This window comes from Rothia uropygioeca, assembly GCF_004136585.1.
Classification (GTDB): Bacteria; Actinomycetota; Actinomycetes; order Actinomycetales; family Micrococcaceae; genus Rothia.
On record NZ_NOIR01000002.1, the window covers coordinates 634,386 to 692,056 of the forward strand.

At 59.9% G+C, this 57,671-nt stretch carries 43 protein-coding genes, 1 tRNA gene and 1 other RNA gene (2 of these 45 cut by a window edge); 17 read left to right on the forward strand and 28 right to left on the reverse strand.

Annotated elements, in window-relative coordinates:
- The 3 genes in view from aroA to hisN are tightly spaced (at most 37 nt apart) and all read left to right on the forward strand, a layout consistent with a single transcriptional unit that may run on beyond the window.
- Positions 1 to 318, forward strand: the 3' portion of a protein-coding gene (aroA, locus tag EWR20_RS07170) for a 3-phosphoshikimate 1-carboxyvinyltransferase (protein WP_197964456.1). It extends 1,053 nt beyond the left edge of the window; 318 of the gene's 1,371 nt are visible here — the last part of the coding sequence; its start codon lies off the left edge, out of view; the stop codon is at positions 316 to 318.
- A complete protein-coding gene (rsgA, locus tag EWR20_RS07175; protein ID WP_129359932.1) occupies positions 318 to 1,427 on the forward strand; it encodes a ribosome small subunit-dependent GTPase A in 1,110 nt (369 codons plus the stop codon). The genes aroA and rsgA overlap by 1 nt, the downstream gene beginning before the upstream one ends.
- A gap of 37 nt (positions 1,428 to 1,464) precedes the next feature.
- Complete coding sequence (gene hisN, locus EWR20_RS07180; RefSeq protein WP_129359933.1) at positions 1,465 to 2,304, forward strand: histidinol-phosphatase; 840 nt, start codon at positions 1,465 to 1,467, stop codon at positions 2,302 to 2,304.
- 84 nt (positions 2,305 to 2,388) lie between these two features.
- Here hisN and EWR20_RS07185 read toward each other — a convergent pair whose 3' ends face one another.
- Both EWR20_RS07185 and ssrA read right to left on the reverse strand, forming a co-directional pair.
- Entirely contained in the window at positions 2,389 to 3,138 is a 750-nt protein-coding gene (locus EWR20_RS07185) for a DUF4190 domain-containing protein (RefSeq protein ID WP_129359934.1), read from the reverse strand.
- Positions 3,139 to 3,333: 195 nt separating this feature from the next.
- Positions 3,334 to 3,706: a transfer-messenger RNA gene (ssrA, locus tag EWR20_RS07190) on the reverse strand.
- A 225-nt stretch (positions 3,707 to 3,931) separates the two neighbouring features.
- On the opposite strand from ssrA, the gene prfB reads away from it, so the two are divergent.
- On the forward strand, positions 3,932 to 5,050 hold the full coding sequence (prfB, locus tag EWR20_RS07195; RefSeq protein WP_129359935.1) for a peptide chain release factor 2: 1,119 nt from the start codon (positions 3,932 to 3,934) through the stop codon (positions 5,048 to 5,050).
- 48 nt (positions 5,051 to 5,098) lie between these two features.
- Positions 5,099 to 5,575, forward strand: a complete 477-nt coding sequence (smpB, locus tag EWR20_RS07200; protein ID WP_129359936.1) for an SsrA-binding protein SmpB — start codon at positions 5,099 to 5,101, stop codon at positions 5,573 to 5,575.
- Here the strand turns inward: smpB and EWR20_RS07205 are convergent.
- The 5 genes from EWR20_RS07205 to glf all read right to left on the reverse strand — a co-directional run bounded on the left by EWR20_RS07205 (position 5,572) and on the right by glf (position 11,608).
- Positions 5,572 to 6,651, reverse strand: coding sequence for a hypothetical protein (locus EWR20_RS07205; RefSeq protein WP_238147630.1), 1,080 nt, complete (start codon positions 6,649 to 6,651; stop codon positions 5,572 to 5,574). The two genes, smpB and EWR20_RS07205, sit on opposite strands and share 4 nt — an antisense overlap.
- An 81-nt stretch (positions 6,652 to 6,732) precedes the next feature.
- Positions 6,733 to 7,488, reverse strand: a complete 756-nt coding sequence (locus EWR20_RS07210; protein ID WP_129360173.1) for an ABC transporter ATP-binding protein — start codon at positions 7,486 to 7,488, stop codon at positions 6,733 to 6,735.
- A 45-nt stretch (positions 7,489 to 7,533) separates the two neighbouring features.
- Positions 7,534 to 8,397: an ABC transporter permease gene (locus tag EWR20_RS07215; protein WP_178945555.1), complete on the reverse strand. Its 864-nt coding sequence runs from the start codon at positions 8,395 to 8,397 to the stop codon at positions 7,534 to 7,536.
- The gene (locus EWR20_RS07220; RefSeq protein ID WP_129360172.1) at positions 8,394 to 10,400 is read right to left on the reverse strand and encodes a glycosyltransferase; all 2,007 of its coding nucleotides are present in this window, start codon (positions 10,398 to 10,400) and stop codon (positions 8,394 to 8,396) included. Before EWR20_RS07220 ends, EWR20_RS07215 begins: the two co-directional genes overlap by 4 nt.
- Before the next feature lie 20 nt (positions 10,401 to 10,420).
- Positions 10,421 to 11,608: a UDP-galactopyranose mutase gene (gene glf, locus EWR20_RS07225; protein ID WP_129359938.1), complete on the reverse strand. Its 1,188-nt coding sequence runs from the start codon at positions 11,606 to 11,608 to the stop codon at positions 10,421 to 10,423.
- Positions 11,609 to 12,036: 428 nt separating this feature from the next.
- On the opposite strand from glf, the gene EWR20_RS07230 reads away from it, so the two are divergent.
- Entirely contained in the window at positions 12,037 to 16,086 is a 4,050-nt protein-coding gene (locus EWR20_RS07230) for an FtsK/SpoIIIE domain-containing protein (RefSeq protein ID WP_165000982.1), read from the forward strand.
- Here the strand turns inward: EWR20_RS07230 and EWR20_RS07235 are convergent.
- A complete protein-coding gene (locus tag EWR20_RS07235; protein ID WP_129359940.1) occupies positions 15,979 to 16,422 on the reverse strand; it encodes a hypothetical protein in 444 nt (147 codons plus the stop codon). The genes EWR20_RS07230 and EWR20_RS07235 overlap by 108 nt on opposite strands.
- Before the next feature lie 298 nt (positions 16,423 to 16,720).
- Between EWR20_RS07235 and EWR20_RS07240 the strand changes: the two genes are divergently transcribed.
- On the forward strand, positions 16,721 to 16,969 hold the full coding sequence (locus EWR20_RS07240) for a WhiB family transcriptional regulator (RefSeq protein ID WP_129359941.1): 249 nt from the start codon (positions 16,721 to 16,723) through the stop codon (positions 16,967 to 16,969).
- 114 nt (positions 16,970 to 17,083) lie between these two features.
- Here the strand turns inward: EWR20_RS07240 and EWR20_RS07245 are convergent, their stop codons facing one another.
- Positions 17,084 to 18,664 (reverse strand): sensor histidine kinase, encoded by a 1,581-nt coding sequence (locus tag EWR20_RS07245; protein ID WP_129359942.1) that lies wholly within the window; start codon positions 18,662 to 18,664, stop codon positions 17,084 to 17,086.
- 305 nt (positions 18,665 to 18,969) lie between these two features.
- Here EWR20_RS07245 and EWR20_RS12795 point away from each other — a divergent pair, with 305 nt between their 5' ends.
- From EWR20_RS12795 to EWR20_RS07260, 3 genes are all read left to right on the forward strand, one after another.
- Positions 18,970 to 19,188, forward strand: coding sequence for a helix-turn-helix domain-containing protein (locus EWR20_RS12795; protein ID WP_202864788.1), 219 nt, complete (start codon positions 18,970 to 18,972; stop codon positions 19,186 to 19,188).
- 225 nt (positions 19,189 to 19,413) lie between these two features.
- The gene (locus EWR20_RS07255) at positions 19,414 to 20,277 is read left to right on the forward strand and encodes a hypothetical protein (RefSeq protein ID WP_129359943.1); all 864 of its coding nucleotides are present in this window, start codon (positions 19,414 to 19,416) and stop codon (positions 20,275 to 20,277) included.
- A gap of 90 nt (positions 20,278 to 20,367) precedes the next feature.
- Positions 20,368 to 20,880 (forward strand): Rv3235 family protein, encoded by a 513-nt coding sequence (locus EWR20_RS07260; RefSeq protein ID WP_129359944.1) that lies wholly within the window; start codon positions 20,368 to 20,370, stop codon positions 20,878 to 20,880.
- Positions 20,881 to 21,067: 187 nt separating this feature from the next.
- Here the strand turns inward: EWR20_RS07260 and secA are convergent, their stop codons facing one another.
- From secA to EWR20_RS07310, 10 genes are all read right to left on the reverse strand, one after another.
- Complete coding sequence (gene secA, locus EWR20_RS07265) at positions 21,068 to 23,833, reverse strand: preprotein translocase subunit SecA (RefSeq protein ID WP_129359945.1); 2,766 nt, start codon at positions 23,831 to 23,833, stop codon at positions 21,068 to 21,070.
- Between the two features lie 216 nt (positions 23,834 to 24,049).
- Positions 24,050 to 24,751, reverse strand: coding sequence for a ribosome hibernation-promoting factor, HPF/YfiA family (gene hpf, locus EWR20_RS07270; RefSeq protein ID WP_129359946.1), 702 nt, complete (start codon positions 24,749 to 24,751; stop codon positions 24,050 to 24,052).
- A gap of 174 nt (positions 24,752 to 24,925) precedes the next feature.
- Positions 24,926 to 25,774 (reverse strand): ComF family protein, encoded by an 849-nt coding sequence (locus EWR20_RS07275; protein WP_129359947.1) that lies wholly within the window; start codon positions 25,772 to 25,774, stop codon positions 24,926 to 24,928.
- Positions 25,775 to 25,864: 90 nt separating this feature from the next.
- Complete coding sequence (locus EWR20_RS07280) at positions 25,865 to 27,574, reverse strand: LpqB family beta-propeller domain-containing protein (RefSeq protein ID WP_129359948.1); 1,710 nt, start codon at positions 27,572 to 27,574, stop codon at positions 25,865 to 25,867.
- A complete protein-coding gene (mtrB, locus tag EWR20_RS07285; protein WP_394342283.1) occupies positions 27,571 to 29,202 on the reverse strand; it encodes an MtrAB system histidine kinase MtrB in 1,632 nt (543 codons plus the stop codon). The genes EWR20_RS07280 and mtrB overlap by 4 nt, the downstream gene beginning before the upstream one ends.
- A 66-nt stretch (positions 29,203 to 29,268) precedes the next feature.
- A complete protein-coding gene (gene mtrA, locus EWR20_RS07290; protein WP_129359950.1) occupies positions 29,269 to 29,958 on the reverse strand; it encodes an MtrAB system response regulator MtrA in 690 nt (229 codons plus the stop codon).
- Between the two features lie 160 nt (positions 29,959 to 30,118).
- Positions 30,119 to 31,159 (reverse strand): uroporphyrinogen decarboxylase/cobalamine-independent methonine synthase family protein, encoded by a 1,041-nt coding sequence (locus tag EWR20_RS07295; RefSeq protein WP_129359951.1) that lies wholly within the window; start codon positions 31,157 to 31,159, stop codon positions 30,119 to 30,121.
- Positions 31,156 to 31,545 (reverse strand): chorismate mutase, encoded by a 390-nt coding sequence (locus EWR20_RS07300; protein WP_129359952.1) that lies wholly within the window; start codon positions 31,543 to 31,545, stop codon positions 31,156 to 31,158. Before EWR20_RS07300 ends, EWR20_RS07295 begins: the two co-directional genes overlap by 4 nt.
- Before the next feature lie 80 nt (positions 31,546 to 31,625).
- Positions 31,626 to 32,801, reverse strand: a complete 1,176-nt coding sequence (gene mnmA / locus EWR20_RS07305) for a tRNA 2-thiouridine(34) synthase MnmA (RefSeq protein ID WP_129359953.1) — start codon at positions 32,799 to 32,801, stop codon at positions 31,626 to 31,628.
- Between the two features lie 114 nt (positions 32,802 to 32,915).
- Entirely contained in the window at positions 32,916 to 34,145 is a 1,230-nt protein-coding gene (locus tag EWR20_RS07310; protein ID WP_255411253.1) for a cysteine desulfurase family protein, read from the reverse strand.
- 111 nt (positions 34,146 to 34,256) lie between these two features.
- On the opposite strand from EWR20_RS07310, the gene EWR20_RS07315 reads away from it, so the two are divergent.
- Positions 34,257 to 34,721, forward strand: a complete 465-nt coding sequence (locus EWR20_RS07315) for a tRNA (cytidine(34)-2'-O)-methyltransferase (protein WP_129359954.1) — start codon at positions 34,257 to 34,259, stop codon at positions 34,719 to 34,721.
- 50 nt (positions 34,722 to 34,771) lie between these two features.
- Here the strand turns inward: EWR20_RS07315 and EWR20_RS07320 are convergent, their stop codons facing one another.
- A complete protein-coding gene (locus EWR20_RS07320; protein ID WP_129359955.1) occupies positions 34,772 to 36,376 on the reverse strand; it encodes a S1C family serine protease in 1,605 nt (534 codons plus the stop codon).
- 266 nt (positions 36,377 to 36,642) lie between these two features.
- On the opposite strand from EWR20_RS07320, the gene EWR20_RS07325 reads away from it, so the two are divergent.
- From EWR20_RS07325 to EWR20_RS07335, 3 genes are all read left to right on the forward strand, one after another.
- Positions 36,643 to 38,244 carry a coiled-coil domain-containing protein gene (locus tag EWR20_RS07325; RefSeq protein ID WP_129359956.1) on the forward strand — a complete coding sequence of 534 codons (1,602 nt, stop codon included), beginning with the start codon at positions 36,643 to 36,645 and terminating at the stop codon, positions 38,242 to 38,244.
- A gap of 115 nt (positions 38,245 to 38,359) precedes the next feature.
- Positions 38,360 to 39,076, forward strand: a complete 717-nt coding sequence (locus EWR20_RS07330) for a PspA/IM30 family protein (RefSeq protein WP_129359957.1) — start codon at positions 38,360 to 38,362, stop codon at positions 39,074 to 39,076.
- Between the two features lie 93 nt (positions 39,077 to 39,169).
- On the forward strand, positions 39,170 to 39,478 hold the full coding sequence (locus EWR20_RS07335; RefSeq protein WP_129359958.1) for an ArsR/SmtB family transcription factor: 309 nt from the start codon (positions 39,170 to 39,172) through the stop codon (positions 39,476 to 39,478).
- Between the two features lie 59 nt (positions 39,479 to 39,537).
- On the opposite strand, the gene EWR20_RS07340 is transcribed toward EWR20_RS07335, so the two are convergent.
- From EWR20_RS07340 to EWR20_RS07350, 3 genes are all read right to left on the reverse strand, one after another.
- Positions 39,538 to 39,611, reverse strand: a tRNA-Met gene (locus EWR20_RS07340).
- A 209-nt stretch (positions 39,612 to 39,820) separates the two neighbouring features.
- The gene (locus tag EWR20_RS07345) at positions 39,821 to 42,832 is read right to left on the reverse strand and encodes a UPF0182 family membrane protein (protein WP_238147631.1); all 3,012 of its coding nucleotides are present in this window, start codon (positions 42,830 to 42,832) and stop codon (positions 39,821 to 39,823) included.
- Positions 42,833 to 43,018: 186 nt separating this feature from the next.
- Entirely contained in the window at positions 43,019 to 44,032 is a 1,014-nt protein-coding gene (locus tag EWR20_RS07350) for a YlbL family protein (RefSeq protein WP_238147632.1), read from the reverse strand.
- A gap of 304 nt (positions 44,033 to 44,336) precedes the next feature.
- On the opposite strand from EWR20_RS07350, the gene EWR20_RS07355 reads away from it, so the two are divergent.
- Positions 44,337 to 45,743, forward strand: coding sequence for a zinc-dependent metalloprotease (locus EWR20_RS07355; RefSeq protein ID WP_129359960.1), 1,407 nt, complete (start codon positions 44,337 to 44,339; stop codon positions 45,741 to 45,743).
- Positions 45,744 to 45,789: 46 nt separating this feature from the next.
- Here the strand turns inward: EWR20_RS07355 and EWR20_RS07360 are convergent, their stop codons facing one another.
- The gene (locus EWR20_RS07360; RefSeq protein WP_165000984.1) at positions 45,790 to 46,371 is read right to left on the reverse strand and encodes a M48 metallopeptidase family protein; all 582 of its coding nucleotides are present in this window, start codon (positions 46,369 to 46,371) and stop codon (positions 45,790 to 45,792) included.
- A gap of 124 nt (positions 46,372 to 46,495) precedes the next feature.
- Here EWR20_RS07360 and EWR20_RS07365 point away from each other — a divergent pair, with 124 nt between their 5' ends.
- Positions 46,496 to 47,251 (forward strand): hypothetical protein, encoded by a 756-nt coding sequence (locus tag EWR20_RS07365; protein ID WP_129359962.1) that lies wholly within the window; start codon positions 46,496 to 46,498, stop codon positions 47,249 to 47,251.
- Here EWR20_RS07365 and EWR20_RS07370 read toward each other — a convergent pair.
- Together EWR20_RS07370 and nudC are read right to left on the reverse strand one after the other, a co-directional pair.
- Entirely contained in the window at positions 47,242 to 49,020 is a 1,779-nt protein-coding gene (locus EWR20_RS07370) for an ATP-dependent helicase (protein WP_394342278.1), read from the reverse strand. The genes EWR20_RS07365 and EWR20_RS07370 overlap by 10 nt on opposite strands.
- 14 nt (positions 49,021 to 49,034) lie before the next feature.
- Positions 49,035 to 50,000: an NAD(+) diphosphatase gene (nudC, locus tag EWR20_RS07375; protein WP_129359964.1), complete on the reverse strand. Its 966-nt coding sequence runs from the start codon at positions 49,998 to 50,000 to the stop codon at positions 49,035 to 49,037.
- A 176-nt stretch (positions 50,001 to 50,176) separates the two neighbouring features.
- On the opposite strand from nudC, the gene EWR20_RS07380 reads away from it, so the two are divergent.
- Positions 50,177 to 51,304 (forward strand): phosphotransferase, encoded by a 1,128-nt coding sequence (locus EWR20_RS07380; RefSeq protein WP_238147633.1) that lies wholly within the window; start codon positions 50,177 to 50,179, stop codon positions 51,302 to 51,304.
- A gap of 9 nt (positions 51,305 to 51,313) precedes the next feature.
- Here EWR20_RS07380 and EWR20_RS07385 read toward each other — a convergent pair whose 3' ends face one another.
- Together EWR20_RS07385 and EWR20_RS07390 are read right to left on the reverse strand one after the other, a co-directional pair.
- Positions 51,314 to 55,015: an ATP-dependent DNA helicase gene (locus EWR20_RS07385; protein WP_129359966.1), complete on the reverse strand. Its 3,702-nt coding sequence runs from the start codon at positions 55,013 to 55,015 to the stop codon at positions 51,314 to 51,316.
- Positions 54,955 to 57,671, reverse strand: the 3' portion of a protein-coding gene (locus EWR20_RS07390; protein WP_129359967.1) for an ATP-dependent helicase. The gene runs 604 nt beyond the window's last position; 2,717 of the gene's 3,321 nt are visible here — the last part of the coding sequence; the start codon falls outside the window, past its right edge; its stop codon occupies positions 54,955 to 54,957. Before EWR20_RS07390 ends, EWR20_RS07385 begins: the two co-directional genes overlap by 61 nt.

The window sequence follows — 57,671 nt, forward strand, 5'->3', positions numbered from 1 at the left end:
CTCGCCCAGCAGCCCTCACGGCTGCGAGGAATTGGGCATCTTCGCGGGCATGAGACCGACCGTTTGAAGGCGCTCGTGACGGAAATCAACCGTCTGGGCGGTCGGGCGGAAGAGACCGAGGACGGCATACGGGTGCTGTCTCCCGTTCGGCACGGCGGCCTCTTCGAAACCTACGAAGACCACCGTATGGCCACGGCCGGGGCGGTCATCGGGCTGGCGGTTGACGGCGTCGTCGTGGAGAACGTGGACACCACATCCAAGACGCTGCCGGACTTCACCACCCTGTGGGAAGGCATGCTCGAGGGAGGAGACATCTAATGCGTCGACGCTCTTCCCAGTCATGGGACGAATCCGATGTTCATGTCAGGGCCAACAAGAAAGGTTCCCGGCCCCGGACCAAGGACCGGCCCGCGCACGAAGACGCCGTGATTGGACGCGTGGTCACCGTTGACCGCGGCCGATACACGATCGATCTCGGAACAAGCGGGCCCGGAACCCAGATCACGGCGGTCCGGGCAAAGGATTTGCGACGTACCCCTATCGCCGTTGGCGACCTCGTCGGCTTGGTCGGAGACACCTCGGGGTCGGAAGGATCATTGGCACGCCTCGTACGTCTCGAGGAGCGCTCGACAGTCCTGCGCCGAAGTGCGGATGACACCGACCCCATTGAAAGGGTCGTTGTGGCCAACGCAAGCCAACTGATCATCGTTGTAGCCGCGGCTCACCCTACCCCGCGGACCGGTTTCATCGACCGATCGATCGTCGCGGCGTATGACGCGGGCATTGAGCCCATCCTCTGCATCACCAAAACCGATCTCGGCGACCCCGCTCCCCTTCGGGATTATTACGCGAATACCTCACTGCGAATTCTGACCAGCTCTCCGGAAGGCTCCGCGGAAGGGCTCACCCGCGTCGGCCAACACGAAAGTCTGACCCTGAATGCGGCCCTTCTCGACGGCGTGCAGGCCCAGCTCGACGGCCACGTCAGCGTGTTCCTCGGCCACTCTGGGGTCGGAAAATCGACCCTCGTCAATGCCTTGGCCGGTTCGTCCCGGTCCACGGGCGGCGTCAACGAGGTCACAGGCCGCGGGCGGCACACCTCCTCATCGGCACTGGCCATTTCCCCGGCTTGGGGTGCGGCCGGTACGTGGGTCGTGGACACGCCCGGAATCAGATCGTTCGGCCTGGCCCACGTCGCCAAGGAGACTATGGTCGGGGCATTCGAGGATTTGGCCCCTGGGTCGGCCGACTGCCCGAAAGGATGCACGCACGCAGTCAACGCCATAGGGTGCGGAATCCAGGCTCTCGTGGATTCCGGCAGGGCCGGAGACTACGCGGGGCAGAGACTCGAGTCGCTACGGCGCCTACTGGGAGTAGCCACCGAAGAAGGACTGGACGATGTGAAGGAACTTGGCGCGACCTCCTAACCGGGCGGCGCCTCGAGCATGGGATAGCCTAGAAAGCATGACTTCAATGAGCCCCTACAACGATGACATGCGTTTGGCGCACGTCATCGCCGACGCCGTTGACCGCTACACGCTCGGAAAATTTCAGGCTCAGGACTTCACGGTTGAAACGAAGCCGGACTTGACTCCGGTCACGGACGCCGACCGCGAGGCAGAACAACTGATCCGTTCACATCTTTCCCGTGCTCGGACCCGTGACGCCGTCGTGGGGGAGGAATTTGGGGCAACCGGTTCCTCACCTCGCCAGTGGGTCGTGGATCCCATCGACGGTACGAAGAATTTCGTCCGGGGAGTACCCGTGTGGGCAACGTTGATCGCGCTGATGGACGAGGGCAAGCCGGTCGTCGGGTTAGTATCTGCGCCTGCCCTTCAGCGACGCTGGTGGGCGGCGGAAGGAAGCGGCGCTTTCGCGGGCCGTTCAATTGCCAAGGCGAGGCGGCTCGGCGTGTCTGCAATAAGCTCGCTGCACGACGCTTCGCTGTCCTTCTCATCGTTGTCCGGGTGGAAGGATCTCGGCCGTCGCGAGCAGTTCCTCGATCTCACCGACCAGGTATGGAGAGTCAGAGCCTACGGAGACTTCTGGTCCTACTGTCTCCTGGCCGAAGGCGCAGTCGATATAGCCTGCGAGCCTGAACTGAACCTGCACGATATGGCGGCTTTGGTTCCGATCGTGACCGAGGCGGGAGGCCGGTTCACCTCCGTCGATGGCGAGGAGGGCCCACACGGCGGCAATGCCGTCGCAACCAATGGACATCTGCACCGCAGAGTACTCGACAAGCTGGCCGCCGGTGATCCGGAGGCCTCGTTGTCGGGTGAATTCATCCCCACCGAATCCTAGAGGTATTCTTCAGCACGAAAAGGCCCCGCTACCGAATCACGGTAGCGGGGCCTTTTCGTGTCAGCCTCCTCGCGAGACCCGGAATCAGTAGTTCGACTGGATGTAAGAGTCAACGCATTGTTCGAATTCTGCGCTGTTGGCCGAGGAGTATCCCCCGCACTGTTGGGCGGCGTCATTGGCAACCGACAGACCGATCGCAAAAAGCACGCCGACAATAACAGAAAGAATCACGCCGATCGCACCGAGAACGATACCGATGATCGGCATGGCCTTACTGGCCCCTTGGGTTTTGCCGAGCTTCCTGACCGCGACGATACCGAGCACTATGGCTACGATTCCGGCAATCCCAGGAAGGACCAACCAGCACAGGACGACGCTGGCTATACCGCAGATGAGGGCGGCCAGACCCATCCCCCAACCATTCGGACGCTCCCCGGCCCGAGACGGGTATTGCTGATAATTCGGCTGGCCATAATTATTCGGCTGGTACTGAGGTTGACCCGAGTCATTCATCGGATAAGCCTGGGTGTTAGGAGCACCGTACCGAGGCTGCCCGTTGTACTGGTCGTTGGACGGTTGTTGGCCGTAGTCGTGCGGCAACGGTTGATAGCCGCGTTCTTGTTGGCCATAACGATTTCCGTCGTCGGGCTGACCGCTGACGGAGGAGCCGTGGGAAGGGTAGTTACCGTACTGGGGCTGTTCCTCGGTCGCTTCATGGCCCCCGTTGCTGTGTTCTCCGTAGGAGGCTTGGGGGTCTCTCTGGCCGAAGCGCGGAGCCGAACCGTTCTCTTCGGAGTTTGGCTCGTGGTTCTCAGATGAGGGATTGTTGGTCATAGGAGACTTCTCCTCGTTTCCGTGGGCTCGACGTGGTTCACCGCATATGTTGTATACAGGCCATTTAATCACACCACCAGATTCGGATTGCCGGCTCCGTTCTCGGGAAGAGTCTATAGAACGGCTATACGGCCACCAGGCTGTTGCGGATATGACAATGCCCGGGCCTCACGCATGAGGTCCGGGCATTGTGAAAAGTGGAGATGCGGGGAATCGAACCCCGGTCCGATGCAGCTTTGCCAGGGTTTCTCCGGGCGCAGTTTGTGAATCGGTGTTTTCGGCTCCGGCACTCCCACAAACTGGTTGCCGCCGAACCTATCCGCATAAAAGTCCCCTAGCCCCCTACGGAGAGGGACTAGAGCAGTGGCCTTCTAAACTGATACTAGGAACCGGGTCGAAAGCGAACCCGGGCTAGCAGACTGCTCTGGCTACTTACGCAGCGAGAGCGAAGTCAGTGCGCTTTTCAGATTTGGCACTTATTGTTTTGCAGAGAACGTTAACGAGATGACTCTACATTCTCGGCCCGCTTCACCTGCCGCAACTGGCATCGTCGAAACCGATCATCCCCATATTTGGTTTTCAATCTACGTTCCCGGAGGGCCGTCAAATATTCTTACTTTTCAACCCTTCGGACTTCCCTACTATACCCCCTTCAAGACGCTTTGGAAACCCCAACTACCGCCGAGAGCCCGAAGTCTGCGCGGCCGAGGCGGAGGCGCGAAGCCGTCTCTTATTCGCCCTGACTCACCTCTTCGGAGGCTGAGGGCTAGACAATCGACTAGACTTGGTGGATATGGCTTCCACCGACTTTTCCGCAGCAATCAAGGACCTCCGCGCTACCTATGCTCAAATAGAGCAGGTCAGCGACGTCGAGGGGCTCCGTGCGACCATCGCGGAACTCTCAGAAGCCGCGGCCGCTCCCAATCTCTGGGACGACCCCGATGCGGCTCAGAAGGTCACTTCCAAGCTCTCGCACCGTCAATCGGAGTTGGATCGCCTCGAGAAGCTTCTGGGCCGAATCGATGACCTCGAGACCATGGTCGAGCTGGCTCGGGAAGAGGAAGACGCGGATCTGCTCCACGAAGCCGACTCGGAGCTTTCCTCGATTCAAAAGGCCTTGGCCGATCTCGAGATCGTTACGTTGCTTTCGGGAGAATACGACCCTCGGGAAGCCGTCATCACGATCCGTTCCGGAGCCGGCGGCGTCGATGCAGCCGATTTTGCCGAGATGCTCATGCGGATGTACCTGCGCTGGGCCGAGAAGCACGGTTATCCGGCCAAGGTGCTGGACACGTCGTATGCGGAGGAAGCCGGACTCAAGTCCACGACCTTCGAGATCAAATCCCCCTATTCTTTCGGCAGGCTTTCAGTGGAGGCGGGCACTCACCGACTCGTTCGCATCTCCCCGTTCGACAACCAAGGTCGGCGACAAACCTCGTTCGCGGCGGTCGAGGTCATCCCCTTGATCGAGCAGACAGACAGCATTGACATACCGGAGAACGAGATTAAAGTGGATGTGTTCCGCTCTTCCGGCCCGGGCGGTCAGTCGGTCAATACAACGGACTCTGCTGTTCGCATGACGCACATACCCACCGGCATCGTCGTCTCCATGCAGAACGAGAAGTCGCAGATCCAGAACCGGGCCGCCGCCCTGCGCGTTTTGCAGTCCCGTTTGCTTCTTCAGCGCCAAGAAGAAGAAAACGCGAAGAAAAAAGAGCTTGCCGGTGACGTTAAGGCCTCATGGGGAGACCAGATGCGTTCCTATGTTCTGAACCCCTACCAAATGGTCAAGGATCTTCGGACCAACCATGAGGAAGGTAATCCCAGTGCGGTTTTCGATGGAGCGATCGACGACTTCATCGACGCCGGAATCCGATGGCGCGCCGGTCAACGGCAGTCGGACCATTCATAGTCCATTCACCGATGCCCTGACGGGCAGAAGAACCAGATCAACAGACTCATGGCTAAAAAGAACGACGACGGGCGCAAGGTCATAGCGACCAACCGCAAGGCCCGTCACGATTACACCATCCTGGATACGTATGAAGCCGGGATTGCCCTTCTGGGTACTGAGGTTAAGTCCTTGCGAGACGGAGGAGCCTCTATCGTGGATGGCTTTTGCCAGATGACCAGGGGTGAGCTCTGGCTGGAGAACATTCACATCGCCGAATACGGTCACGGCTCGTGGACTAATCACGAGGCTCGACGGCGTCGGAAGCTCCTCCTCCACCGTCAAGAGCTCCACAAGCTGGATCAGAAGACCAAGGAAACCGGCTTCACGGTCGTACCTCTTCAGCTCTATTTCCGCGATGGCAAAGCGAAGGTCGAAATCGCTCTGGCCCAGGGCAAGAGAGAATACGACAAAAGGCACGCCCTGCGCGAGGCCCAAGACAAGCGTGAGGCCCAGCGCGCCATGCGCTACCGCAATCTCGGTTAGCGGGAGGGATTGCCTCCCGTCGGATCATCCTGCTGGGTATATGCACGCTGCCGCTCCCTCGAGCCCATGGTGATGTGGCGCAAGTCCATCTGGTCGTCGAAGCCTGACCCGAGGGCACCGGCAACGACCCCCATGGAGGCGCTCAACCACGCGATGGCCATGTAGTTGGTGATACTGACGTCACCTCCGATCACACTCGCCATGAACGTCGGGTCGATAACAATGACCCCTGCCACGAAGATGAAGACCCACAGCGCTATATACAGTGCGACGACGCAGAACAGCAGGGTTGTGACGGTGGACAGGTTGTACAGCAGCACGATCACGGACAACCGGTCGTATTTCGGTTGTTCCCAAAGCCGATTGCTGAAAAGCAACCAGCCGACCATCGAGATCACCGCAAGCGCAGAAATGACGAACAACCTGTTGGAGCTCAGGGCCTCGGACATCTGCCAGATCGAATTGTAGAATATGCCGAAGGCACCCGTTGCAGAAGCGGCCGCCAGCGCCCTCGAGAGCTTGGGCGCCGTCCGCCACGGCTCGTTGGCCATGATGACGCCGAACACCGTGCGGGGCAGCCCCGTCCGGGGGTTGGCGAGCATGATCATGCTGGATCTGTCATCACGACTGACCCACTGCCCCCAACCGTCGTCGATGTAGGTCTCCGCGACGTGCTCCGCGTTCATGAGTCGGTATGTGCAGTCGGTGACGACCCGCAGAAGTTTGGACTTGGTCGCCCACGCTCCCAGCGTCGGGCAGGAAATCACGGCGACTCGCTCATCAGGATAGGCTTCGGCGATGAGCGGGCGTTTGTCGAGGTAACGCGGGATCTCGGTCAGCAGGACGACCACATCGACTCGTCCCTCCGACAGATGCTCCACAAGGCGGGTCTCGAGGGTGTTGTCTGGTCGAATCCGGATGAGTTCGCTCTGCGTTTCTACCCTGATCTTCAACTTGGAGAGCACCTGCAGGCGGTTCTCCAAAGAGTCGCGAATCGCGGACAGCCTGCCCGTCGGAAGGCCGGGGTCGGCAATTACGTGTACGACCATTTCTGCGGGAGCCGGCGCGTTTGTCATTTGCATCACTTTACCCCCGTAACCCCCTTAAACGAGTAGTGGCCCACTGCCAAAAAGCAGTGGGCCACCCCCGTAATAGTCCTAGCCGTCCGGCCGAAGATGCGCGACGGCGTCCCGGATGTCGCCGTCTTCGACGATCTTGCCGTTTTCGAGCACGACGCCTCGCTCGCACAGGCGTTTGACCATATCGAGGTCGTGGCTCACCACGACCAGGGTCCGGCCCCGCTGCGAAAGCTCCTTGATCTTCTTGATGCATTTTTTCTGGAACGGCTCATCACCGACGGCCAGAATCTCGTCCACCAGGAAGATCTCGGGATCGGTATGCACCGCGACGGCGAAAGCCAGCCGCAAATACATACCCGAGGAATAGAACTTGACTTCAGTATCGATAAATTGTTCGATCTCCGAGAATTCGACGATGGAGTCGAATTTCTCGTCAATCTCCTCCCTGGTCATACCCAGGATCGCGCCGTTGAGGTACACGTTGTCCCGGCCGGTTAGGTCAGGGTGGAAACCAGCGCCAACCTCAATGAGCCCAGCGATCCGGCCTCGGGCCACGAGGTCGCCTTCATCCGCGTGCATAACCCCGGAGATCAATTTCAACAAGGTCGACTTGCCGGAACCGTTCAGTCCGAGAAGGGCAACACGCTCACCCTCGTGAATATTCAGCGAAACGCCGTCGAGGGCGTTGAATTTCTCTGAAAGATCGCCCTTGCGCCCTTTGATGAGCCATACGAAGGCTTCCTTCATCGAACGTGTGTGCCTCAAGACGAAGCGCTTGACCAGATTGTCGATTTTGATGACTACCGGCTCCGACGAAGGAACGTACGGCGGCATCGGCTTCGAGAGCTCGGGGTCGTTATCGAGCCATGACACTATGAATCAGAGCTCCTGTGCAAAGTTGCCCTCGAACTTGCGGAAGAGCAAGTCACCGATGACAACGGTAACGATAGCGATCACGATGGCGAGCGGAGTCCACAACGTCAGAAGATGGGGTGGAACGTGCCAATCCATACTGAGCGTGGGGTACCAGAAAGCGTAGTGGAAAAGCTCCACAGCAACGGTAATCGGGTTGGACAGGTAAAGGTGAAGGACCCAGTCCGGGGCCTTGTCAGCGACTCGCTCCCACGGGTACATAATCGGGGATGCCCAGGTCAGGACCATGACCAACAAGTCCACGAGATTCTCGGAATCGCGGAAGAAGACGTTGGCGACGCCGAAGATCAGTCCCAGACCATAAGCGAAGGCCGTCAGGATACCGAGGCCGACCACAGCGCACGCCAGTTGCATAATGTTGGGGTGCCAGCCCACCACGAAGTCCGCTATCAGAAGGACCAGAAGTTGAGGCACGAAGTGAATGAGCCCAACCCAAATGGTCGAGACCGAAAACAACTCCCGTGGAAGGTAGATCTTTTTGATCAGCGCCCCGTTGCCAACAAAGCACCTGGCCCCGTTCCCAAAGGCTTCACCGAAATAATTGATGAGCACGATGCCGGAGAACAGGTAGACGGCGTAATTCTCGAGACCCTTGTTCAACTCCAAGAAGACGCCGAGGGCCATATAGAAGACAATGAACTGTACGCCGGGCTTGACGTAGGACCAGAGGATACCGAGAATCGAGCCGCGGTACCGGACCTGGAGTTCCTTGTCGACGAGGAGCCGAAGCAGGAATGTGTGCTTGAAGACGTCCAGCAGGCCCCGGCCTCGACCGGGGCGCTGAAACTCTCTATTGCTGATATCTGTCATCGCTTCAGTTCGGAATCCGTATGCTGATCGAAGGTTTGCTTCCATGCCTCAAGTGAGGTGATGCGAGATGCCGCCTCGCGATACTGCTTCCTGAGGGAAGACCAGTTGCGCAAGATTTCGGCGTGCAGCCGCGTCGCCTCGACGAGCTTATTCCGCAACTGCTCCGGCTGGCGACGGTACCACGAGACCGCGGTGCCTTCCGCGTTGGAAACCAGTGCGGAATCGTATTGAGACATTCGCCACCACCGATTGTCCTGGTGCGCGATGTGCGTCTGCGGGTGCTCGTGGAAGGCAGAGTCAACGGGCTTGATGAGCTGCTTGGTGACCGTTTTGATAGCCCACGGGACGAGGGATTTGTATGACGGTGCCCGGAAGCCTCGGCCGTTTCGGGGAGGCTTCGACATATAGGGTTCGGGGAACGCCTCGATGTCCTCCTTGAACTGGGCGTCGGAGTATTCCTTCATCAGTGCCCTGATTTCCGGAAGACGTTGCGGCTGGATCTCGTGCAGCTGATCCGCCCCCTGGAGCACGTCCCGCAACGCCAGGATGCGGCCATGTTCGGTGAAGTACTGCATGGAGATCAAATGCTTGACGTCCGCATAGGACGATTCGCGCAAGAGCCTCCCGCCGCGTTCATACGGCGAGTGCAGCAGCGCTGCGATGATCCGGTTACGAATGTGGAAGTAGGCTTGCCATCCGACCAAGTCGTCCTTGTCGATCCAGGAGACGTGCCATACTGCGGCGCCAGGCAGCGAGACCGTGTGATAGCCGGCCTTTTTGGCCCGGAGCCCGTATTCGGCGTCGTCCCACTTGATGAAGACCGGCAACGCCAAGCCCAGTTCCTTGATGACCTTGGTCGGGATGAGGTCCATCCACCAACCGTTGTAGTCGACGTCGACGCGGCGATGCAGCCACGGGGTGCTCCGGAGATTCGACTTGAGGAAGTCGTGACCCAGGGTTTGCTCCTCGTGCGGCTGATCCGGCTGGAATCGATAAGTATTGACGATCTCGCCGAACGTGTGTAGAACCGTCCGGTTGTACAGATCGAACATGTGGCCGCCCACGATGGTCGGCTTGCGGCAAAGATCAGCGAAAGTCAGAAGACGTATGATCGATTCCGGCTCCACCACGACGTCGTCGTCCAAGAGCAACGCGTAATCGCTGCCGTTCTCCACGGACTCGTACATGCCGCGGGAGAAACCACCGGAACCGCCAAGGTTCGATTGGTTGATGATCCGGAGCTTGCCCTGCAGTGTAGCGGCGACTTCTTCGAAATCGTCCTCGTCCTGAACCTTCTTATTCCCCTGATCGACGATCAGAAGTTCTTGGATCGCGTCCAGCGCTTCCGGGCTCTGGGCCAAGGAACGAAGATTGTTGAGGCAAAAATCCGGCTTGTTCAGCGTCGTGATTTCGAGCGTAATCCGGCCCGGTTTGGTTTCAGCTTCGGTGTAGCCGTTCCAATCCGCTTTCTCCAGGACCAGGGACTCATTGCCGGCGACCAGGTCGAACCAGTACCAGCCGCCGTCACCGAAGGGCTTGAGTGGCAGATCGAAGGTCGAGTGCGATTTTCCGGAGACCCGGCGGGAGTCCACGCGCTGAAGCGAGCCTCGCGCATTGGACTTGTAAATGATGACCGTGCCCTCACCCTGGGTGTGGACGGACAGGCAAATATCTTCGATACTCGTCCAGCGTTTCCAGTACGAGGCAGGGAAGGCGTTGAAATAGGTCGCGAAGGACAAACGCGATCCGGCACGAATCAGAGTCGAGCGGCGGTCGATGAAATCTTCCGCGTGCGTGTCCGACATGGGGCTGGATGCATAACCATCGGACTCTGACGAGGTCTTCTTGGACGACGACAGGGCGTCATTGGTGCCCAGAGAACCGTTCATGGTCGACAGCTGCACGCCCGTCGCCTGCCCCGAGTCGACGTACAGCGGAACCGTGTCCATCTGTTCGGCCGGAGGGAAAATGACGCGCTGAAGGGTCTTGAGGTTCTTGGTCATGGGTTCGGTCGGTTGACTGCTCACGCGTCCACTCCCCCGCTTTCGAGCTTCTGGCCGCCTTGGAAGTGCGACCTGATCTTGTTGTCGAACATAGACAGCGCAGAGCCGATGGCCATGTGCATGTCCAGGTATTTGTAGGTTCCGAGGCGTCCACCGAAGAGAACCGATTCTTCTCCGCGGGCCAAGTCGCGGTACTTCAACAGCCTCTGACGGTCCACGTCGGTGTTAATCGGGTAATAGGGCTCATCACCCTTTTCTGCGAAACGGGAGAACTCGCGCATGATGACGGTGGCGTCCTTCGTGTAGTCCCGTTCCGGGTGGAAGTGACGGAACTCGTGAATACGTGTGAAAGGCACGCCCTCGTCCGGATAGTTCATGACCGAACAACCCTGGAAGTCCTCCATCGGGAGCACCTCTTCTTCGAGATCAATCGTGCGCCAGGACAGATCCCCCTCGGCATAGTCGAAGTAGCGGTCCACGGGACCCGTGTAGACGACCGGTACCTGGCCGAGAACCTTGGAGCGAGAGAACTCGTGGCTGTCATCGAAGAAATCCGTGTCGAGGTGAACCTCGATGTTGGGGTGATCGGCCATACGTTCGAGCCAGGCGGTGTAGCCGTCGACCGGGAGGCCCTCATGCGTGTCGTTGAAGTACCGGTTGTCATAGGTGTACCGGACGGGGAGACGATTGATGATCGACGCCGGCAGGTCCTTGGGATCGGTCTGCCACTGCTTGCCAGTGTAGTGCTTGATAAACGCTTCGTAGAGCGGACGACCAATGAGCTGGATGCCCTTGTCGTTGAGGTTCTCCGGATCGGTGCCCGCAAGTTCCCCGGCTTGCTCCTTGATGAGATCCCGGGCTTCCTGAGGGCTGTACGCCGAGCGGAAGAACTGGTTGATCGTCCCCAAGTTGATCGGCATGGGGAAAACCTCGTCATTGTGCCGTGTGTAAACGCGGTGGACGTAGTTGGTGAACTCGGTAAAGCGGTTGACGTAATCCCACACCCGCTCGTTGGAAGTGTGGAACAGGTGCGCACCGTAGCGGTGGACCTCGATTCCAGTCTTCTCTTCCTTCTCGCTGTAAGCGTTACCACCGATGTGCGAACGGCGGTCAAGAAGGGCAACCTTGAGTCCCAACTCCGTCGCCGCTTGCTCGGCGATGGTCAATCCGAAAAGACCAGATCCTACGACCACTAGATCTGCGTTCACGCAAAACTCCTGTTGCTCTTGAGCCAGGGCCGCTGATGGGCCCGAGGGCTGACGTGTCCGCGTCCGACCTTTCGATCGCACACGGATCTCTCGATTTCGATCCTAGTAGAAAGCATGCGGCGACAAATCATCTGTTGACCCACAGCATCGATTCTCCAGGAGTCCCGACTTACCAAGCTACAACACGGTGGTGAGACATGCCTTAAGCCCAGCCGAACATCGAGAAGTTTTTCAGAAATAACCCTCAACCAGGACCAACGTCTTCGCCCGTCCACAACCGTATTGACCCCGGGGGTATCCGGGGTAACGGTACACAATTGTTGGCCGCTTTGGTCATTTCGGGCGAAGACCGCCCCCTTGCAGAGTTAGATCACGGTATGGAGCTCAATATTTCGATTTTTGATCCAACGGTTTCACGAGGGTTTTCGATGAGGATCTCAGCCTCCGTCGGAACGCAGGGGGCACTCATCGAAGACCTCCTCAACGAGCACATCGGCCATCAAACAACGTGGCATGTAGGAGGTATCCCACTTCATCAAGCGAAGTTCGGATCCCCACCGTTCGTCGAGGGAGCCATGATTCGCGCTTCAGAGGGTTCGTCCCCGCCAGCTGAGCCAGCGCCCCTCAGAATCACCTGCACCGAGGGTTTCGCAGCCGGAACCAACTTCCCGGTCAGGAGGGGTAGTTTCACCATGGGGCGGGACCTCACGGATATTTCTTTGAGCAACCCGCATCTACCTCCTTTCGCGGCCACGCTGAACGTCACTGATCAACATGCCGTCTTCCGTCCAGCCGATCAGAAACCTGTGACCAAGCTCGCATGCGGTGAGATCATTACTGTCAACGGGTCACGCCTCGAGCTTGAGGACTGGACAACAAAACGTCCCCTGTCCGTGTCGCACCTTCCCTTGCCCGCACAAGATCTCCGCTTCGCCAGCGATTCGGAGGGTCGGAAAATCTTGCTGTTCACCAGCCTCGTGCCGATCCTGTTCGGCGTGGTGACCGCATTGGTCTGGAACATGTGGTTCATGCTCCTCTTCGGATGCTTGAGTTCGATCGTGACCTTGGCCCACTGGTGGGCCAAGGGCCGAGGCAAGGGCCGTGATCGAAAACTGTTCGCAGAAGCCCGTTCCCGCGAGCTCAATTCCATCGCACGCCTCGTACCTCCCATCGGAGCCCGAATTGCTGAGGTCGTTGTTCGACTCGAGTCTTCTACGGAGTGGAGCAGAAGTCCTCCATCGCCGCGTGGACGACGTCCCTATGAGACGTCTGCACAAGAGCTGTGGGTCAGGTGGGGGCGAGGCCCTCGCGCTCTTCATATTTCGGATAGGTTTTCGAGTCCGACCTATACAGCGCAGAACATGCCTGTGTTGACGAGCCTTCGGGTCCCCCATCTCCTGCTGATGAGCACGGACGGTCGCGACGACGGCATGGCTACGTTGCTTGCCCATTTGCTGGTGGACGGTCTACCCCTTGAATGGGCCGCTTGTCCTGCAGACTGCGACATCTGTCGAGAGTTTTCACGACGGTGGGGACAGCTCGTGAATTTCTCGGACGACAGTGCTCCGTCGCTCTCGAATCCTCCCGTTTCGCTGGTATGCGCGAACCGATTCACGCTGGAGAACGGTCCAGGCATGATCGTTTTCATCGGATTGGACTCTCCTCGCCTCTCTCCGCCTGCCGCGTGGGACGGGATTCTGGTCAGCCCATCCCCCGGCGGACTCGTGATCAGGCCCGAAGGCACAGCGAAGGACGGCTGCATAGGGGCGGTGAGCGGAGTCGGACTGACGTGCTCTGCACCGGATATTCCACCGCTGGACCTCTTGGAGATATTGGTCCACGTCAATCGTTCTCTGGTACCCGTCAACCGGTCCGTGACCTCCTGCCGGCTGTCCACTCGGGAAGACCTCGCCATCGAGACTGCTTCGGACCGCTGGTCACTGTCGCGAAAGGATGCAGCGCTCATGGTTGATTTCGGGAAAGACGCCAAAAGCGGAAAGCTCTTGAGCTACGACTTGAATGAAATCGGCCCACATTGCGTGGTTGCCGGGACCACCGGATCAGGGAAATCAGAATTCTTGCGAGGAATTCTCACTTCCTTGGCTCTGCGGTATCCGCCGGACCGTATTGGGTTCATCCTCATCGACTTCAAGGGCGGTACCAGCTTCGGACCTGTAGCTCGTTTGCCGCATGTCCACTCGGCTCTCTCCGATCTGGACGAACCTGTCATCCTCCGAGGCTTGGCCTTCATCGAGGCGGAAATTCGCCGCAGGGAATCGCTCTTCGCGGACGTCAAAGCACACTCGTGGCCGGAATACACCAAAGGGTTCCGTGGTGATTCCGGCACGAAGCGGTGCCCGCTACCGGAAATCCTGGTCGCCGTCGACGAGTTCAGAATCCTGGTCGACACATTCCCCACTGCCATGGACAGGCTCATGCACATAGCGGCGGCAGGCCGATCACTCGAAATCCACCTCGTCATGTCCACCCAACGGCCACAAGGCGCAATTTCTTCCGATATTCGGGCGAACGTATCGGTAAACGTCTGTTTCCGCGTCGCCTCCGAACCCGAATCCGTCGGCGTGATCGGCACTCCCCAAGCAGCAGAACTTCCGGCGACTAGCCCAGGCACGGGATACGTGAGCGTTGCCGGCGCGGTCCTGCATTTTCACGCCATTCATGTGGATGCTCTTCCCAGGACCCCACCGCTCAAGCCTTTGAGGATCCCACGGTCATCACACCAGGAAGTGGGTTCTGGCCGAACGGGCAAGACGTCCGCTTCGACAGACTCGATTCTCGGCGAACATATCGCCGAATTCACGGAACGGGTTCGGATGATCGAATCGGGTTCCACGGCTCCGGTCATACCTCCGCGCCTGGACAATCGGATTTCCCGATTCTCGGATCCGCACATGGTGGCAGGCAGTATGGCTACAGTTCACTCTCCCGGCCTGTACCTGGGCCACGGCGAAATCCCCCGACGTGCTTGGCAAGGCCCTGTGCTGTGGACGGGTCGAGAACTCGGCGCGCTCGAAGTCGTCGGACCTGTTCAGCGTCAGCTTAGTTTTGCAACAAGACTCTTGATGTCAGCGGCAACGGCGAATCAGCCGATCTACGCAATCTCATGCGATCCGGAACTTCACCTTACGATCACTAAGGCGTCGACGGCAGGTCTGGATATTCGTGGCGCGGCCGATCTGGCGGACCCGCTCTTCGTTGTAGAAGTCCTCACCGAACTCATTCGCACGCCACGGAGCAGCCCTTCGAATCCTGTCCTAGTGATCGTTCAGGGCACCGACAGGCTCCTCGAGAGCTTCGTGGCTTTCGGCTACGACCTCGCGAAGAACATTCAGGATTTGGTCGTTGCTCACGGCGCCCACTGGAATCTCGCGCTTCTCGGGGGCAAAAGACTTCCGCCCGACATCCGACAATACTGCCCCGCCAAAATCTTTGCCCAAGATTCGGATTCCAATGAATTTCGTCTTTCTCACCCACGCGAATCCGCCGAACTGCTCGACGACCTGTGGATCTGCGAAGGAACGATGACCCGGAACCGGGGACCCTTGGGACTGCTTCCGCCTTCGCGGAATGCAACCAGGGACCTCACCGATCTGGTCCGGGCGAAACAGGAGAGCGATTCGACAAAACGGCGACCGATCGCACCTGTCGTGAATTTACCGATGATGAGGAGGCCGCGGCCGAAATTGACGTGGTGCCTGCCAGACCATCGCGGATCGAGGGTTCGAGTGACCGACCCAGAGCCGTATCCAGCTGGCCCGGGGCAAAAGCCCGGAATCGAGCTCCTGGTAGGCGTAAGCTCGCCTCTGCCGAAGGAATGTCGCGCGCTGGCCGTCCCCGGAGAAGCACTTGCGTTGGTCTACGCGTCACGCACCACTGAAGAACAGCTCCTGGACGTACTGACGAATTTTAACCCACATCTGGGCTGGCGAATCTTCGAGGCGGGAAACAATCCAATGGCGTCTGGGCTGGGTCAGGTGCTGGAACATACCCCCGCAGGCTCAGGCTCAAACGTGGCCGTTGTCCGAGACGTGCCGAGCTGGCCTCTTGCCGAGATGGATCGGGTCGATGAGATCGTTCATTCCCACCGTTTGGCGATTCTCACTTTTCCCATGGGATCACCGGCGACGATCACCTGCCGATGGGCCGAATCGATACGCTCCTCGACGAGCGCGATTTTCGCGGGCCCGATCCATAATGGTTCGTGCGGGTTTCGGCCTGAGCCAACGCCTCCCTACAAACTCCGCCTCGATGAAGACGAAGGATTGGTCCTGTCACATGGGACGTGGGAGCGCTTCAAGATCCCCCGTATGGCTAGAAGCTCTCGGAGACCGCGTCACGCCGAAGCGGAGCTATCTCTCGCGGAGTCCGTTCGCTCGCAGAAGATGGTTCTGGACAGCGGCGCTGAACAACAGCACACCGACAAGTACTCCGTACAGGACGGGAACGGCCACGAGTAACCAGCCCCACGCGGATGCCATCTGAAGTGCGATGACAATCAGAAAGATCTGGGTCAACAATATGAGAGCCCGCGGCCACAGACTGCCCTTGACGGTGCTCCGTGCTGCTCCTATTAGCCACAGGCCATAACCGATGTACAGAAGGGACATAATGACGATGGCGCCGAAAGGCATGGCGTGGTCCTGGAAGAAGACTTCGACCGTTTGAAAAATTCCTGCTCCGACAAGACAGAGACCCTCGAGGCCGACAAGACCTGCCAAGACGAAAACGGGGCGGGAAGGACTCACCCGAGGCTCATTCTCCAAGCGTGCTTCTTCCGATCGAGAGTCAGTCATGAGCCCATTCTAACGGGACCGATTCGAACCGACTGATCCACCAGAAATTCCCGCTCGACCGCGTGATCACGCCTGGGATGGTTTCCGTGTCAAGCGCTCTCGAGTGTGAGATAAAACATCACTAATGTGTCAATTTGACAGACGGACCCTCTTGTTCACGAGAAGTTTACGTGGGAACCTTTAAGAAGTTCTCAATCAAGCCCCCGTCCTGGGGGCTCTTTATTTGTATTACTCGCTGGCGAACCGATTTTGGCGCGTCATGACGGGGCATCACATGTGAAACAAGGAGCGTGCATCGATGGATTGGCGCAGTCGCGCAGCCTGTCTCGAAAAGGACCCTGAGCTTTTCTTCCCGGTTGGAAATACCGGTCCGGCCCTCCTTCAAATTGAGGAGGCCAAAGCCGTCTGCCGAAGCTGCACCGTCATGGACACCTGCTTGCAGTGGGCCATGGAAACCGGCCAAGACTCCGGTGTCTGGGGAGGAATGAGCGAGGACGAGCGACGCGCGATGAAACGCCGCGCCGCACGCGCCCGCCGCGCGTCCTAGACGTTTACGTCTGACTGGACACACCCCCTCGTATTTATGGCGCCGCCCTCGGAAGATTTCTTCTTCCTGGGGCGGCGTTTTCCGTTGGGTGCCGACTCGATGAGACCGCTCAGACTATGACCGGTCAGCTGCCCGCTCGGGAATTTGTGCGGTGATGACCACTTCCGTTCCGCCACCGTTACGCGGACGCCAGACTATGGACCCCTTGAGCTCACTGGCGACGAGGGTCCGAACGATCTGCATTCCAAGGCCCTCTCCCTCGGAAGGAGGCCGGTAGGCGGAGACGCCCGATTCCTCGATGTAGCTGTCCCCCATCCCGATGCCGTCGTCCCCCACCGTCACGATGAGTTCTTGCCCACCATCCGCAGCATCCACTCGACGCCCATCGAGCGTAACGGTCCCGGAATGCCCATCGAGTCCGTGCTCAACAGCGTTGGCCACGATTTCGTTGATGATCAAGGCTAGCGGCGTGGCCAGTTCACTGGGAAGCTGGCCGAACTCGCCCGTCATTTCGGTTGAAACCGCCTGTCCTGGGGAAGCCACCTCAGCCGCAAGATGGAACTGGCGATTAATCAGGTCGTCAAAATCAACGTTCTGCGTCAGCCCCTGCGACAGGGCCTCATGCACCATGGCGATCGTGGCCACACGACGCATGGCCTGCTCCAATCCCAGTTTCCCCTCGGAGGAAGTCATTCGCCGGGCTTGCAGGCGCAACAATGCTGATACAGTCTGCAAATTGTTTTTGACTCGGTGGTGAATTTCTCGGATCGTCGCGTCCTTGGTCATTAATTCCAATTCGCGACGGCGCAATTCCGTCACGTCACGGCAGAGGAGCAACGCCCCGAACCGCTCCTCCCCACGTCGCGTCTGGCGTCTCAAGGGGACTGCCCTGAACGTGATGCTGACCTTGGACGTGCTGACCTCGCCCCTCCAGGGCATACGTCCAGTGAGAACGAGCGGGAGAGTCTCGTCCGCTTTCTCGGCGGCGGGGAGAAGGTCCCGAGTCAGATCGGCCAGTAGGTTCCCGGTCAACGCGTCCGCGAATCCGAGTCGCCGGTAGACCGATACAGCATTGGGAGATGCAAAAGTGACACGACCTTCGGCGTCCAAACGGATAACGCCATCGCTGACCCTCGGGTTGCCGCGCGAAGTCTCATTCGACGAGCTGAAGTCCGGCCACGCCCCACGGGCCACCATACTGAGGATCTCTCGTGCGGTTTCACGGAAGACAGTGTCGAGTCTTCCCTGCATCCGACCTGATTGTTCGCCGTGGTGCAACGACAGGACGGCTACTGTTCGTCCGTTTCTGACGAGAGGGTACAGAACCACGCGCATCGTCGACTCCGCATTCCAGTCGACCCTGTCCAAGAACTGAGTCGCCTGGTCGTACCAACAAATGCGCGCGGCCGTCTCCACCTGCGAGCTCATTCGAAGCCCCACCATGTCTCGATGGAAGACGGTTTGCGTTGTCGAGGGCCGAACGTGCGCCATCCCGGAGAATCCGGCTTGCGGAGCGGGACCGCCTTGCCCTTTTCCGCTCCGCTCACTCGATTGAAATTCTTCAGGGAACCACAGCACAAGGTCACCTTGTGCGAGATCGGCGATCATTTGCCAATCCCCGACCAAAAGGTGCAACCACTCTGAGTCGCCCGGACCGAATTCGCCGGTTTTAAGTAGAGGTTCCGCGAGCGTCATATCATCCTTGCAAGTGGAGTGGCTGTCTACTCACCATCTTAGAGGCCGCCAAGGTGCCCTCCGTAGTCGTTGCGTCGGAATAGCTCGACTAGATATGAGCCCCGTCAGCATCTGACAAGCAGTCACGACGACTCAGGCCCTCTATGGTCGGCTCCCCGTTCTGTGGAATGTTGTCGTCGATCGGGGTGACCGAAAGTATTTCACATTTGGGTGAACGACTTGAGGCCGCGAACAACCCGAGATATATACGGTGTGTACTCTCGGACGAACCGCCGATTCTCGGCATCTCGGAAGGAATCCTGCCCGTGACCGCGCGACACTTTCTTACTTTGGCTGACGTCGCGGACATCCTGAATATCTCCATATCACAAACGAGAGCTCTGGTACGTTCCGGGGAGCTTCCCGCTATCCAGATCGGCGGTCGGGGCCAATGGCGGATAGAACGATCAGTCCTCGAGGACTACATCGCGGAGGGGTACAGAAAGACGGCGGAACTCATCCACCATCGAGACGACGTCGTTTGATAGCCCCCCCCTGTCCCTGCCCCTGGGACCGTGTGCTCTGGCGGTGAGACGCTTTTCGTCGTCCGTAAATGAGTGTTGTCGATGAATCTGCTTGTTGCAGGCTATGTATTGACTCTTGGTCCACCATTTCGCCTTTTCTTCATCCACAGGCCTTTACGGAAGCCCCGGGTGCACTGTAAATATAGATCATCAACTCGCACCAAACGGCATCAAAGGAACACCGTGATGACCAAAAGCCCACAAGCTCGTCCCCACCCCGGCCGATCGCATCTCGGAAAGACCAGTCCACGGCCGGCAGCCCTCCGTTTTGCCGCAGGTTTCGGCGCCGTAGCAGTTCCGCCTCTGCTCTCCATATACATGGTCTTGCGGTTGGGGGTCGGCGAGCTGGCTCTCAGCGTCCTGTCCGGAACAGGCGGCACAGAGCCGTCTGCCGACGAACTCATCATGGGGCTCTGTGCAACGGGCGCTCTCATCATGTCTCTGTGGTGGTGTGTTGAAGGGACATCCGTACTCATCGCCGTCGCGGCAGGATCTAGCTCGTCCCAGCGTAGACAGAAGAGCTGGCGCAATACCCCGATTCTCCGCAGGGTCTTGGGCCTTGTGTTGGGCACTCACATCATTATTGGATCGGCGCCGTCCTTGGCGACTCCGGGGAGCATATCCGGCGACCCCGCCGCCCTCGGGACGACTCCCCCAGATTCACTGTCAGCCCAGGTGAGCCCTCTCTTCGGTGGTTCCCCCGTTCGTCCGGAGCCTTCCGAGCCTCGTTCTGACCAGCGAACACCCTCCGATCTGGATGCGCAATCCACCGAGAAACCGTCACCCTACTTCGCCAGCATGAACGAACCTCGCGGGCTTGCCGCGGGTTCGAATGACTCCGGCTCGGTGGAATATCGGGAATGGGTTGTCCATCGCGGTGAATCTCTGTGGTCCATAGCAGGTCACTTGGCCGGGCCCGGTGCCACGGACGGAGACATCCTCCGAACCATGCACGCCCTGGAGTCGGAGAACCGGTCGGCTCTCCGAGGCCGGCCTTACCTGATCCATGCCGGCACGGTGCTTGCGGTGCCCCATCGATTCTCGTCATAGTCACGGGATTCTATGGGTCCGGAGAGCAGTCTGTGACCCGGCGATCGCTTCTTCTCCCTCTCAACATCCCTGATCATGAAAGGATCTCCCATGAGCTCACGACCAGAGCATCGAGGCCGTCGGCGCGTCAACAAACGAGGGACCGTCCTGTCCATCGAAAATCTGCGCGGTACGCCACGGGCGCACCCCGAAGGGCCACCTTCTTTCTACAAATGGCGCGATCATTCGACAGACCCTCGGGAGGAGCTTCGGCGGGTCCACGCCATAGCCGGCACGATGGGTGTGGCAATTATCGAAGTCATCTCGGGCAAACGATCTCCGAGCCAGCTCGTCCGGTGGGTGCATCCGAGAGTCTTGGAGCGCATCGAGAGGAGGGCTACGATCGAGACCGCGGAAGGCCCCGTTGCCGCCGAACCCATTTTCGGGAACAAGCGTTTCAACCCGACCAATCTGAGACCTCGACGGGTCCGCGCCATACCCGTTGGACACAACGAATACGAGGCGAGCGTCGTCGTGGGCAACGGTGACCGTTGCCGGGCTTTGGCCCTCCGCATCCACAAGGCGAGAGGTCAGTGGCAAATCATTCAGGCCGAAATCGGCTAGTCTGCGTCATCCCGCCGCGCCGGTTCTCCAGCCAGCGGTCCGTTCAAACCCGAACATTCCCTGGTCCGCGAAGGGCGGACCTCGACAATATGAAACTGGGACCGGATGCCGAACATACAATGTTCAGCCTCCGGTCCCATATTCGGGTCAGCCCGTAGCACAGGGCCCCGCGGCGATCACGCGAAAGTTATTTGCGCTTCTTGCGGCTCTTCTTCGTGCTGCCCCGCCCACGAGCGGGCTTCTGCTCGGACGCCCCTGACACGGTGTCCCCCGACGAAGCAGCGGTGGTTGCCGTCGAAGACTCTCCCCCGGACGAAGCAGGCGCCCCATCCGCTGGCGCTTCGTCCTCGGGGTTTGCCTCGATATGGGATTCCTCGCCGCCGTCCTCACTCGGAGCCGAGAGTCGGAGGAACTTCGGCTGCTGAGGAATGGTCAGCGCTTGCGAAGACATCTGCGTACGCTGCTTCGTGAGGTCGAGGTTGAACAAATATGCAACCGTCTCTTCGCGAATCGCGTCCATCATCGTCTGGAACATCGCGTAGCCTTCACGCTGATATTCGACGAGGGGATCGCGCTGGGCCATGGCTCGCAGGCCGATGCCTTCCTTGAGGTAATCCATCTCGTAGAGATGTTCGGGCCAATGCCGCCCAATCACGGAAAGAACGACCCGACGCTCGATGTTGCGCATCGCATCGGATCCGACCTCTTCCTCACGAGTCTCGTAGATGACTTTCGCATCGGACAGGATCTCTTCGATGAGCTTTTCCTGGGTGATCTTCGAGCGACCGCCCACCGACTCCTCGAGGTCTTCGATCGAGATGCTGACAGGATATATAGTCTGCAGCGACTCCCAGAGGCGTTCGAGGTCCCAGTCTTCCGCGTGCCCCTGCCTGGTCTTGTCCTCAATAGCCGAGGTCAGGACCTCGTCGATGAACTTCTGGACTTGCTCGCCTATATCGTCGCCCTCAAGGATCTTCGCACGGTCCGAATAAATGGCCTCGCGCTGACGGTTGAGGACGTCGTCGTACTTGAGAATGTTCTTACGTTGTTCGGCGTTCCTGGCCTCGACCTGATTCTGCGCAGATGCAATCACTCGGGTGACGATGCGATGCTCGAGAGCCGTGTCGTCCGGTGCCCCGGCCATGAGCCGGCCGGCGGCCGCCCCGTTGAACAGACGCATGAGGTCATCGGCGAGTGAGAGGTAGAAACGGGACTCACCCGGGTCGCCCTGGCGACCGGAACGGCCGCGCAACTGATTGTCGATGCGGCGAGACTCATGCCGCTCGGTGCCCAGCACGTACAAACCACCGAGCTCCGTGACTTCCTCATGCTCCTTCTTGGTCGCCTGCTCGCACTCGGCCAGGACCTCGGGCCACTTGGCTTCGTATTCTTCGGGACGCTCCTGAGAGTCGTAACCCAGCTCGGTCATACGGTCCACCGCGTCGAATTCGGCGTTGCCACCGAGCATGATGTCTGTACCGCGACCGGCCATGTTGGTCGCAACCGTGACGGCGCCCTTTCGGCCGGCCTGGGCGACGATCGCTGCCTCACGGGCGTGGTTCTTGGCGTTCAGCACCTCGTGCGGAACGCCTTCCTTGATGAGAAGCTTGGACAAGTACTCGGACTTCTCCACGCTCGTGGTACCCACCAGAACCGGCTGGCCCTTCTCGTGACGCTTGGCGATGTCCTTGACGACGGCCGCGAACTTGGCGACCTCGTTCTTGTACACCAAGTCCGGCTGGTCCTTACGAATCAGCGGCTTATTGGGATCGATAACGGCGATGCCCAGCTCATAGGTATTGACGAATTCCGCGGCCTCCGTCTCAGCGGTACCGGTCATGCCGGAGAGCTTGTCATAAAGGCGGAAGTAGTTCTGCAGTGTGACAGTCGCCAGAGTCTGGTTTTCGGCCTTGACCTCGACCTGTTCCTTGGCTTCGATCGACTGGTGAACGCCCTCGTTGTACCGGCGTCCCGGAAGGATGCGCCCCGTGTGCTCGTCCACGATCAGGACTTCGCCCTTCATGACAACGTAATCCTTGTTGTTCGTGAACAGCTCTTTGGCCTTGATCGCATTGTTGAGGAATCCGATCAGCGGCGTATTTGCGGATTCGTAGAGATTGTCGATGCCCAAATGATCTTCGACCTTCTCGATACCGCTCTCGAGCACGCCGACGGTTTTCTTCTTCTCGTCAACCTCGTAGTCTTCGTCGCGAACCAGCGTCTTGGCAACTCGGGCGAATTCGTTGTACCAGCGGTTCGCTTCCCCCGACGACGGGCCGGAAATGATGAGCGGCGTCCGGGCCTCATCGATGAGAATCGAGTCGACCTCATCCACGATGGCGAAGTTGTGTCCGCGCTGCACCCGGTCGTCCACGGTCCAAGCCATATTGTCCCGGAGATAATCGAAACCGAACTCGTTGTTCGTACCGTAGGTGATGTCGGCTTCGTACTGTTTCCGGCGCACCTCAGGGGTCTGCTGGGAGACGATCACGCCGGTCTCAAGGCCGAGGAACCGGTAGACACGCCCCATCAGATTGGCCTGATACTCGGCCAGATAGTCATTCACCGTGACGACGTGGACGCCCTTGCCCGTCAGCGCATTGAGATATGCGGGGGCCGTTGCGACCAGAGTTTTGCCCTCACCGGTCTTCATCTCTGCGATGTTTCCCAGGTGAAGGGCGGCGCCGCCCATCAGCTGAACGTCGTAATGCCTTTGTCCCAAGGTCCGTCCCGCAGCCTCGCGAACGACAGCAAATGCCTCGGGCAGGAGGAGGTCGAGCGATTCACCCTCCTCGATGCGTTTCTTGAAGGAGTCAGTCTCGGCACGCAATTCAGCGTCCGTGTACTCCTTGAAATCATCTTCCAACGAGTTGATGGCATCGGCATAGACCCTCAATTTTTTGAGCAGTCTTTTGTCTCCGGTGCGGAGAACCTTTTCCAAGAAGGATGCCACGAGTACTTACTCCTAGTAGCTGACGAGATTCCAAGTGCAGTGACCACGGTTTAAGGCCATGCGGGGCCGCCATAGGTGCTACCCCAACAGCCCAGTCTACGTAAGTCTAAACAAGGCGCCTGGGTTTTGCCTTAGTAGCGACAAAAATTGTGGGTTGAGCGCGTCTCGCCCGGGCCGTATTGGCCCGGGCGAGACAATCGTCTTCAACGCGACACGTCAACCTTCAGTAACGGGTTTGTACATCCTGGTTTCGTTGAGCCCTTCCGGCGGAGCGTCGTCCCCGAGAACGATTACCCCGTACGTCCAACCTTTGCGGCGATAGACGGCCGCCGGCCTGTCCAATTCCGAATCCACGAACAGGTAGAAATCGTGCCCCACGAGCTCCATGCGATCCACCGCTTGATCCACCGTGATTTTTTCGGTGGGGAACGTCTTCCTGCGGATCTCGACTGGGGAGACATCGTCGGCCAGCGAGTAACCGTCGTCGAAAGAATCCTGCTGGTCGTCTCCGGGTTGCTTTTCCAAGACAATATCTTCAATAGGCACCTGGCCTCCGGACGACCCGTCAATCACCGGGATTGATCCGGTTGCCTCCGAGACCGATTGTGGCCGGTGGTTGCCGCGGTGGATCTTTCGGCGGTCCCTTGCTCTGCGGAGCCTCTCGAGCAGCTTCGCGTAGGCGTCCTCGAATACGGCGAATTTGTCCGATCCTTGAGCTTCGGCACGAAGAACAGGGCCTTTACCATGAACGGTGATCTCAACGGTGATGGCTTGAGGCCCGTTTCCGACCTTGCTGACCTTCACATCAACGACGTCCATGTGGTCGTTGAGCTTCTCGAACTTCTCGACCTTTTCCTCTGCATACTCCCGAAAGCGATCCGGGACCTTGACGTTGCGTCCGTATACATTGAGTTCCACGATGGCCTCCCGCGGTTGGGGCGAGGTGAGGTCTCGCTGGCTAGCGAGTCGCGCTCGGGCCCTCGAGCCTCACAGGGAGCGGATCTGACCGTCTCCTTGACTCAACGTTAATTGACGAAGAACCTTTCGTCACCCACCCGATCAATGTGACGCGCTAAACATTCGGAGTTTCTCTCAGGGCGCACGAACACTCGCGATGACGGCCGCTCCCACCACTGTGGCGCCGGCTTTCTCGATGGCGCGTTTGGACTCCCGGAGGGTCGATCCCGTGGTCGCCACGTCATCGATAAGGATGCATGTGCGCCCCTGGAGTTCAGGTCGGAGTCCCATCAACCGGGCGGGTACAGACAAAGAGACATGCATGGACCCGTCCGCGCGCTGCGAACGCTGGCGAGCGCTCAGGCTCTTTTGTCCGTTCGCACGGCCCGTCATGCAGGAGACGACCCCACGAAAGTGAGTCTCCCTCCTGATAAGCAGCGGAGCAACGCGCAAGCCACCGTGTCGTTTGGCCTCGTGGAGTCTGCTGCTCGATCCGACGGCCTTGCGGATGAGCAGCTCGCTGGGTACGAATCCACGCCTCCTGAACGCCGCGGCCGAAGAGGGTACGGGGACCAGCAAGACGGTGTCAGCTCCCCAAGACGAGCCCCGCGTGCGGTATTGCGCTGGCCAGCGGCCTTTCATGGCCTCGGCAACGGACCGCGCCAACGCTCGACCGAGAAATGGCGCGACGTCGACCCGCTGGGCGTTTTTGAACGCAAGGAGAAGCCTCGCCAATTCGTGACGGTAGGAACCGGCCGCGAAGCAAGGAACCTGCGAGGGCCATTGGGGCAATGAATCGGCGACATCCCGCGGACAAGAGACAAGCCTGTGCACGAGAGCTCGGCAAATCCGGCACACGGGGCCTCGCCCTTCAGAACACCCCGCGCACGGTTGAGGAAAAATCAGCTCCACGGCGTCGGCCAACGCGTCCGTCAGGCGCAAGGCCATCCGATCGCAGGTCTGCAGCGCATCGCTTTTTTCCACGCGGATCCCTCCTGTACGGCATCGTCACCGTAATGATGACGGACGCTCTGGTGGAGTCCGCCGGAATTCGGGAATCTGTGGACGGAAAAATTATCCCGAATAGGCCAGGTCTCTGACCTTCGTGTCGACTCTGGTCCAAGACGTCCCCGTCAGCGAGTACGTGTCCGTACTGGTTTGGGCGTAAATGGAGTCCTTGCCATTGCCACCGGAGATGTGTTCGATATCGGACAGCCCATTGACGTCATTGGTTTCACCCGCCAGCGAAACCGTCTGCACGGTTCCGTCCTGCGTATTCGCGACGACCACGTCAGTATCGGATATCCAGGAAGCCTGCGTTGCGTTGCGAGTTGTACCGACCCGCAAGGGCTCTCCCAAACTCTCCGGGGCGCCCTGGGCGTTACGTTTGATGCCACTGACCCATACGCGGGCGTTGTCGCCTTCGCCGGTGACGACCAGAGCCCGCGAACCGTCACGAGAAATCCTCAGGGACTGAATATGCTGGTCGCGAAGCCAGTCCGCCTCGACCTTCTGAGGCTCGTCGCTGTCGCCCCCGGAGTCGAGGGCGTAAACGGACCCTTCAGTGCCACCAGCCCACACCCATTTGTTCGTGTCGACGCTCGGCGCGGTAATGGACTCTTCCATGTCGGTGTCCAGCGCCTTGCCCGAGGTTGTCCTCACGGCAAGGTGTTCTCGGTCCTCATCGGTGTATGCATAGACACGTCGCTGTGAGTCCATGGTCGGCATCGACGGCTGAACTTGGCTCGGGGCCAGGCCTGAAACTTTTCGGGACTGGCCGTCCGCGTACGTCACGAGGTCACCTTCCAACACGCCGACTTGCGGACTGGGGACCTGCGGATTGATCGTGGCGGCCTGGTAATCCCCAAGTTTGCCTGTCTCGACGGCTTTATCATCGACCGAGAGTCTCACGCTCTCGACGGAATTGGTGCTCTTTAACGTCTGCTCGAGTTGGGTATTCAATCGTTCGAGCGTTAGTTGGTTCGCGTCAGACACGTCAGTTCCCGCGAGCCCCACTTCAGCGGAGGAATTGCTGATCGGGACAGATTGGCGCATCAGGCTCGTTCCGTTCGGCACCGCGGTAGCAACTGCTCCTTCCAAATAAGGAGCCGGGCCTTGCAGCAGGACTCTCACGACCGACGTCGCCACGGTCGATCTGTTGGCGAACCAACGAATATCGGGGACCGCGTAGCTGAAAGTCGGGTCGTAGAAGTAAAGCGTGAACGAACGGAACAGCTGCTCGAACTCCGAACGGGACAACATCGTGCCGTTGGGAATCGATGCGATCCGCCATTGCCCGTTAACCTGTGTGAACTTGGCGGCGACCTGCTGCTTGTCTGGGTTCCTGAACGAGGTCGCAATCCCTCGACCGTCGATGGATGTCGACACGTTGACCTCGGCCGTGGCTTGCTGGTCGCTCTGCCCCGAATCGATCTTGACGTCGTCTGAGTAAACCAGAGTCCGGTCCTCGGGCTTCCAGCTCCCGGCCAATTCCGTTGTGAGGTATTCACGGGCCACAGAGTAGTCGTTCTCTACTCCGGTACCCGCCTTGATGAAACCGTTCAGGATCTCCGAGGGGGAGGCGCCATTCTGCGGTCCTGAAGGGCTGAAAGCTGGAGACGCCGACGAGGCGCTGGCATCGGGTTCGTTGTAGTGGTACACAGGGCCACTGGTCGGAATCCTCCCGCACCCGACGAGGAGGAGTCCAACCACGCCGACCCAGGCCACCGCGCGCACGATCGACGTCCGTCGGCCGGACCAAGTCCTCCGTTGGTGTCCGCTCATGCTTCAGTGCCCTCCTGCGATCCGTCTTCGTCTTCGCCGTGACTGTCCTCGATCTCAGGGATCGAAGCGGGTGTGTCGGGGACTCCCTCCGGCGGCAGGCCGAGAGGCGAATCTCCCGCGGGTCGCCCCCCTTGTTTGGGAAGCGTCAAGCGGAAACATGCACCATGATCGAGTTCGCCCCAGGCCTCTAATCTGCCTTGATGAAGTCGAGTATCTTCCGCCGCGATCGACAGACCGAGGCCGGTACCGCCCAAGGTTCGCTTGCGCGACGGATCGGCACGCCAGAAACGATTGAAAACCTCACGCGTCTGTTCCGGAGTCATCCCCATGCCATGGTCGCGGACGGCAACGGCGGCGTCGAGATCGTTGGCCGCAATATGGACGTCGATTGGCTTCCCTTCGGAATGCTCGATCGCGTTGACGAGCAGGTTCCTGAGCACTCTTTCAATGCGTCGCGGGTCCATTTCCACAGAGCAACGCTGTTCCGTCCCGTGCAGTCGAACTTCGAGTCCTTGTTTGTCCAAGTGCGGACGCACGGATTCCACGGTGTCCTCGACAAGGTCGCCCAAGTCAACCGTGCTGGAGTCGAGGGTCGCCGAGCCGGCGTCGAAGCGGGATATCTCAAGGAGGTCGGACAACAGCGACTCGAACCGATCGACTTGGTGGTAGAGAAGCTCCGTGGATCGCTGGAAGGACGGATCCATGTTGTCCCGACCGCCGTACAACAGCTCGGCCGCCATCTTGACGGTGGTCAACGGGGTGCGCAGCTCATGGGACACGTCCGAAACGAATCTTTGTTGCATCTTCGACAGCGTCTCGAGCTGAACAATTTGTTCCTGAATGCTGTCGGCCATGTGGTTGAAGGATGTGCCAAGTACCGCCGCTTCGTTCTCGCCCCGGACGACGACTCGCTCACCCAGGTCGCCGCGCGACAATCTTTCGGCCGAGCGCGCCGTCTGCGAAATGGGGCGAATGACGGAGCGCGTGACCCACCAGACAATAGTCGCGACGAAGACCAGAAGGATTGCGAAGCCCGCCACGATGACCAGCTGGATGTAATCCAGAGTCCCTTGCGATGAGGACAGATCATAAACAAGGTAAAGGGCGTAATCGTTGCCCTGGTTCAAATGGACTTTGGTGCCCACGAAGATCACAGGCAGCTCGGGACCGTTCCCGTTGGCTTGAACCTTCGAGGACTGCCAGAACACGCCGTTCTGGGCAGCGACCTGTTTCTGCAAGTCCTGCGGCACGGACGACGACGTCATCCAGTCGTTCTGACTAAGGGGACCCACGTAGCCCTGCCCCTGGTGGTATTCCACCGGAATAAGAATCCACTGGCGCTTTGCGTCGGCCCCGTGATTCTCCAGAATCGTGAGTGTTTCGCGCATGAGCGACTGGACCTCGTTCTGGTCCGAGGTCACCGCATTGTCGAATATCTTCTGGACGTCGGAGAACCCGCTCGAGGATTCTTCGAGGGCCTGCTCCTGACGCTCTTTGAACAGACTGTTCGCGATCTGAGTCGAGAGGAAGTTGCCGGCAAAAATGAAAGCCACCAGAGCAAGCGAGGTCGCCACGATCACCGCGGAGAATTGGAGAGATTCCCGCCATTGTTTGCGGATGCCCCTAATGAAAGCGGGAACTGCGCCAAAAAAGCGCCTCGCTCTACTATGTGGTGTGTGCTTTGCCATGTCCTCTTAGCGTCGCACCTGGCTCGCGTTGGCCTTGTACCCAACCCCTCGCACGGTCTGAATTAGGTCAGGTTTTTCTGGGTCCTTTTCGATCTTAGCGCGGAGCCGCTGAACGTGGACGTTGACAAGCCTCCGGTCTGCATCGGAGTCGTAACCCCAGATTCGATCGAGGAGAAGGTCTCTGGACAGCACTTGGCCCGGTTCCTGTGCAAGATTGACGAGCAGATCGTACTCGAGCGGAGTCAGGCGCACCGTTGCCTCACCGCGGGTCACGGCCCGACCCGCCAAATCGATACTGAGATCGCCGATCTCAATGCGTTCGGCCGAACGGGCATCACCGGTCCGCAGCCGAGTCCGGATTCGAGCCAAGAGTTCGGCAGGCTTGAAGGGCTTGGCGATGTAATCGTCGGCGCCTGCCTCGAGACCACGAACCACGTCTTCCGTATCCGACTTGGCGGTCAACATGATGACCGGGACGTCCGAGGTTTCTCGGATACGCTCGCACACCTGGATACCGCTCATTCCTGGCAGCATGAGGTCCAGAAGAATGAGATCCGGATCGTAGCTTTCGAAGGCGCTCACGGCACGGTCTCCCGCGTCGCAGAATGTGGGCTCGTAGCCCTCGTTGGTCAGAACGATACCTACCATCTCCGAGAGGGCCTCGTCATCGTCCACTACCAAAATTCGCGCCTTCACTCGCGCTCCTTTCCAGTTCCCCTGAGGTTACCCACGACGGGCACAACAAAACCAGGTTGAAGTCGGCATACTGTTCCATGCAACATTACGCGACATCAGTACGCAATATCCTTTCGGTGCCGACAGTGAAGCAATGAATGTCACGTAAGAGCCGGTCTGATTACTCGCGTGACAGGTCGAGCAGACCCTCCGCAATCGCTGCGCTCCGGGTCTGAACGGTCAAACCTCGTTCAGGTGAGACGGTCGAGAGGTCATCTTCTTCCTCGATCGTCACCTTGGCGAGATCTTGTGCCCCAAGTCCGAGGTCCCGCCACGTTCTCCAGAAAGATCGAATGGTCTCCACAGTCTGGTCCTGGGCTCCGCTACCGGTGACGCCCAACCACGCCGATTGTCCTCGGTCGACGGCGCCGGCGATGCGTTCCCATTCGTCAGCTCCCCGACCGTGCGGACGGGCCGCAATGGCGTCGAAGAACCGCCCGAATTCCATGTCGGGAACCGGGCCACCGACGTCGATGACGGAGCCGACTCCGTGACGTTGGGTGGCTTCCGCGATATCCGCCAGTGAATTCCGAACCTCCGCACGAGGAATCGACCTCAAGGTTCGATAGCCACTTGAGGTAGGGATCTGACCCGCGAGAGCTTGCTCCAGGTCGGGCTCGCACCATCTGACGGTCAGTCCCTCTCCGTCGACCGCTGTTCTGAGGGCCCGCGTCAAAGAGCCCAGCCCTTCGCACAGCGAATCCGCCAGCTCCCGACGGGCGCCGTGGTCACTCAGCACGGCTTCCCCATTCCTTAATTTGAGCTCAGCGGCCAGGCTCACGGGTCCGGTCAGCGACACGACGGTGTGCCCTTTGTGCCCCCGACCCGCAGAACCGATGACATCCGCCAGTATGTTGATATCACTGTGCAACTGCGACGCTGCCGCCCGGGACTCCTTGCTGGGACGCGCCCCAAGTCGCCAGCCGAAGGGTTGACCGTCCGCGTAGAGCTCCTCGAGAGATGCGATGGTTCGGGCCGTACGTGTTGCCGAGAACCCGCGTTCGGGCAGTTCGGGCAAAGGAGAAAGGTGAGGAGCACCCAATTCGCCACGGACGCCGAGGAGAGATTCGTAGAACTCGGTTCCCGAGACTCTCCCTCTGGATGAGGCCACAATCCTGTCCCCGCGAGGGCTGTGGCCTCCGGACGGCGAGTTGAGCGTCATTCCTCGCCCTCCACGGCCTCGCTGTCCCGACCATTGTGATCCTCCGCGATGCGCTCGTGGTGTCGAATGACCTCGCTGATGATGAAGTTGAGAAATTTCTCGGCGAATTCGGGATCGAGGTGGGCGTTCTTGGCGAGATTCCTGAGACGTTGGATCTGAGCTGCTTCGCGGCCGGGATCCCCAGGAGGCAATTGATATTGCGCTTTCAGGTATCCGACCCGTTGCGTCGCCTTGAACCGTTCAGCGAGCATGTGGACGAGTGCCGCGTCAATATTATCGATCGTGCTCCGCATCTGGAGAAGCTCCTCGAAAACGGAGGGGTCGACGTCGTTCAAGGAACTGGCGCGCGCATCAAATGTTTCGCGGGGCTCTGGAGTCTGCGTCATAGTGAGACAGTCTACGGTTCCCTCGGCCGTCTCCGCATACCGAGAGCAACTTCTGACCGCAGCGCTGTCACCAACAGCATTCAGCCGACGATGTCGGGTCGCGAGAGCGAATATGCGCGGTTGATGGTCGCCTGCCCCAGCACGCGGGTTCCTTGGTAAATGACAACGGTCTGACCAGGTGCTACACCACGCAGGGGCTCGTCGAGACGTACGACCAGTTCGCGCGCGGCTTCGCCGTCGACCTCACCGATCTCCAGATGTGCCACCGCAGGAACCGGATCAGCGTGCGCACGCACCTGCGCCTTGATCTGAAAAGATTCCGAGACGGCACCGGGATGGTCCAGGCCGGTACCGAACGCCTGCACTTCGGGAACCGGAAGACCCGCCCATGTCTCTCGGATCCCTCGGATCTCGTCGACCGCAAGCATCTCTTTGGAGCCCACGACGACCTCATTGGTCTTAGGACGGATCTCGAGGACGAAGCGCGGCTTACCGTCCGACGCGGGGCGACCGATCGACAATCCCTTGCGCTGACCCACGGTGAACGCGTGCGCACCCTTGTGAGTTCCCAGAACCTCGCCCGAAGTGTCCTTGATCTCTCCCTCTTCAAGGTCAATGCGTTCTTCAAGCCATCCTCGGGTATCGCCGTCCGGTATGAAGCAGATGTCATGCGAATCGGGCTTCTTGGCGATGGAAAAACCGCGTTCCTCGGCTTCGGCTCTCACCTCAGCTTTGGTGGGCGTCTCCGCGAGAGGGAACATCGAATGCTTCAACTGCTCATGAGTCAATACGCCCAAGACGTAGGACTGGTCTTTGGCCCAATCGGCTGCGCGATGCAGCTCAACGTTGCCGTCCTCGTCCTGGACGACCTTGGCATAGTGGCCCGTGCACACCGCATCGAAGCCGAGGGCAACGGCCTTCTCCAGAAGGGCTGAAAACTTGATTTTCTCGTTGCACCTCATGCAAGGATTCGGGGTCCGACCCTGGGCATACTCGTCGATGAAATTATCGACGACGTCTTCCTTGAAACGGTCCGAGAAATCCCACACGTAGAACGGGATCCCCAATTTGTCGCATACACGACGCGCGTCCATGGAGTCCTCAATCGTGCAACAGCCCCGTGAACCTGTGCGGAGAGTCCCGGGCATACGGGAGAGGGCAAGATGCACGCCGACGACGTCATGTCCCGCGTCCACTGCTCGTGCCGCCGCAACCGCGGAGTCGACACCCCCGCTCATCGCTGCCAATACCCTCATGTGTCCTCTTCCTCAACGGTTCTTTGGTCGGCTTCGCCACGGTACAACGTCCGCGGGCACGGCGCTATTCCCCTCGTCACCGTGCCCTGCACCCCGTGGACCGCGAATATCGGATCAGCTCCAGGGACCACTGGGAGCATGGTCGGCCATTCCCGCCTTGACCGCCTGAGCGTAGGCGGCCGGCAACGCGTCCAAGAGGGCGTCGACGTCGGCTTCCGTCGTAGAGACTCCCAGGGTGAATCGCTGGGCGCCTCGGGCATCGATCTCTTCAACTCCCATGGCCAAAAGCACTTCAGAAGGCCGGGGAACCCCCGCGTTGCAGGCGGAACCCGTCGAGGACAGGACACCGGACATGTCGAGAAGAAAAAGGAGCGAATCCCCCTCGCAACCCGGGAAGGTGAAGTGGGCATTACCGGGGAGACGACTCTCAACGGCCAGATCCCCGGGTCCGCGCAGCACGGCCTCCGGAATTCTGTCCTGGATGCCCGCGATCAAACGATCGCGCAAGTTCTTGATTCGTGCAGATTCTTCGCCCATGCGCGCGCAAGCCTGCTCCGCTGCAATACCGAAGCCCGCAATGGCGGGCGAGTCGATCGTCCCCGACCGGACGTCGCGTTCTTGGCCGCCGCCGTGGATCACCGCGGTCAAAGGCGCCTGACGTTTGGCGACCAGGGCCCCGATCCCCATCGGAGCCCCGATTTTGTGGCCCGAGATCGCCATCGTCGTGCACCCCGTACCGTGGAAGTTCAGGGGGATCGCGCCGAAGGCCTGCACTGCATCCGTGTGAAAAGGTACATCGGCATCCTCGCAGACAGCCGCCAGAGCGGATACGGGTTGCACCGTGCCGACTTCGTTATTGGCCATCATGACGGTCACGAGCGCGACGTCGTCGGATCTACCCGCCAAGAGGTCCTTCAATTCGTGAGGATCCACGCGTCCTTCGACGTCGACGCTGAGCCATTCCAGGCGAGCGCCCTGATATTTCTCAAGCCAAAGCGCGGCATCCTTGACCGCGTGGTGCTCGACGGGGCTGAGGATGATGCGGTCCCGCTCAGGGTGATTTTCCTGCCTCTTCCAGAACATGCCTTTGACGGCGAGGTTGTCCGCTTCTGTGCCGCCGGAGGTGAAAATGACCTCTGCCGGGTCCGCGCCGACGGCACGGGCGATCTGTTCGCGTCCGGACTCCACGACCATGCGAGCCCGGCGTCCTGCTGCGTGCAGGGATGATGCGTTCCCTCCGGTACGCATCTGGTCGATCATGCCTTGCAATGCCGCTTCATTGACGGGCGCGGTAGCCGCGTTGTCGAGGTAAACGCCCTGCACTGCGGATGCTCCTTCGGTCACGAGTTCGATTGTTGGGACGGGGGCCTACCCCGCCCGACGCACCCATTCTAGTGCTCGTGTCGATGTTGCCCGATGAGACGGAGGACGATGCCGCGGCTAGACTTGCTCGACGTGTTCAACATCTTGTTCTATACCCCCGAAATTCCCGGCAATACCGGTAACGCTATCCGACTGGCTGCAGTAACCGGGGCCCATCTTCACCTCGTCGAGCCGCTTGGATTCAATTTTGCCGATGCGCATCTGCGGCGGGCAGGACTCGATTACCATGACTTGGCCGTCGTGACGGTTCATCCGAACCTTGATGCGGCCTGGGCGGCGCTGGAAGGGTCACGAATGATCGCGTTCAGCACTCGGGGCACCAAAAATTTCGCCGACGTGAAGTACCAGGAGGGCGACACGTTGATGTTCGGCCCGGAGTCCGTCGGCCTGCCGGACGAGGTTCAAGACAATCCTCGGATCGACGAATTGGTTCGTATTCCAATGATCCCGGGACGGCGCTCCCTCAATCTAGCGAATTCCGCGTCGATCGCGCTCTATGAGGCGTGGCGCCAACACGATTTCGGTGGGGTTCTGTAGGCCGACTTCCCGAAGCGCGCTCCTCGCCTCGGGAAGCCAGGACATTGGGTCTACTGCCCTGAATCGTCGGCGTCGCCCAAGGTGACCTCGCCGTCCTGGGTGTTGCCACCTCGCGTGTAGCTGATGCCGACCTTCTCGTTGGCCCGGGCTTCCCGAACTGCTGCCGTCAGGGACTCCGCATCCGAGATCGCGTGGTCGTTGAGTTTGGTCACCACATCGCCCTTCTTCAGCCCGGCCTTTTCGGCGGGCGAGCCTGAGACGACGTTCTTGACCACGGCACCGTTGGTGAATGAGCTGTCCGGGCTTGTCCCGCCCGACGCAGGATTCGACGAAACGCTGGCTCCGAGGTAGCCATGTGAGGCCTTGCCGTTGTCGATGATCTCCTGACCGATGCGCTTGGCATAGTTGATCGGTATGGAGAAGCCGACACCAATGTTTCCGGAGGAATCCGAACCCGAGCCGCCGCTCGACTGCCCCGCGGACGCTATGGCCACGTTGACGCCGATCACTTCCCCCTTGGAGTTGACCAGCGCACCCCCGGAGTTGCCGGGATTGATCGCGGCGTCGGTTTGCATGACGTTCAATGCGATCGTCTTGTTGGACTGACTGTTCTTGGTTCCGCCATCCTTGTCCGGGAATTGGAATTGGAAGGGCGAGGACCCTTGTTGGGAGTCGTCCTGACCGGAGTCGCTCTCATCGGGTGCCGCCGAGGAAGCTACCGAGATAGTGCGCGACAGATTCGACACGATGCCGTCCGTAACGGTCCCGTCCAAACCGAGCGGTGCGCCGATAGCCACCGCGATGTCCCCGACATTGAGTTTGCTCGAATCCGCCGTAGAAGCCGGGGTGAGGTTGAGACCCTGGGGGTCGACCTTGATAACCGCCAAATCCGAGGTGGGATCGGTCCCTACGACGTTCGCTTGCTTGACGGTACCGTCCGAGAGCTTGACCTGGATCGAGGCGTTACTCGTCGTACCATCCAGCGTGACAACGTGCGTATTCGTCAGGATGTGCCCCTCGTCGTCCAGAACGACGCCGGAGCCCGATCCGCTCTGCGAACTGCCCGATACCGAGATGGTCGCGACCGATGGGGAAGCCTTCTGAGCGGCCGCGGACACGGCGTTAACGGAATCCTGGTTATTGACGATCGTCGTCTTGGGCGTTGTGGATCCCGAGGCTGACGTCGAATGATTGTCTATGAGCGCGCCGGCTCCTGCCGCAACTCCCCCGCCGAGCAGGGCGGCAAGAAGCATTCCACCGATGAGTGTCCCTGTGCCGAAACGATGATTCTGACGAACCCCGCGAGCGTTCGCTCCGTAATAACCCTGCTGCGTGTAGGGGTTCTCGTTGTAGTACTGGCCGTTGGTGGCGGAACCGTACTGATATCCGTAGGGATCCTGGGGAGAGTAACCTTGGGGGGCTTCCCGCGTGCCGTCGAAGCTCTGATGTGAGTCTGGTCCGGACTCGTCCTGTTGGCCGTAGGCCCCGGAACCCGATTGCCCATACTGAGGGAATGGTTGCGTGGGAACGCTGTGGTCGACCCCGTCGGCGTCCCCGGTTTCTCCGTGTCCTGCTCCCGGATCCTGTGGCTCACGACCGGAGCCTTCGGACCAGTTGTCGGGATTTTGACCATACTCATCGGGGTTTTTGGACATGTCTTGCCTTTCATCTCATGGATCGAGGCCGAGGTCATTTTATGCTGCTGCTGACCGGGTCGGACCAGAAGGATCTGAGTCGACTATGACGCACTCGACTGTGGGCGACTTGTGCGAAATCTGGACATTTCCTGGGACTTCGCAGGGCCGAGGTGTCCACACATGCTCTGCGCGAAGATCCTGTGGATTTCCCGAGGGCCGAGCAGAAAAACCACTTAGACTGGTGCGCAAGAGTTCCCGCCCCGACCACGCTTGCGAGGTTACCCATGAATTCGTCAGTACGTCACGCACTCGGTGTCGCGCTGGGTTCCTCGGTAGTGGCAAAAGGACTTGTGGCATCTCCCGTCGCCGCCTCAGCCGCAGCCCCGCAGAGTGATACAGGTGCTCCGCTCGCCGCAGGGGTTGGTAGCGCGTTCAGTGCCGGCGCCGGCCTCGGACTTGTCCTCGTCATTGTTGTCCTCGCTTGGTGGTACATGACCTCGAAGAGGAAATCCCGTAACCAGAGGTCCCGATATGCCGAAGCTCAAGCCCGGTACGCCGATGACGGGCCTCCCCCGCCTGCCGACATCGCAGATCTGCGCGCTGAAGCCGGCAGTCTCCTCGTCAGTACCGACGATGTCATCGCGCAGAGCGAGCAGGAATTGGCCTTCGCGCAAGCGCAGTTCGGTGATGAGCAGATCCGACCTTTTCAGACGGCCATAAATCAGGCCAAAGTCCACATGCGTCGGAGCTTCCAATTGCAGAAGCAACTCGACGACGAAATCCCGGATTCGGAAGAAGACCAACGCAGCTGGCTCACGGAGATTATTCAAGGTTGCCACTCGGCCCAAGAATCCCTGAAAAAGCAAGAAAAGAATTTCACCGAACTGAGACAGCTCGAACGCAACGCGCCTGATGCTATCAACTCGCTCACGCGAAGCATCTCGTCCCTGCGCGATGATGTGCCCACCTGGGAACAGGAACATCATTCGTTACTGACCGATTACTCTCCCGACGCAACTGATTCGGTCGCCGACAACCTCCGCCAGGCGACGGATCGATTGGATTTTGCGGACCACGCCGTCTCCGGAGCCCAGTCCAGTCTGGATGACGGCAATTCCTCCGAAGCCGTCGTCCGGTTGCGTGCAGGAGAAGAAGCCATGAGCCAAGCCCGGGCCCTCCTGGAAGCCATCGGACACTCCCGTGACGAGCTCCGACGCGCCGATGGTGCGCTGGCTGAAGCTACGGCTCAGGCTAAAACGGACCTCGCAGAAGCTCGCTCGCTCATGGAACGGGGCACATTTGCCGACTTAGCGGGCAGCACCGCCAGCGTCGAAACTGTCGTCACGGAAATCGAGGCCGAACGCGCTCGAGGACCCATAGATCCATTGACGCTGTCCCGTCGCCTATCCGAGTCCAGACAAGAATTGGATCGAGGGCTCGAGAGCGTACGCAACCAGAACGAACGGGATCGAGCGGCCCGAGAAACGCTTGCCCATACGATGCTCTCCGCCCAGGCCCGGCTGACCTCGGCATCGGATTATGTACGCGCACGGCGAGGCGGGGTACAAGCCCAAGCAAGAACCCGCCTGGGCGAGGCAGAGAGGAATCTCGAAGAAGCTGAGAAAATGCGCCTGTCGGATCCGAGCGGGGCCTTGAATCATGCCAACCAAGCGATTCGCCTCGCCGAAGACGCCCAGCGGATTGCTGTGGGTGATGTCGACGACTTCAGCCGTCGCGGATACGGCCACGGAAACAACGGCTCTGCCGCGTTGGGCGGAATTCTCTTCGGAACAGGTTACGGCCGCAGCGGACCACCCGGCGGATTCGGAGGGCCGGGTATGGGAGGTCCCGGATTCGGCGGTGGCTTCACAGGCCAGGGCCTATGACCCGCCGACCATCCCAACCACCTCGCACTTGCACCACACCAAATACTCCTAGCCAGCCACACCCCATCGATCGCAAGGCGGACACCCCGTCTTCACCCAAGGAAAGAGGACTCCTATGGTCAAGCAGTCAATTTTCGGACGCATTGCTCAACTCGCCAAGGCCAATATCAACTCCTTGATCGACTCCGCGGAGGATCCGCAGAAGATGCTCGATCAGATGGTGCGGGATTACAAGAACAACATCGTCGAAGCAGAACAGGCCGTGGCTCAGACCATCGGCAACCTGCGCATGCTCGAAGAGGACCACGCCGAGGACGTCAAGGAAGCAGATGAATGGGGCCAAAAGGCCCTCGCCGCGTCCAGAACAGCGGATCAGCATCGCTCCAATGGTGATACGGCCAACGCCGACAAATTTGACAACCTGGCGAAAGTAGCCCTCCAGCGTCAAATGAGCGCAGAAAAAGAGGCCAAGGACGCCGAACCGCAGATCGCTTCGCAAACCGAGACTGTGGAAAAGCTCAAGGACGGTCTCAACAAGATGCGCTCCAAACTGGACGAGTTGTCACGAAAACGAGATGAGCTCAATGCGCGGCAGAAAACCGTCCAGGCCCAGAGCCAGGTCAACGATTCGCTGCGCGCGTTTGATCTCATGGACTCCACGAGTGAGGTCAGTCGCTTCGAGGACAAGGTTCGCCGTGAAGAAGCGCGAGTAAGGGGACAAGAAGAACTCGCCTCCTCCTCACTCGATGCACAGTTCGAATCATTGGAGGACCTCTCCGAACAATCGGAAGTTGAGGCGCGACTGGCGGCGCTCAAGAACCAGAACAGCTAGACCAACACCCAGTACAATCACCGGCGGCGTCAGGACCCATCGCGGGCCTGGCGCCGCGACCATTGGGCCGCGAGGCCACGCAGGAGGATGCATATGAACGACGACGACCCGATTGAACTGGATTCATACCAGCCTGTTTGCGGATTATTTTCAGCACTCTCATCGCCCGCTCGGGCAGCGACCATCCATCTTCTCAGCGAAGGGGAAAAAACGGTGGGTGAACTCGTCGATCTTCTCGACATCTCGCAACCGCTGATGTCTCAGCATCTGCGCAGCCTTCGCGAAGCCCACCTCGTTACCGGCCGGCGTTCTGGCCGCTCGATCTACTACAGTCTGGCCGACGACCACGTCGCTCACGTATTTCTCGATGCCCTCAACCACAGCCGTCACGTCGAATCCTGAAACGACCACGTTAAAGCAAAAGACCACGTCAGCCAAAAGGCTGACGTGGTCTTTCTTCGTTGCGGGGGCAAGATTTGAACTTGCGACCTCCGGGTTATGAGCCCGGCGAGCTACCGAACTGCTCCACCCCGCGGCGACTTGTTCTACTATACGCACGCTCCCCCAGCCTCGCAAACGAAAAGACCTGTTTGTGGGTGAGGTCACCCAAAAAGAGGTGCACACCCGCATCTGCTCCTCATAAGGGGCCCTATCTGCTCCCGATGACAGCAAAAAAGCCGGCCCGCGAGAAAACACTCTCGCGGACCGGCGTTCCGGCTGCTCGACGATTACACGGAACCCGGCCTACTTCTCTTTCGAGGCGTCCGCGCCGTCAGCCTTGAGGGCATCGTCAAGGGCCTTGTTCAAACGATCCTGAGCTTGACCGTAAGCAGCCCAGTCTCCGTTCTTCATCGCTTCCGACGAGTCCTTCATGGCCTTGTTCGCATCGTCGAGGGACTTCTTCAAGTCCGGCGATTCTCCGCCGCTCGAGCTGCCGTTCCCGGAGTCCCCGCCCGATTCGGGATCGGCCGCGGATGTGTCGACGCCCGCATCCTTCGCTGTCTGCGCACCCGAATCACCATCAAACAACTTGTTGAGGGCCTCGTCGAGGGTCGGCGCGAAACCAACCTTCTCACCGAAACCGACCAGCACGCGGCGCAACGTCGGATACGACGCATCTCCACTGGACTGAACGTAAACCGGTTGGACATACAGGATGCCGCCGCCTACTGGCAGGGTGAGCAAGTTACCGTTGACTACCCGCGAGGCGCCCTGGCGGAGCAAGTTGAGCTCCGTCGAAACATTCGTGTCCGAATCGAACAGGTTCTGCGCCTGACCCGGGCCCGGAACCACTGATTGACGCGGAAGCTCCAGCAAATTCAGCTTGCCGTAATCGGGGTCCTTGACGCCATCCTTGCCGGTACCTGCGTCACCGTTGGCCGAGACGAAGCCATACATGACATTTCGAGTGTTCGAGTCAGATTGCTGCGGAATGAACGAGCTCGTCAGGGAGAACCTGGTGCGCTGGTCCCCGGGCATCTGCAAGGACATGTAATACGGAGGCAGATCCTGCGATTGTTCCTGCGTGGGATCCTTGGGCGTCTGCCAGACGTCGTCGCTCGCGTAGAAACTGTTCGCGTCCGTCACGTGGTACTTGTTGAGCAGCTCTCGCTGAACCTTGAACAAGTCCTCGGGGTACCGCACGTGATCCATCAGATCCGCGCTCATGTCCTTGTAGGACTTGACCGTCGTCGGGAAGACTTTCTGCCACGCCTTCAGCACCGGATCTTGGTCGTCCCACGCGTACAGGTCGACTGAACCGTCATAGGCGTCGACTGTCGCCTTGACCGAGTTGCGAATGTAGTTGACCTTCTCATTCGGCAACGCTTTACTTCCTCCAGCCTCCGTCTGGGAATCCTGTGTCGCGTCGCCAAGAGATGTCGGTGTCGAATACGGATAGTTGCTCGACGTCGTATAAGCGTCGACCATCCACACGACTTTGTTGTCGACGATAGCCGGGTACGGATTGCCGTCCACCGTGAGATACGGCGCCACCTTCTTGACACGGTCAGCGGGGTCGCGGTCGTACAGGATCTGTGAATCCGAGCGCACGGCGTCGGAGAGCAGGAGATCCGAAGACTGGTACTTGATCGCGTAGGCCAGCCGGTTGAACCAGCTTCCGACCTTCGGTCCGCCGTTGCCCGTGTAAGTGTATTTGGCGTCTCCGGAGCCTTCGTCGTCGGGGGTCTGGGGTCGGTCCAACTCGAGGTTGGGTTCGCCGTCGGACCCGCCCACGATCGAATAATTCGGGGAAGATTGTCCGAAGTAAATACGTGGCTGGTAGTCATCGGAGATGACACCCTTCGCGGAGATCCCCTCCTGCATGAATTTGGGTTTGCCATCGGCCTGAACCTGATTGCCATAGGCGGCAACCACACCGTAGCCATGCGTGTACACGACGTGCTGGTTGTACCACCCCTTGTTCTGGTCCGGGTTCAGCTCGCGGGCCGAAATGACGGTGTCCTCGTTCTGTCCGTCAACGTTGTACCGATCAACCGCCAGGGTCTTTCCGAATTGGTAGTACGGCCTGAATTGCTGAAGCTGTGCAAAGGAATTCGAAACGACGTTGGGGTCGAGAAGACGAATATTCGACACGGTCGGGGTGTCCCCGTCCAGTGCGCCCTTGCCCGTTTCGACGGTAGCGTCGTAATCCTGCATCTGCATGCCGCTGAGGCCGTACGCATCCCTCGTCATGTCAATGTTCCGCTGAATGTACTGGTTCTCCATCGACTGCTCGGTCGGAGTGACCTGGAAACGCTGCACAACCCACGGGTAAAGGCCCCCCGCCACCAGGGAAACAACGAGCAACATTGCGGTTCCGATCAGAGGCAAGCGCCACCGTCCGGCGAATGCCGAGTATGCGAAGAGCAACGCAACGATCAGAGCGGCCACGGAAAGAATCGCATTGGTCGGCATCACGGCGTTGACATCCGTGAAGAGCGCACCGGTCCAGGAGCCCTTGTTCGACAGCAACGTCGAGTAGCGAGCCAACCAGAAATTCACCGCGAGAACCAGAAGCAAGACTGCCGCGATAACGCCCATCTGAACCTTGAGCGCCTTGGTGGTCGTAATGCCCTTCTCATGCACGACGATGCCGCCGTACAGGTAATGAGTCACGAGAGCCCCGACACCAGACAGGACCAGAATGGTGATGAGGTACCCCGCGATCAAGCGCAGGAAAGGCAAAGTGAACATGAAAAAGGACATGTCGAAGCCGAACTGAGGATCTTTTTCCCCGAAAGGCTCCTGCATGAAGAACAACGCTACGGTGTCCCACTGAGCAAGCATGGTCATCCCGCCGAAAAGGCCCAAGACCACCGGGATGGCGATCATGAGGACCCGGCGCATCGGCTCGAGCGCCTGCTGATACCGCTCCATGTTCTGGTTGAACACGGACTGCAGATCGCTCACGGACTCCCCGTCGGCGGACTTCTCCTCATCGGCACTGGCCCTTTGAGGGCGCTCAGCAGGCCGCTTGTTCCAAGCGGTGCGAAGGCTCAGCCAGATGGCGATTCCCATGAGCAGCGCGCCCACGGCAAATACAGCGATCTTGATCAGATTCTCGCGGATGAAGACCCCGATGTACCCCAGTTGGTCGTACCAAAGGACCTCGGTATAGACCTGGGAGATATAAACGAAAGCAATGACCAAGGCCACGACGATGATGAACGTCGTCAGAAGAGGGCGTTTCTTCTTCTTGCCGGTGGCTCCGGACTTGTCGCGGGGTGAACTTGGAGTCGATGGTCCTGTGGTCACGGGAATCCTCAACTAGCGGTGCGGTGGATGAGCGAAAGGGCAATTGCCATTCTCACAACACGGTCGACCCGATCTCACCGACCGGAAAACCGTGAACTTCCATTTTGCCCTTTTTGTGTGTGCAACTCCACTTGTGACCAGAAGAATTGAACTACAGTCCGGAATCCTCGTCCGCACTGCGACGGCCTACCCAGTACATTGCGGCAGCGAGGCCGGATCCTCCCCCTTGCCGACCTTCTCGACGGCGTTGACGGCGTCGTCGATCGTCGAAATTTTCACCACGGAAAGTCCGTCCGGAATGTGACCCACGACCTCATCGCAGTTCTCCGACGGGGCCAGGAATACGCTTGCTCCAGAATTCTTGGCTCCGATCATTTTCTGACGAATTCCGCCGATCGCTCCGACTTTTCCGTCCGCATCAATGGTCCCTGTACCGGCGAAATGTTTTCCGCCTGTCATGCTTCCTTCGGTCATTTCATCGATGATCCCGAGCGTGAACATCATGCCCGCACTCGGGCCGCCCACGGATTCGAGTCCGTAGTCGACGTGGAACGGGAAGTCGTAGTCGGACTTCAGATACAGACCAAGGCGGTACTCGCCCGAGGAAGGATCCTTCTGGGGCGTCGCTCGAATAGTTTTCTCTTCGCCGCCCGTGCCCTTCGTATAGCCGAGCTCGATCGGAGTGCCCTTCCCGTCGGCAAGGGTCGTTTTGAGCTGCTCGTACGTCTTGAGAGGCTTTCCATCGATGGACTTCAGCACATCCCCTTTGTCGAGCTTCGCGGCGGCATCGTCAGTAGCTCCCTGCACGGTAAGCGTGGTGCTGTATTCGAGATTGAGATGCTTCGCCGCGGCCGCCTGGGCCGAGGATTGCGAATTAGTCATATCCGCCGTGTTCTGCGAGCTGACCTGTTGTTGGGTCATGGTGGGCTCGTAGAGCGCATCGGCGGGAAGTGCCGTCGAGTCTTTGTTGAACCAAGCGCTCAGGACATTGAGCGCACCCGTCGCACCGTTGGGGCCACCCGCGACGTAAACCGTCGTCATATCCAGGTCACCATCGGTCGGGTACGTGGGGTGGCCGGAAATCGAGATGAGTTGCTTTCCCTGGTAGTCACCGATCGTATTGAAAGTCGGTCCGGCCCCTTCCGTCACGAAATCGGGAGGAAGAAGGGCTCCTGCCGCGACCAGGCCGAGTGTTGCCAAACCTGCGATCGTTCCCAGTTGCGGTCGACGGAATCTCCTAGATCGCAGGGATCGGGTCTGGAGATGGGGCATCGTCGAACTCTCTTACATCGGTCAGCAAACTGCCCCGCTATGTTAACTCACTGAACTGGACAGCTCCTGGGGCGGACCTCGTCGAGTTGTGCGCGACGCCCGCCTATGTGCCATGAGCTGAAAAACCAGGGTGGGGACTGACGCGTCCGGTCCCATTGCTCTTTAATGAAGTCAAGAGAAGAAATGTCGTGAGCGCATTCGACCTCACGGCAACCAACGACCACGAGGTGTCATGAGTACGAATAATCCGTACAACAACGGCAAGAACGACGACAACGAGGACAACCCCTTCGAGGAGTTGTTCCGGAAGCTGTCCTCTGGTCAAGGCATCAACCCGGAGGATTTGCAAGGGATGGCCCTGCCGGTCGACCCAGCCATGATGTCCGGGATGTTCTCCCAGATTCAGTCGATGATGTCCGGGATGAACTCCGATGGCTCCCCGAATTGGGGCCAAGCACGCGAACACGCCCGTCGTATCGCCTCCGCGGAGAAAGATCCTTCGGTCACCAGCAACCAGAAGTCGGCCGTCAAGGACGCCGCGCAACTGGCACAGCTATGGCTCGATCCCGCGATCGATTTCGACCGTGCGTCGCTGTCTGATGAAGGCTGGTCGCGCAGCGAATGGATCGAGAACTGCTTCGATACATTCCGGGAGATCTCGGAGCCGGTTGCGAATTCCGTGACCGAGGCGATGAGCGAGGCATTGACGCAGCAGATGCCCGAGGAGATGAAGTCCATGCTGGGCCAGGGCGCCTCCGTGATCGGAGGCATGAGCGGCATGATGTTCGCCATGCAGCTGGGCCAAGCAGTCGGTGAATTGTCAAAGGAGGTCGTCTCCTCAACTGACATCGGTCTTCCTCTCGCACCCGGTCGCTCCGCTCTCCTGCCTTCGAATATCGCCAAATTCGGCGAAGGCCTTGACCTGCCCGCGCAGGAAGTCATGCTGTTCTTGGCGGTTCGGGAGGCGGCCCATATCCGGCTCTTCCACGCCAATCCTTGGTTGCGTGAGAACATCATGGAGCTCATCCAGCGATACTCTCGTGGTATCCATGTCGACATGGACCGGATCGAAGAGGCGACCCGGGACATGGACCCCATGAATCCCGAGTCGCTTCAGGATGCGCTGTCCGGCGACATCTTCAAGCCGACACTCACCGAAGACCAGGAAGTGACCTTGCGGCGGTTGGAAACGTTGCTGGCGCTCGTCGAGGGCTGGGTGGATCACGTCAGCACGGAAGCGACCAAGAATCTTCCGAGTGCCGCGGCGCTGACCGAAACTCTGCGGCGTCGTCGTGCCGGCGGTGGCCCGGCGGAGAAAGCGTTCGGATCCCTCATCGGTTTGGAGCTCCGTCCCCGCCGCCTGCGCGAGGCCTCACAGTTCTGGAAGGGCTACGAGGAAGAGCACGGCGTCGAGAAGCGCGACGCTCTCTGGTCCGCCCCTGAAAATCTGCCCACCGATGAAGACCTGGACCAGCCCGAAAACTTCGGCTCTGCACGCGACCTTTTGAACGCGACCGACGAGGAGATGGACGCCGCATTGGAGAAGCTTCTCTCGGGAGGCTACGACGAGGGCCAAGACGACTCGGGGTCAGGTTCCGATGGACCCGAGGATTCCGGTCGCGGGCCCCAGACTCAGTAGCCACCGACGTCACGATCAGTCGTCCCAGGCGGAAAACGCCGGCCCTTTACTCCCAGGGACCGGCGTTTTCTGTGTCCAAGCGGTGTCTTTCAAAAATAATGCCTTCCAAGAAGGCTTTGGCCAGCTCGACGTGCGGGAATTGAGCCTCGAGCTTTTTGAAATGGTTGTTGTGAGACGGTTCGACGAGATGACAGAGCTCGTGATGGATCACGTAGTCGACAACGAATTCGGGCGCACCCCACAGGTGGTGGGAGATTCGTATCCTGCCGGTTGCGGGAGTGGTTGAGCCCCACCGCGTGTTCTGATTGGTCACCCAGCCTATGGAGACCGGTTTGACGCGATCGTCGAGATAGGTCCGAGCGATCACCGATGCCCGCTCCCCCAGGTATGCGTCGGTCCGTCGAGGGTCGTCACGAGCCCCAGACCGTTCCGACAGCAATTTGGGAAGCAACCGTTCGAGGTAGTCCCGTGCGACCGGCGTCGCCATGGTGCCAGGCACCAGAAGGACGATCATTTTCCCTTCCCAGCGGGCGGAAATGGTCTTTCGCCGTCGTGCGGAACGTCTGATCTCGACCTCTGGTCGTGTACGCGTTGCGGCGAGCCGTTCGCGAGAAGGAAGTCCTGGCATCGACAGAAGCTTACCGGCGCGGGGCAAATACGGCCACGGACGAAGCCTCGCAGTGAGAGGGTACCGCACCGGCTGCCTGTGGATTACCCTGTTGCCGGGCGAGAGACCAGGCAAAGTTGGGGGCATGACTGACTTCCGTGTTCTTCACTCCACCGAAGCGCGTTTTCACACTGCGAGCCCGCCGAGGACCACATCCGTGCATTCCGCGACATTGACTCGGACGGGCCGGCCTAGGCCCCTGTTCATTGGGATTCCGGGGCCGGTGGCTGATGCCGTATCGCATTACGTGCGGACTTCGGCTGCGTTTCCCATGCTGTGCGATCGCTCGGCGGTGGACGCCCTCGACACAATGTCGAGCAGTTATCGCCCTTTCCACCGCGGGCGGCCCCGCGTACGGTGCCTCATGTGGACTTTGGCGACCTATGTGCCCGAGGTTCTGGTCAGCGGCGGACATCGCCCCGAAGACCGATATATCGAGGCCTTGTATCCGGGGCACGACCGGTGGGGCACGCCGAATCCTTGGCTGGGTGAACTCGTCGTTCACCCGGACGTCATCGTCCACACCAGCTGGCCCGAGCAGGAAACCGATTGGGACCTCCCGTTGGCACCGGACGTCCCCTGTCTGCAGCTCTGTCGAGACGAGCACGGAGAAGTACGGCCCTGCAACGCGACGACATGGGCCCGTCGGCGTTGCCCGGATTGTATTCTTGCGGCTAGCCCCGCGAAAGACTCCACCGGGTGCGAAACCGGATTGTCACCCACAGAACTATTGCGGCTCATGGACACGGTCGCATCCGGGAACCGGGGGCCGGACGAGGACCAAAGACTCTGGCCCGATTGCGTCTGCTCGCTCGGAGCCGACCAGGAGGTTCAGAGCTGAGTCCGCGGCGCTATGCCATCGAGGAAACGGGAGCGCTTTCGATGAGCTCGACCCCCGGGTGTGCGGGAGAGCGACCACGACAGGGTCAACCGCTCGCGAGCGCGGGTGGCACCCACGTACAGCAGCCTGCGTTCCTCATCGATTTCGTCGCCGGTTTCGGCAAAGCTGATCGGCATGAGGCCTTCGCTCAAGCCGCACAGGAACACGGCATCCCATTCGAGGCCCTTGGCTGAGTGCAAAGACGCGAGCGTCACGCCGTTCATGACCGGCGCGTCCTGATGAGCAACACGTCGTGTCAGATCGTCGACCAGCATCGACATGGTAAATGTCGATTCGTCCGAGCCAGTCTTTTCCTCGTGAACCCTGGCGAGCCTGTCGGCCAAGGAGACCAAGGCGGCCAGTGACTCCCATTTCGAGCGCACAGAACCGGTACTGGACGGCGGCTTGTCGCGATACCCGAGCGATGCCAAGCAGTCCCTGACGAGCTGTGGGGCGGGCTCATCGCCGGCGGCTCTCGCTGACGAGCGAATCTGGAGTATGGCCTGTTTGACCTCAGGCCGGTTGAAGAACTTCTCGGTGCCTCGCAATTGGTAACCCACACCAGCATCCGTGAGTGCCTGTTCGATCGCCTGCGACTGTCCATTGGTCCGGAAGAGTACCGCAATCTCGGCAGGGTCGATGCCGTCTTTGGAGACCAAGTCCGATATGTCCTCGGCGATACCAGCGGCTTCTTGCTCGTCGTCAGCGTATTCGAACCATTCCACATCGGGTCCGCTGGGCCGCTGGGCACGCAATTCCAAGGGTGGCGCCCACGCCCCCGGGGTCGAGTCCCGCGAGGGCTTGCGAGCCGTGAGCAATCGATTGGCCAGGGTCACCACTTGAGGAGTGGACCGATAGTCCCGCACGAGCTTGATGACTTTGCCCTCCGGGTGACGGCGTGGAAACTCCAACAGGTGCCGCGAGGTCGCTCCCGTGAAGGAGTAAATGGTCTGCGAAGCGTCTCCGACGACGCACAGTTCGTCACGACCACCGAGCCAGCAGTCAAGTAGGCGTTGCTGGAGTGGAGAGACGTCCTGGTATTCGTCCACGACGAAGTGGCGGTATTGCTGGCGCACCGCTGCAGCGACCGCCGGATCTTCTTCGAGGATAGCGATCGTGGCGAGGAGAACGTCTTCGAAGTCGATGGCATTCCTCTCGGTTTTGAGATCCTCGTAGCCGCGCATGATCCTGGCCATGCTCAACGGGGTAAATCCCGTGGGCAGCTCCCGATGCCCCAGGTGCTCTTCCAACGTATCCGGCGTGAGCATCGAGACTTTTGCCCATTCGATCTCCGCGGCCAGATCCCGAATAATCGCGCGATCCGTACTGAATCGAAGGCGAGATGCAACTTCTGAGATGAATTGCGCTTTGCCCGAGATGAGCTGAGGCGGGGTCCCTCCTACGGCTTGGGGCCAGAAATACTGGAGTTGGCGCAACGCTGCGGCGTGGAAAGTGCGAGTCTGCACACCTGCTGCGCCCAAGGAACGAAGCCGATTCCTCATTTCATTGGCTGCACGGGAGGTGAAGGTCAGGGCGAGGACACGCTGTCCCACGTACGCGCCGGAAGCGATTCCGTATGCGATCCGATGGGTGATCGCCCGCGTCTTACCCGTCCCGGCTCCTGCTAACACGCACACGGGTCCCTGCAGGCTCGTGGCGACCTCTCGCTGCTCAGGGTCGAGGCCCTCGAGGATCTGGTCGGGGCTGGGCGGTTCCCCGGGGATCAGCAATTCGGCTGCGGTCTTCAGCGCTGAGTCGCCTCCTCAGTATCGGATTGGTTGTCGTGTCCGGAAGGGCCCCGGTCGTCGAACTCCGCTGGCGATTGAGGCAAAGGTCCACCGTACCAATTGGCGATCAGGTGATGAGCGATCGAGACACTGTCCGGCAGGCGGATCTCCCCCGAGGTAACAGCGGCCTCGAGCTCGTCCCGTGTGAACCATCGAACGCTGGAAATCTCCTTGCCGTCCGGCCTGGCCGACTCGAGCCGAGTTGCATGCGCAACGAAACCGAGCATGAGCGAGCGCGGAAAAGGCCAGGGCTGCGATCCCAGATAGGTCGCCTCATCGATAGCGACGCCCGCTTCTTCGTAGATTTCCCGCGCAACGGCTGCTTCTAGGGACTCGCCCGACTCTACGAATCCCGCAAAGGTCGAGTAACGGTCTTCGGGCCACGCCGCCGAATGTCCCAGGAGGAGGCGATCCACGCCGCTGTCGTCCGTGTGGACCACGGCCGAGATCACGGCCGGATCGGTTCGAGGAAAGAGTTCCCGACCCTCTGATTCACAGATTCGTACCCACCCGGTGGGGTCCGGTTGGCAGGGGGAACCGCAGGTGGGACAGAATTTGTAGCTGGAGTGCCAGTTCATGAGAGCGATCCCGATGCTCAGCCACGTGCTTTCTTCCTTGCTCAGAACGGGAGCCGCGTCCCTGAGGCCCAGCCACTGGATGTTCTCACCACCGCTCTGTGAGCTCTGCTCGTGTTCCTCCGGCCAAGGATCACCGGCTTGGATGTCTTCCGGCCTGGTGTGCGGAGCGCGAGCCAGGAGTATCGGGGCCCGGTCCTCCGACGTCCCGAGGTATGCGACGACGTCGAGGCCTTCGGTGGGCGCAGCCCACGCAACGCCGGCGCGGCCCTCAGACCACGCCGTCGGAACTTTTCCCTGGTCAAGCATCAAAACTCGGGTTGAAGAATCGCTCAGAGCTGAATCCATGAGTTCGGTTCTCAGGCGCCCGTCGTCGATGCGCCGAATGGGGTATGTCCCCAGTAAATCGGGCCCAAGCGGGGGTGTGGGCTGTGTGACAAATTGGTGGTTCACGTGATCAGCTTGCTTCCATCTGTCTCTAGTACTCTGAACGAGTGAAATTAACACCGTTAACGTTAGCCGCTATGGCCTCGGCAGGAGTGCCGGGCCTCTTCCCCGTGGCCGCGTACGCGTACGAGGAAGACAACCCGGACTATGGTTCCGCGCTCGTTGTCGACTCCGCTCGCCAGCGGTGGATTGTGCGCGCTCCGCAGAATCATGAAGCCAGTGTGCGACTCGAGTCCGAGCACGTCATACTGCATTCATTTTCTCCGGGATTGCGCGCACGACTCCCATTCCAATTGCCCACGGTAGTGGGGTCGGCTGATAGTCGCGGCCTCAAGACTTTTGTGTATCCAGAGGTTCCTGGGGAAGTTTTGGACATCGAAGAACTAGCGCGGCGTTCCCACGTCGTGTCACCGGAACGAGACCCCCTCGCGACACAGATAGGCAAAGCCGTCGCCACAATCCATACGCTTCCGGCGGAGATGGTTCAGGAAGCCGACCTTCCGATGTACTCCCACGAACAGTGCCGCAAGAGGATGCTCTCGGAACTCGACCGAACGGCAAGCACAGGCAAAGTTCCCTCCGCACTCCTTCGGCGCTGGGAAGCCTGGCTGGAGGACGAGAGCATGTGGCAGTTCCGGCCCACCGTAGTCCACGGCGACCTGGCCGAGGAGAATTTGGTTCTGGACGGAACCCGGCTGACGGCAGTCCGAGGATGGCATGACCTGCACGTCGGGGACCCAGCGCTGGATTTCTCTTGGCTGATGAGTTGCCCGGACCAGGAATTCACGGATTCGATCATCGAGGTCTACTCCGTCCAGCTTCCGCACGCACCCGACCAACATTTGCTTCGGCGAGCTTACCTTCACGCAGAGTTTGCGTTGGCTCAGTGGCTTGCCCGGGGCGTCGAGCAGAAGGACCGGGAGACCGTGGACGAAGCCGTCTCAATGCTCAGGACACTGGAAGATGATCTCCGAGAGTCCGGGGCCATTTCTTCGTCGTCGGCTACCTCGAACGTACGGTCGGTCTCCGAGCCCGCGGCGGCTCCTTCATCGCAGAGTGATCCGACGCGTGAGACCACCCCGGATTCGAGCGAGCCTGCCCGCACCTCGGCTAGCGCCGGCGCCCATGCGAGCGGACATGGGTCTTCTCGTGCGAAACCGAGCGAAGATCCGACGGGGCCTATTTCCACAATCGACGAGCCGTAGAGGAACTTTTCACTTGGTTTCTGAAGCTGTGTTTTGCATGCGGTTCACCAGGTCGATGAGTTCGGTCTCGTCCGCGACCTTGCGGGGCCTAATGGTTTTTCCGTGCGCGACGTAGTAGAAGGCCGCGGAGATGTCTTCAGGATCAACATCGTGAAGGCGCGCAAATCCCATCCTGTATACGGCCAATTGGACCGTTTTGTGCGTGAGGTCGGCTCCTTGGGGGACCCGACCGGTTTTCCAGTCGACCAATTCCCACTGAACTTTCCCTGAGGCATTCTGATTGCGGAATATCGCATCGATTCTTCCGCGGACCGTAAACCCAGCGAGCGGTGTTTCGATGGGGTATTCGATAGCCCACGGCTGGCGATCGAACCATGGGCTCGTCCGGAAAGACTCCTGCAGAGCAGCAAGTCCGGCGTCTTCTCCTTCTTCCGGGTCGGCCAAGCTCTCTCCAAGGTCCAACATTCCTGCGGCTCCGTAGTGCTCCTCGACCCATTCATGAAATCTGGTTCCTGCACGGGCCGATGTTTCGGGCCGACGCGGCATGGGCCTGTGGATCTGCTCGAGGATCCTCTGCGGATCCTGCGCGAGACCCACGAGCAGAGATGCACTGAGGTGCGTCGGCAGTTCAGGGCTTCCGCCGCCATCTCCTCTAGCCCGGTGAAGAGCCAGCAGGAGGCTTGTCTCTTCGGCCCAATCCGTCGGATCCGGCAACTCGTCCGATGGAAGACTCAGCGACGCGTCGGAAGCGGGCCACATTGACTCGGTACCGGATTCCGTGTCCATGTGAGACAGAACCAGCGACGCGGCTCTCTCGACGTCAACGCGCCGAGATACCATGGGCCCCGGATCCAGCTCCGCTGCACCGTGGTCTTCCGTCATGGCGAGATCGTTGAGTTCTTCCTCAGACTCCCATTCGCTGACGAAGGGCCTCGTCAGCGGGTCAAAGGGCCATAGAGCCGCATGAATCCGCTCGCCCTGTGGGTTCTTTGCTCCCTCCTCGGGCACCGGAGCCTCGTTGACCCACTCGATCGCGGGCGACGTCGGATCGAACTCTTCGGAAATCTCCTCCACGAATCGTGAAAGCGAATTGGGTTTGGCTTTGGTTCCGCTCCAGTGACTCGACGCGAGGAAGAGTACGCTCCTGGCCCTGGTCGTTGCCACATATGCCAGACGACGTTCCTCGGAGACGATCCTGGCAAGATTGTGCTGGCTGAATTCTTGTCCGGACTCCTCGAGCTCTTGGGTTGAGCCGGCTCCGAGGTCTAAGGCAGGCAGGTATTTGGTGTCTCCGCGCAGCGTCCAGGGTAAAGCTCCGACATCCGAGAACCACGATTCGGTTTTGTCCGAGGGGAACCCTCCTTCCGTGAGTCCCTGCACGTAGACCTCATCCCATTCGAGGCCCTTCGCCGCGTGGACGGTCAGAATCTGCACGGCGGACGACTCTGAGGGCTGGACAGGCATGGCCAGACCGGATTCCTCAGCGATGGCCGCTTCGAGCCACGCAAGAAAAGCGGTTACTCCCGTCGCCGACGAGGTCACGGTGTACCGATGTTCCTTGAGTTCGGCGCTCTCGGCACCCTCTGCCCCGGAGGTCCCGCTGAAGCTGGAGCCGGCGTCCAGGCTGGCTGCCAAACGCGGTGCAGTCGCGCAATAGTCGGCTACTGCCTGATAAAAGGCATCTACGTTGGCTCGCGCCTGATGCACATCACGTCCCGGCTTGGATGCGAGTTCCAGGTCCAACATGGTGACGCGCTCAATGTGGTACAGCAGGCTCATCAGATCTTCGCCCAGGTAGCCCCGAAGTTCCTCCAGCTCTTGCTGAAGTCTGACAAGTCTTTGCCTGGCTTCCGTACTCAGTGATCGGCCGGCTGCTGAGGTCCATCCGGCCTCGGGAAGGGTCTCGATCGCTTCGATCAGGCTCGAACTTTCGCTCTGATCTCCTCCGGTGCGCAAGAGATCTTCGAGCCGTTGCGAAGCTTCATGCAGCTCGGCTTGTGGGTCGTCCGCGACAAGATGCTCTTCCCCTGGAACGCGACCTTCCGGTGTAGCGAGGTCCTCCGCAATACCGGTGAGAACGGATCTCTTGCGTCGACGGGCAAGGAAGCGTGCCCAGTCATTCAGTGCCATGAGATCCCGAGGTCCGATCCGCCAGCGCGCTCCTGCCAGGAGACGCATCAGAGAATCTGAACGAGCCGGATCGGACAACACCCGCAGGACAGCGATGAGGTCGGTTACTTCGGGCGTTTCAACAAGCCCTCCCAGGCCAACCAATTGATACGGCACCGATTGGCGTTCGCATTCCAAACGGATGGTCTCCATGTGGCGACGGGCTCGACAGAGGACGGCAAAGCTGGGAACCTCTCGACCCTCGCGGTCAGCGTCCGATCGATGCGCAGCGATAGTCGAAACGATGGCTTCGGCCTCGTCTTGGTCCGTTCCCCATATTCCGGTCATAAGCCGGCCTTCCGGGGCGTCAGGTCGGGCAACCAGGTCCGGGACGTGAACCGATGAAGCTGCGCGGACCCATTCTCCTTGGTCGGACAGAGGGCGCGCAATCCGATTGGCCGCGTCGAGTATCCGTGTTCCGTTTCTCCAAGCGACGGACAAGTAGTCGGCGTCTTGGTGGGGCGAGGGGAAGTAACGGTAGAAGTCGAAGAGCTGCCCTTCCGAGGCTCCTCGGAAACCGTAGATCGACTGTTTAGGGTCTCCCACGGCCATGACGCTGTGTCCGTTTCCGAACAGACTCGAGAAGAGGACCATTTGCGCATGGGACGTGTCCTGGAATTCGTCGAGCAGTACCACGCGATAGAGCTGACGCTGTTCGCTGCCCATGCAATCGATCCCTCGAGCCATGCTTGCGGCGTAGGCAAGCAGATCGCCGAAATCCATGACCTGCATAGCTTGTTTGATACGCCGATACCGCTCCGTCAGCCTTGCGACCAATAGTTTTTGTTCGAGCTTTTCGACGAGAGTTCCCCGGAGTTTCTCTTCTTTCTTGAGTTTCTTGGGGTGGTTGTTCGGCATATTCTTCAACGACGACAAGCTGCGCCGGCAGAAGTCCTCGACTTCTGCCGGGGTCCGCAGATGTTCTGCACATTCCCCCGAGAGTTGAAGCACTTCGGTGATGAGGGTCGACGCCGCCGGGAGCTTCTCCGGTAATTCCCCATCCCAGTTCTCGACAATCTGGGCAACCAGCTGGAAGCATTGCGCCTGTCCGAGCTGGGTCGCGTCCTTCTCAATGCCGATCCGGAGTCCGTATTCCGAAACCAACGATTTTGCATAAGCGTGGTAGGTGCTGACGGTGGGATCGAGAACAGGCTCGTCGGAATCGGCCTCGGGTTGGTAGAGGCCTTCCTCACGCAACGCGGCCAACCTCTGAGCCATGCGATGACGAAGCTCCCCGGCGGCTTTCTTGGTGAACGTGACTCCGAGGATTTCGTCGGGTCGGACCAGTCCATTGACGACCAACCACACGACCCGGTCGACCATAGTTGCGGTCTTGCCGGAGCCAGCGCCCGCAACCACAAGCCTCGGTGACAAATCTGCGCTGATGATCTTCGATTGTTCTTCGGTCGGCAGATTGTGGCCGAGAGCCGTTGCAATATCTTCCGGCGAGTAGCGAATCCGGTCTGAATTCTCGGTGCGGTTCACGGTTGCGTGACCTGCCTTCCTGACGAACACAAAGGACATATTTCTGGAAGACGGCATTTGAGGCCGAATCCTCCGGCCGAATCCGTGTGCCTGGCCTGGAACCGCTCATGGGCCACGAGCTCGGCACATTTTCGGATCAGGTCAACAGCCCAGTAATCCTGTTCTGTCAACGGTTCTTGGGACTGGACCTTGTACGCCTTGGTGGAGGTTCCCAGCTGAACCAGCGCAGCTCCACCGGACAGCTCGGTGATACTGGCACCGTCGAACCTCAGGGGTGTTTCTCGGACAGATGCAGGCTCACCGTGATCGAACATCACCGCTCCGGCGCCGGCCTCGAGCGCGACCTGATACGCGGCAAGCTGCGGATGCTGCGTGACGTCCGCGGCCGACGGAGCGCTCTTGCCCGTTTTGAGGTCGATCACGACATAACGGCCCAATTCATCGATTTCGAGACGATCCACTCTTCCGGAGAGCAGGGCATCCCTCGCTGGTCCCGGAACGAGCACTTCGAAGGCGCCTTCGACGCCGACGAGTTTCCGCCCGAGCGACGCACGGGAGTCCACCGCATACGCAGCAAATTTGCGAATCATAGTGACGGCTCGATCGTAGACGACCCGGGTCTCCCACGTATCCGACAACCCCAGCGCCCCGAACCGTCGCTCCAGTTCTTCTTCCAGTTCATGGCCTGGGGCATCCGGCATGTTCTGGGCGATCTCGTGGATCAGGTTTCCGACGGATCTGGACAGGTCGGTTGCCGGTTCTCCGCCAGCGGAGCTGACGAACCAATCGAGGGGCGAACGCCGAATGGTTTCGAGTTTGGAGGGCGAAACCGGCACCGGATCATTGACATTAAGGGGTGCGCTCTCATCGGTCAGTGGAGCAAGCCCCCACCAGTCCCGCGGATGAGCCCCCGGAATGCCCACCATCTCTTCGCCCCGCCTGCTCCCGTTGCCTCTGGAGTCCGACGACTGTGGCTCTTGAGCAAGCCGCGCGAGTTGTTCTGCGGCCCGGAAAGCGAGCCCGGGATGGTCCGCGGATTGCGCCCAAAGTCGAAGTTCCGCGATCAGACCTCGCATGGTCATAGGGCGCCTGACTGGGCTCACGACCGCTTCCGACATGGCCACAGGATCAAGGATGTCGAGGAACTCGCTCGGCTCCTCCTCCTCATTCGCGACCGCGCTGACGACCAACTGCGACGTGCACCTGCTGATGGCGGTCGCGAACATTCGAAGTTCGTCGTACCGGGTTTCTCGCAGCCGGTTCCTACGGGTCACCCGAACCGCTTGCTCCACACCCAGGAGTACGACGTCGGAGAGTTCCGGTGTGCTCAGGAGACCGCCGCGTAGGGTCGTGTTCGGCCAACTCCCCTGCTGTACTGACGCAACGTGCACCCAGGCCCATTCGCGGCCTGCTGCAGAAGCGGGCGTCACCAGCGCAACCGCGGCGTGGTTCGTAGAGCGGGGAGCCAAAGTATCCATGGGGAGGTCCTGGCTGTCGATGTATTCCAGGAATTCCCTCGCGCCTGCACCCGGTTGCTGGTCCACGTAACGCTCAGCAGTTTCGAAAAGTGCGAGCATAGCATCGAGATCACGATGCGCGCGCTGGGCGGCAGGTCCGGTTCCCTTGGATGTACTGAGCCATTCTTGGGCGAGCCCACTGGTTTCCCACAGTGCCCACAACACGGTTTCAGCGGTGGATGTGTTTTCCTCCATGGCCCGCTTGCCGGCGCTCAACACGGAGTGCAACCTCTCAAGAGGCTCGTTGGTCCGGGTTCCAGAAGCATCCGAAGAATTGCGGTGAGGTACTGCAGTCAGGGCCGAGGGACCCACACTCCCGTTGAGGACTTCCAGGATTAGCTCGTCGCTCGAACGAGTACCGCCCCGTCTCAATTCTGCTGCTCTCAGCGACTGACGGATACGTCTGACCGTATTGGGGCTGGCCCCACCAAGCCTCGATGTCAGAAGCGAAAGTGCCCTGGAAATATCCGCCGGACCGTGTTCCCCGCTGGCCAGCCACAGGGCATCCAGGAACGGGCGAACCGCGGGTTCCTCTCGCAAGGGCGTCTCGGCTACCGGGATGGATACTGGGATTCCGTCGGACTCCAGGTGGCGCTTGATCCTCGCCAATGAGGTACCGTCTCTCACGACCACGGCCATGTCCCCGAGCGGACGACCGCCTTTCACGTGCTCCTCGAGAATACCTTGCGAGATTAGCCTCAATTCGTGCTGGGCAGAAGCCGTCAGGCGGATCGCGATCTCGGCTCGAGTCGATCGTTCGAGTACAGCATCCGATGGTTCAGGCGAGCGATCGTGACGTGCTCTGGCGACCACGGGAATTCTCTCGCTCACGCGACGCACGGAATCCGCTATGGGGCTCGGCAGCCTGTGCTGTCGATCCAGTCGGCGAGTTTCGATCTCGGGGTAAGCCTTGAGCCGGGATCCTAGTTCCGCCAAGACCTCGGGCCTGGCTCCACGGAATCCCTGGACCACGGTATCCGTGCAAGCAGTCATCACCAGTTGGGGCGGGTTGACTGCGGCCGCCGGTGCCATCGACTCGAGGAGCCTCATGATGGCCGGCGTAGCCTCCTGGAGGTCATCGACCAGGATCAGACGCAAGCGCTCATGTTCTTTGGCCAAGAACTCGGGGTTGCTCTCGAGGAAGTTAGCGGCCTGGTGGATCAGTGCCGAGGGGTCGTAGGCCTGCGGCATCCTCA

Excerpts from the sequence above, each read along its gene's own strand:
- EWR20_RS07185 (WP_129359934.1), bottom strand. The coding sequence starts at position 3,138 with ATGACCAACAATCCCTCATCTGAGAACCACGAGCCAAACTCCGAAGAG.
- EWR20_RS07220 (WP_129360172.1), bottom strand. The coding sequence starts at position 10,400 with ATGACCAAGAACCTCAAGACCCTTCAGCGCGTCATTTTCCCTCCGGCC.
- EWR20_RS07385 (WP_129359966.1), bottom strand. The coding sequence starts at position 55,015 with ATGCCGTCTTCCAGAAATATGTCCTTTGTGTTCGTCAGGAAGGCAGGT.
- EWR20_RS07380 (WP_238147633.1), top strand. The coding sequence starts at position 50,177 with ATGGCCTCGGCAGGAGTGCCGGGCCTCTTCCCCGTGGCCGCGTACGCG.
- EWR20_RS07330 (WP_129359957.1), top strand. The coding sequence starts at position 38,360 with ATGGTCAAGCAGTCAATTTTCGGACGCATTGCTCAACTCGCCAAGGCC.
- EWR20_RS07355 (WP_129359960.1), top strand. The coding sequence starts at position 44,337 with ATGAGTACGAATAATCCGTACAACAACGGCAAGAACGACGACAACGAG.
- EWR20_RS07320 (WP_129359955.1), bottom strand. The coding sequence starts at position 36,376 with ATGTCCAAAAACCCCGATGAGTATGGTCAAAATCCCGACAACTGGTCC.
- EWR20_RS07300 (WP_129359952.1), bottom strand. The coding sequence starts at position 31,545 with ATGACGCAGACTCCAGAGCCCCGCGAAACATTTGATGCGCGCGCCAGT.
- EWR20_RS07360 (WP_165000984.1), bottom strand. The coding sequence starts at position 46,371 with ATGCCAGGACTTCCTTCTCGCGAACGGCTCGCCGCAACGCGTACACGA.
- EWR20_RS07325 (WP_129359956.1), top strand. The coding sequence starts at position 36,643 with ATGAATTCGTCAGTACGTCACGCACTCGGTGTCGCGCTGGGTTCCTCG.
- EWR20_RS07205 (WP_238147630.1), bottom strand. The coding sequence starts at position 6,651 with ATGACAAACGCGCCGGCTCCCGCAGAAATGGTCGTACACGTAATTGCC.
- EWR20_RS07335 (WP_129359958.1), top strand. The coding sequence starts at position 39,170 with ATGAACGACGACGACCCGATTGAACTGGATTCATACCAGCCTGTTTGC.
- rsgA (WP_129359932.1), top strand. The coding sequence starts at position 318 with ATGCGTCGACGCTCTTCCCAGTCATGGGACGAATCCGATGTTCATGTC.
- EWR20_RS07255 (WP_129359943.1), top strand. The coding sequence starts at position 19,414 with ATGACCAAAAGCCCACAAGCTCGTCCCCACCCCGGCCGATCGCATCTC.
- EWR20_RS07245 (WP_129359942.1), bottom strand. The coding sequence starts at position 18,664 with ATGACGCTCGCGGAACCTCTACTTAAAACCGGCGAATTCGGTCCGGGC.
- mnmA (WP_129359953.1), bottom strand. The coding sequence starts at position 32,801 with ATGAGGGTATTGGCAGCGATGAGCGGGGGTGTCGACTCCGCGGTTGCG.
- EWR20_RS07260 (WP_129359944.1), top strand. The coding sequence starts at position 20,368 with ATGAGCTCACGACCAGAGCATCGAGGCCGTCGGCGCGTCAACAAACGA.
- EWR20_RS07230 (WP_165000982.1), top strand. The coding sequence starts at position 12,037 with ATGAGGATCTCAGCCTCCGTCGGAACGCAGGGGGCACTCATCGAAGAC.
- EWR20_RS07240 (WP_129359941.1), top strand. The coding sequence starts at position 16,721 with ATGGATTGGCGCAGTCGCGCAGCCTGTCTCGAAAAGGACCCTGAGCTT.
- EWR20_RS07210 (WP_129360173.1), bottom strand. The coding sequence starts at position 7,488 with ATGCCGCCGTACGTTCCTTCGTCGGAGCCGGTAGTCATCAAAATCGAC.
- EWR20_RS07235 (WP_129359940.1), bottom strand. The coding sequence starts at position 16,422 with ATGACTGACTCTCGATCGGAAGAAGCACGCTTGGAGAATGAGCCTCGG.
- EWR20_RS07365 (WP_129359962.1), top strand. The coding sequence starts at position 46,496 with ATGACTGACTTCCGTGTTCTTCACTCCACCGAAGCGCGTTTTCACACT.
- EWR20_RS07215 (WP_178945555.1), bottom strand. The coding sequence starts at position 8,397 with ATGACAGATATCAGCAATAGAGAGTTTCAGCGCCCCGGTCGAGGCCGG.
- nudC (WP_129359964.1), bottom strand. The coding sequence starts at position 50,000 with ATGGATTCAGCTCTGAGCGATTCTTCAACCCGAGTTTTGATGCTTGAC.
- smpB (WP_129359936.1), top strand. The coding sequence starts at position 5,099 with ATGGCTAAAAAGAACGACGACGGGCGCAAGGTCATAGCGACCAACCGC.
- EWR20_RS07295 (WP_129359951.1), bottom strand. The coding sequence starts at position 31,159 with ATGACGCTCAACTCGCCGTCCGGAGGCCACAGCCCTCGCGGGGACAGG.
- hisN (WP_129359933.1), top strand. The coding sequence starts at position 1,465 with ATGACTTCAATGAGCCCCTACAACGATGACATGCGTTTGGCGCACGTC.
- prfB (WP_129359935.1), top strand. The coding sequence starts at position 3,932 with ATGGCTTCCACCGACTTTTCCGCAGCAATCAAGGACCTCCGCGCTACC.
- EWR20_RS07280 (WP_129359948.1), bottom strand. The coding sequence starts at position 27,574 with ATGAGCGGACACCAACGGAGGACTTGGTCCGGCCGACGGACGTCGATC.